Source organism: Aminobacter sp. GW821-FHT11F06, assembly GCF_058808215.1.
This window is the reverse complement of sequence record NZ_JBXARL010000010.1, coordinates 1-55,833: the sequence shown is the minus strand read 5'-3', so window position 1 is coordinate 55,833 and position 55,833 is coordinate 1. Positions and strand designations below refer to the sequence as shown.

Sequence of the window (55,833 nt, the reverse complement as noted above, 5' to 3'; positions counted from 1 at the left end):
GCAGCCACCAGGTGGCAAGGCTGAGGAAGGCAAGGAAGCCAATGACGTCGGTGATCATCGTCGTGAAGATCGACGATGAGATCGCCGGGTCGGCACCGAATTTATCGAGCAACAGCGGGATCAGGATGCCACCGAGTGCCGCAGCCAGCATGTTGAGCACCATCGCGGCGGCGATGACGAAGCCCAGATCCGGGTTGTGAAACCACAGGCCTGCGACCAGGCCGAGGATGGTTGCGATGATCGCGCCATTGAGCAGGCCCACCATCACCTCACGGCGGATGACGCGGCCGGCATTGTAGATATCGAGGTCGCGGGTGGCGAGCGCGCGCACGGTCACCGTCATCGTCTGAGTGCCGGCATTGCCGCCGAGCGAAGCGACGATCGGCATCAGCGCGGCGAGCGCCACCATCTCCTCGATCGTCGCGCCGAACTGGCTGATGACCGATGCCGAGATGAAGGCGGTGCCAAGGTTGACGAGCAGCCATGGCACGCGCGAGCGCGATGTCGCAGCCACAGTGTCGGACAGCTCTTCGTCACCGACGCCGCCCATGCGCAGAAGATCTTCCTCGGCCTCCTGCTGGATGACGTCGACAACGTCGTCGATGGTCAGCACGCCGACGAGGCGCTCGTTTTCGTCAACGACGGCGGCGGAGAGCAGGTCGTATTGCTCGAATTCGCGTGCCGCCTCTTCCTGGTCCATCGTTGCCGGAATGGCGTGGCGCGTCTCGTGCATCACCTCTTCGATCTTGATCGCGCGCTTGGTGCGCAGGATCTGGTCGAGGTCGACGGCACCCAACAACTTGAAGCTCGGGTCGATGACAAAGACCTGGCTGAAACGGTCGGGCAAATCCTTGTCGTCGCGCAGATAGTCGATGGTCTGGCCAACGGTCCAGAACGGCGGCACCGCCACAAACTCGGTCTGCATGCGCCGACCGGCCGATTCCTCGGGATAGTCGAGCGAGCGGCGCAGCCTGATGCGTTCGGTGAACGGCAGTTGCGCCAGGATCTCGTTCTGGTCCTCGGTGTCGAGGTCTTCCAGAATGTAGACCGCGTCGTCCGAATCGAGTTCCTGGACGGCTTGCGCGATCTGCGCATTGGGCAGGTTGTCGACGATGTCGAGGCGAATCGCCTCGTCGACCTCGGTCAGCGCCGAAAAGTCGAAATCCGAGCCCATCAGCTCGACAAGCGCCAGCCGCTGCTCGGGCAGCAAGGCTTCCAGCAGATGGCCAAGTTCGGACTGGTGCAGGACGGAGACGTCGCGCTTCAGCGTCAGCGTATCGCGGTCGGCGATCGCCGCGCCGATATGGGCCAGGAACGAGGCAAGGATGACCCCGTCCTCGCCATAGATTTCGGCGCGGACAGCGTCAGCGGCGTCGGCGCCGTGCGTATGGTTGTGTCGGGCTTCCATCGGCGCCTCCCGCTTGCGGATTTCGGGATTCGAGGTGGGCTATCCCTAGCCCGCAAAGGGCCGGAATATCAAACGAAATACGGCTCGAAAGGCCGACGCGGCACAGCCAGTTTTTGCCTGTTTCAATCAGGCCACATGCTCGCTCACGCATTGCTTGTGGTCAGCCAGCACCTCGATGATGCGGCAGTCGCAAATACGGCCGTGACCGCATTCGTCGATCATGCGCGACAGCTCCCCGCGCAGGGCCTGAAGCCGCTCGATGCGCCGGTCGACTTCGCGCAAGTGCGACTTGGCGATGCTGTCGGCCTGATGGCACGAGGCCTGCGGCTCCTGCGACATGACCAGCAACTCGCGGATATGATCAACCTCGAAGCCCAGCTCGCGCGCATGGCGGATGAAATTGAGCCGGTCGATCTCGGCCTTGCCATAGCGGCGCTGGTTGCCTTCGGTGCGCGGCGGGGCGGCAATCAGCCCGATCTGTTCGTAGAAGCGGATCGTCGGCACTTTTACGCCCGTTCGCCGCGCCAGTTCGCCAATCGGCAGATTCATCGAAAAAAACCCCTTGATCCTCTAGTGGCTAGAGATTCTAGCATTGCTTCATATAGGATTGAAAGGACTCGAAATGAACGATGCCAGCCACGGCAAAACACGATTCCGCGTTGGCGGCATGGATTGCGCGTCTTGCGCGACAAAGATCGAAAACGCCATCAACCGCCTGCCCGGCATCACCGAGGTCGGCATCTCGGTTTCAGCCGGCACGATGACGGTTTCGCATCAGGGACCAGCGCCATCAGCCGAGATTTCGAAGCAGGTGAAGGCGCTCGGCTATTCCGTCGCCATGCTTGGCGCCGCGCGCACGACAGAGGTCCATGATCACAAGCATGGCCCGTCTTGCAGCCACGATCACGACCACAGCGGCCACGATCACAGCCATGGCGACCACGCCGGCCACGATCATGGCGACCATTCCGGACACAATCACGGCACGCCTGGGTCGAACGCTGCGGACGCCGGCCACGATCATTTCGGCCTCGACGACGGCCCGTGGTGGGCATCACGCAAGGCCAAACTGACCATCGCCTGTGGTTCCGCCCTCATTGCCGCCTATGCCATCGGCCAATTTCTGCCGCAGCTCGGCCATTGGGCATTTCTCGCGGCACTCGCTGTCGGTCTCGTGCCGGTGGCGCGGCGCGCTTACGCCGCCGCCATATCAGGCACGCCGTTCTCTATCGAAACGCTGATGACCATCGCGGCCATCGGCGCGGTGTTCATCGGCGCCACCGAAGAAGCGGCAATGGTCGTGCTCCTGTTCCTCGTCGGCGAAATGCTTGAGGGCGTGGCCGCGCGCCGTGCGCGCGCCAGCATACGCGGCCTGGCCGATCTGGTGCCCAAGACAGCGCTGGTCGAGGAAGCCGGGGCGACCCGCGAAATGCCAGCCGATGCGGTTCAGGTCGGCGCGATCATCCTGGTCAGGCCGGGCGACCGGGTTGCCGCCGATGGTACCATTGTCGAGGGCTCAAGCACGCTCGACGAAGCGCCGGTGACCGGCGAGAGCGTGCCAAAGTTGAAAACCACAGGCGATTCCGTCTTCGCCGGCACCATCAACACCGATGCGGTACTCAAGGTCCGCGTCACCGCGGCTGCCGCCGACAATACGATTGCGCGTGTCATCAAGCTTGTCGAGGAGGCACAGGAGAGCAAGGCACCCACAGAACGCTTCATCGACCGCTTCTCGCGTTACTACACGCCGATGGTGCTGGTCGTCGGCGCACTCGTCGCCATCCTGCCGCCGCTCGCCGCTGGCGGTTCGTGGGAGGAATGGATCTACAAGGGCCTCGCCATCCTGTTGATCGGCTGCCCCTGTGCGCTCGTCATCTCAACGCCTGCCGCAATTGCCGCCGGCCTTTCCGCCGGTGCCCGACGTGGCCTGCTGCTCAAGGGCGGCGCGGTACTCGAAGGCATGCGCCGGGTGACCACGGTTGCCCTCGACAAGACCGGCACGCTGACCGAGGGCAAGCCCAAGGTCACCGACATTGTTGGCGTTGGCCGTCCTGAAGCTAGAGTCCTGTCGCTGGCGGCAGCACTTGAAAGAGGCTCCAGCCATCCCCTGGCGCTCGCCATCCTCGGTCGTGCCAAGGCGGACGGCGTGGCAATCCCCTCGGCAAGTCTGGCCAAGGCAGTCGCCGGCAAGGGTGTCGCAGGCAATGTCGGCGGCGAGGACGTGTTCCTGGCCTCCCCGAGCGCTGCCGAAGAAATGGCCGGGCTGTCGGCCGACCTGAAGGAGCAGATCGCCGGCTTCAACGCCGACGGCAAGACCGTTTCGGTGCTGCTGGTCGACAACAAGGTCGCAGGCATCCTCGCCATGCGCGACGAGCCGCGCGCCGACGCCATCGAAGCCCTTGCGATCCTCAAGGCCGACGGCATCGCCACTGTCATGCTGACCGGCGACAACGAAGCCACCGCCAAAGCCATCGGCAGGGGCTTGGGCATTACCGTTCGCGCTGGCCTGATGCCCGACGACAAGCAGCGGATCGTGCGTGAACTGCAGCAGAAGGGCCAGGTTGTCGCCAAGGTCGGCGACGGCATCAACGACGCCCCGGCCCTTGCCGCGGCCGATTTCGGCATCGCCATGGGCGGCGGCACCGATGTGGCGCTGGAAACCGCAGACGCCGCGATCCTGCACGGCCGGGTCACCGACATCCCTGACATGATCGCGCTGTCGAAGTCGGTGATGGGCAACATCGCCCAGAACATCACCATCGCCCTTGGCCTCAAGGCGGTGTTCCTGGTGACGACCATCATCGGCCTGACCGGCCTGTGGCCGGCGATCCTGGCCGACACCGGCGCCACAGTGCTGGTCACAGCCAATGCCATGCGGCTGCTCGCCTGGCGCGGCCGCTGAGAAAAAGCCCTCCCAAGACCTGCCCAGAGCCGCTACGCGGCTCCGGGCAATCGCGTGCCCAGGCGTCATTTTTGGGCGGCTATTTCAGGGTATTTTTGACAACCTTGCCGCCACCCCATAAGTTCTCGGGAACCAGTCGTCGTCCGCTCCATTGATGGAGCAGGCCTTTCGAAAAGATCGGCAACAAGATGACCCCGGCAATCGTGGCTCTGCTTCTGGCAGTTTTCGCTTCCTCCGCAGCCGTTGCGGATGAGAAGGACTTTCTCGAAACTCTTTCCGGCAATTGGCATGGCTCGGGACAGGTCCGGCTGAAACCCGGCGCAATGCCGCTTGCCGTCTCCTGCAGTCTCGATTCCCACGCCGAGGGCGAAGCCATCAATCTGGATGGCGCCTGCCGCGCGAAAGTCATCTTCTCCCGGCGCATCGGTGTCGACCTGCGTGCGAACGGCACGCGCTATACCGGCTCATATGTCGGGTCGAGACGTGGCGCCGCTCGTCTTGTCGGTTCGCGCACTGGCGATACGCTCGACCTCCAGATCATATGGCCAGACAATGGCTCCGGCTCTCGCGTGGCAAACATGCGGCTGGCAAGCCTCGGTACCGGGCATATGCAGATCGTCACAGTCGAACCACATCCTCAGACCGGAGAACAGGTCGTGACCGCGAAAATCGAACTCACCCGGAACTAGCCTCGCGACTGATCTCCCCCGACCCCGCGCCAAAGCGCCCTGGCCTCGCCCACGATTCGTGCCGCAAGCATTTCGTTCAACCGCAGCAAAGCTGCACAAGCTTCTGTAAAGTCTTGGAAAATACCGGCTGCCCCCGGCGAGGTTCAAGCTGCTTCATCCTGGATGGAACAGCTTGCTCAGATGATTGGTAGTCACCTGAAAAGTGATGGTGCGGTCGAGAAGACTCGAACTTCCACGGGTTGCCCCACAGCGACCTCAACGCTGCGCGTCTACCAATTCCGCCACGACCGCACTGTCACAGAGGGCCGGTCCGAACCGGCTCGCGGCATGTAGCAAATCGTTTCCGGGGAAACAAGCGCCCTGAGCGATATTCGTCCATCATTCTTGCATACCCTAGGGGAAGTATCGGTCAAGGGCAGCAATAGCCGGCTTTCAAAGCCCAGGCACTGGACCTTTCCGTGCCGAGCCGCCATATCAGGTCGACGAACGGACCCCCAAAATGACCGAACGCAGCCAGATAGCCACGTCGTTTCTCGCCCTTGCGGGCTCAGCTCCCGTCGAATGGCGAATCGAGCCCGGTCTCACCCCCTACGACCAGGCGCTCGCCTTCATGGAATCACGCGCCGACGCGATTCGGCAGGGCACATCACGCGAAATGGTCTGGCTGGTCGAGCACCCGCCGATCTACACCGCGGGCACCAGCGCCCAGGAACAGGACCTTGTCGAGCCCGACCGCTTCCCGGTGTTCAAGACCGGCCGTGGCGGCGAATACACCTATCACGGCCCTGGCCAGCGCGTGGCCTATGTCATGCTCGACCTCAAGCGCCGGCGCGAGGACGTCCGCGCCTTCGTGGCAGCACTCGAAGCCTGGATCATCTCGGCGCTTGGAGCCTTCAACGTGAAGGGCGAACGCCGCGAGGACCGTGTCGGTGTCTGGGTGGTGCGTCCCGACCGCCCAGCCCTCCCCGACGGCTCGCCGGCCGAAGACAAGATCGCAGCCATCGGCATCCGCCTGCGCCGCTGGGTGAGCTTCCACGGCATCGCCATCAACGTCGAACCGGAGCTCGGCCATTTCTCCGGCATCGTGCCTTGCGGTGTCACCGACCACGGCGTGACCAGCCTCGTCGACCTCGGCCTGCCCGTGACAATGAGCGACCTCGACGTGGCACTCAAAGCCGCCTTCGAAGAGATATTTGGGCCTGCCGATGCTCTGTCTGACTCGGTTCGGAAAACGGCCTGAGACGACAGCCCTCGCCCGCCTGCTATAAGAGTGAAGCTGGTGGCAACCGCGTTTTCATTGGCGACGGTGCCACGGTACCTTATCCCGCCTGGCATCGGGATGATCCCGGTGCCTCATAGTTCATTGGTTGAGGATTCCCTCAAAAAAGAACGGTCCCCAACAAGCTCTCAAATCAGAGTGCGCCGATCCACATCGCCATGGTGACGAGGAAGGTGCTCATGCAGACCATCGAAATGACATCCTGTACCAGCTCGGTCATCTGTTGCTCCTGTTTTTAATATGTTCTCAATTTGTTCTATTTCTGTTCGTATGTCAACACGAGCCATTGCATTCGGGCACGGGCACCCGCCGCAAGCGATTCGACAGTAAATGAAGGGTTTATGCGAGCACGTGCCTGCCGCCGCCCGTTAAGAAACGGGCGTCAACGTTACCAGCGATCAGATTGAATTGGAACGGCCGTGCGTCCGCGGCCGCAATGGCAAGCAGGCCTTGGGTGACGATTCCCCGCCCATCCACTGCGCCCTTAGCGCAGCGGAACGATCCTGCCTTCCGAAAGCGTGACACGGCGGTCCATGCGCGCAGCAAGCTCATGGTTGTGCGTGGCGATCAATGCGGCCAGGCCCGACTGCCGCACAAGTGCCGACAGCGCGTCAAAGACATACCCCGCCGTCACCGGATCGAGGTTGCCGGTCGGCTCGTCGGCCAAAAGCACCAGCGGCGCATTGGCGACCGCGCGCGCGATCGCCACCCGCTGCTGCTCGCCGCCAGAGAGTTCCGAGGGGCGATGCTGGGCGCGCCTGCCGATCTTCATATAGTCGAGCAGCTGTTCTGCCCGCTCGCTTGCCTGGGCCGGGGTCAGGCCCTTCACCAGCTGCGGCATCATCACATTCTCCAGCGCGGAGAATTCGGGCAGCAGGTGATGGAACTGGTAGACGAACCCGACGTCGTTGCGGCGGATCGCAGTGCGTTCGTCATCCGACAGACGCCCGCAGGCGCGGCCGTTTAAGAAGACATCACCGGCGTCCGGGCGCTCGAGCAGCCCGGCGGTGTGCAGCAACGTTGACTTGCCTGCGCCCGAGGGTGCGACAAGCGCCACCATCTCGCCTGCCTTCAGCGAAAAATTGGCGTCGTTGAGGATCGTCAGCTTGCGCGATCCCTGCTCATAATGGCGCTCGACCTTCTTGAGCTCGATAACGGCTTCGATGCCCATCATTCGTACCTCAGCGCGTCGACCGGATCGAGCGTTGCCGCCCGCCATGCCGGAAACAGGGTCGCCAGGAACGACAGCACCAGCGCCATCAGCACCACCGAGACGGTTTCGCTGACATCCATCTTGGCCGGCAGCTGGGACAGGAAATAGAGCTCGGGGTTGAACAGCACGGTACCCGACAGCCAGGAGAAGAACTGCCTGATGCGCTCGACATTGAGGCAGATCACGACACCGAGCAGCACACCGGCAATGGTGCCGGTCATGCCGATGGCAGCGCCGGTCATCAGGAAGATGCGCATCACCGCACCACGCGTCGCGCCCATCGTGCGCAGGATCGCGATATCGTGGCTCTTGTCCTTCACCAGCATGATCAGGCCGGAAATGATGTTGAGCGCGGCCACCAGCACGATCAGCGTCAGGATCATGAACATGACGTTGCGCTCGACCTGCAGCGCGGAGAAGAAGGTCTGGTTGCGCTGGCGCCAGTCGGTCAGGAAGATCGGCCGTTGCGCCGCCTCCTCTATCTTGGTCTTCAGCGCGTCGACGTCGTCGGGATTGTCGACATAGATCTCGATCGACCCGACCTTGCCTTCGGAATTGAAATAGAGCTGCGCCTCGTTGAGCGGCATGAAGACGATCGACGTATCGTATTCGGACATGCCGACTTCGAAGATGCCAACGATCGGATAGGCTTTGACGCGCGGGGTCGTGCCCATCGGCGTCACGTCGCCGTCGGGTGAGACCAGCCGGATGGAATCGCCCAGCACCAGGCCCATGTTCTCGGCCATGCGCTTGCCGATGACCACGCCCTCGCCATTGTCGAAGCCGACGATCGAGCCCTGCTTGATGTTGTTGGCGACCAGCGTCACCTTGCCGAGGTCGCTGCCCCTGATGCCGCGCACCAGCGCGCCAGCGCCCGCGCCGACATTGCCCTGGGCCAGCACCTGGCCTTCGACAAGCGGGATCGCGTATTTGACGCCGGAAACACCGTTGATGCGATCGGCGACCGACGCGTAATCCTCAAGCGGCGTGTCGATGGCAGTCACGATCAGATGACCGTTGACGCCGAGGATTCTGGTCAGAAGCTCGGCGCGAAAACCATTCATCACCGCCATCACCACGATCAGCGTGGCAACGCCCAGCATGATGCCGAGGAAAGAGATCGAAGCGATGACGGAAATCACCGTCTCCTTGCGCTTCGAACGCAGGTAGCGCCACGCCACCATGCGTTCGAACACCGAAAAAGGCCCTGCGCCCGCCGGTTTCGCCGCCACCACTTGGTTCATGCCTTGACGCCCAGTTTGGCCAGTGCCTGCGCCACCGGCATCGTCTCGCGCTCGCCGGTCTTGCGGTTCTTGATCTCGACCTCACCGGCTGCTGCGCCGCGTGGGCCAACGATCACCTGCCATGGCAGGCCGATCAGGTCGGCGGTGGCGAATTTGCCGCCGGCGCGCTGGTCGGTGTCGTCATAGAGCACGTCCTTGCCGGCTGCTTCGAACGCCTTGTAGAGCTCGTCGCAGATGCGGTCGCACTCGCCGTCGCCGACCTTCATGTTGATCAGGCCGATATCGAAAGGTGCCACCGCCTCCGGCCAGATGATGCCGTTCTCGTCATGGCTTGCCTCGATGATCGCGGCGATCAGGCGGCTCGGCCCGATGCCATAGGAGCCCATCGACACGAAATGCTCCTTGCCGTCCGGGCCCATGACCTTGGCACCCATCGGCTTGGAATACTTCTCGCCGAAGTGGAAGATGTGGCCAACCTCGATGCCGCGCGCCGAAACCTTGTCGGCTTCCGGCACCGCGGCCCAGGCGGCCTCGTCGTGCATCTCTTCGGTCGCCGCGTAAGGCGTCGTCCACTGCTTGACGATGCCGCCGATCTCGCCGTCATTGGCGAAGTCGGTTTCAGCGCCCGGCACCGGCAGGCCCAGATAGTCGCGGTGGCAAAACACCTGGCTTTCGCCGGTTTCGGCCAGAATGATGAATTCGTGGCTCAGATCGCCGCCGATCGGGCCGGTGTCGGCGCGCATCGGGATAGCCTGCAGGCCCATCCGGGTGAAGGTGCGGAGATACGAGACGAACATCCTGTTGTAGGCCGCCTTGGCGCCGTCGAAGTCGAGATCGAAGGAATAGGCATCCTTCATCAGGAATTCGCGCGAGCGCATGACGCCGAAGCGCGGACGCACCTCGTCGCGGAACTTCCACTGGATGTGATAGAGGTTGAGCGGCAGGTCCTTGTAGGACTTGACGTAGGAGCGGAAGATTTCCGTGACCATTTCTTCGTTGGTCGGGCCAAACAGCATGTCGCGCTCGTGGCGATCCTTGATGCGCAGCATCTCCTTGCCGTAATCGTCGTAGCGGCCGCTTTCGCGCCACAGATCGGCCGACTGGATGGTCGGCATCAGGATTTCGAGCGCGCCGGCCCGGTTCTGCTCTTCGCGCACGATGCGGCAGATCTTGTCGAGCACCCGCTTGCCCAGCGGCAGCCACGAGAAACTGCCGGCGGCCTGCTGTCGGATCATGCCAGCACGCAGCATCAGCCGGTGGGAAATGATGTCCGCCTCGCGGGGATTTTCTTTCAGAATGGGCAGGAAATAGCGCGACAGACGCATCGAATGTTCCATGAAAACGATGATGCCGGAATCGGCACGAGAAAGAGGCTTGCTTGAACGCGCTTCATAGCCATTTCAAGGCCGAATGGAAACCCGCGCAGTCCGTTTCGACGCAGCGTCAGAATACCCTGACTGGTTGTTGAGCAGCATGTGCCCGTCAATTGTGCATTGCAGCACAGGAATGCCTGCCCGGAAGCAAAATTCCGCGTGACATTTCATTTCCGCATAGTCTAATGTGCCTCGATAAACCGAGAGGGCGGAGAAAAAATCCGCTCTCCTACGCGGTCAAAGTCTTGGGAGGATGCGATCTAGGCGCGATAACTCGCTGCCGCCGGTTACCGGAAAGCAGATCGGACGCGTTTAAATTGCAAGGCCTCGCGCCTTGCATTTTTTTTGCCCAAACATCAGCTTATGGCGCGTCTCTAAGAAACGACATTAGACGCATCCCCTATCTTGGGAAATGCGTCATTTGATCTCGGGAATGAACTGCGGGAAATCATCGAAGCTGTAGCCGAGGCCCCTGGTGACGCCATAAAACGCACCGATCACGAGGGCTGTGACCAAAGTTGTCCACAGCATGGCGCGCAGCATATGCGGCCCGCGAGGCGCGCTCGCCTCAGTCCCCGGCGTCACATCATTGGCTTCGTCCTGGGTCTTGACGCCGAAAGGCAGGATGGCAAACAGAGTCAGCCACCAGAAGACGAAATACATCGCGACGAGTGAAACCCAGGTCATGCCTGCTCCAATTCGACCAGAGTGCCCTGGAAATCCTTGGGGTGGAGAAACAGCACCGGCTTGCCATGCGCCCCGATCTTCGGGTTGCCGTCGCCAAGAACCCGGGCACCCGCCGCCTTGAGGTGGTCACGCGCTGCCAGGATGTCATCGACCTCGTAGCAGACGTGGTGCATGCCGCCGGACGGGCTCTTTGCCAGGAACACCGCAATCGGCGAGCCCTCGCCCAGCGGCTCGAGCAGCTCGATCTTGGTATTGCCGACGTCGATGAAGACCACAGTCACACCGTGCTCGGGCAGTGCCTGCGGCTCGGTCACCTTGGCGCCGAGCGTGTCGCGATAGACAGCGCTCGCCGCCGCAAGGTCCGGCACGGCAATGGCGACGTGATTGAGACGTCCGAGCATCTTCGGTCCTGTCCTCAGCGGGTGACGAACACCGTCACCAGCGGTTTCTTGCCCCAGGCTTCGTTGGCCGCGCCGCGCACAGCGCGACGCACGGCTTCCTGCACCAGGTCGAGGTCTTTTCGGCGCGCACGGGGTATGGAGTCCACAGCGCCTATTGCCGCATCGAGCATCAATTCCTCGAGCGCCTCGCCACCGGCATCAGCTTCGGCGACACCGATCGCCACCAGATCCGGATCGCCTGACAATTCGTACTTGTCGTCGAGCACGACATTGACGGCAACATGGCCGGCAAAAGACAGCTTGCGGCGGTCGCGGATACCCATCGCCTCATCGGAGCCGATCAGCTTGCCGTCCTTATAGACGCGCCCGAACGGCACCTGGTCGATGATCTCGGCCGCTCCAGGCCACAGCCTGAGCATGTCGCCGTCGCGAATCTGCGCCACTTCGGGAATGCCCGACATCGACATCAGCGAGCCCTGGCCGACAAGATGGGCAGCTTCGCCATGCACCGGCACGCCGATGCGCGGACGAACCCATTCATACATGCGCTTGAGTTCGCTGCGGCGCGGGTGGCCTGAGACGTGGACCAGCGCATCGCCGTCCTCGATGATCTTGATGCCCTGGTCGATGAGCTGGTTCTTGATCTCGAGGATCGCCTTCTCATTGCCAGGGATCGTGCGCGAGGAAAATACGACGGTATCGCCCGGCGACAGTGCCACCAACTTCATCTCGTCGCGCGCCAGCTTGGCCAAGGCCGCGCGCGGCTCGCCCTGGCTGCCGGTGCAGATGACGACAAGGTTTTCACGCGGGATGTAGCCGTAATCTTCTTCGGAAACGAATTCCGGCAGCCCGTCCATGTAGCCGAGCTCGCTCGACACATCGATGACGCGCTTGAGCGAACGGCCCATGACCAGAACCTGACGGCCGGCGTCGCGCGCTGCTTCCGCGATCGAGCGGATGCGGCCGACATTGGACGAGAAGGTGGTGACGGCAACGCGGCCCTTAGCTTCCTCGATGACCTTGCGCAGGCCCTGGCCAACCTGCTGCTCGGACGGCGAGTCGCCTTCGCGCAGCGCGTTGGTGGAGTCGCAGATCAGCGCCAGCACGCCCTTGTCGCCATATGAGCGGAAACGCACCTCGTCGATCATAGGCCCGATCTCCGGGGCCGGATCGATCTTCCAGTCGCCGGTGTGGATCACGGTTCCGGCAGGGGTGGTGATCGCCAGAGAAACCGGCTCAGGGATCGAGTGGCTGACCGCGATCGCCTCGATCTCGAACGGACCGACGGTGAATTTTTCGCCGGCACGATAGATGGTCACCGGAATTTTCGGCGCGCCATGCTCCGACTGGCGCTTGGCTTCCAGAAGCCCGGCAGCGAACGGCGTCATCCAGACCGGCGCCTTCAGCTTCGGCCAGGTGTCGAGCAGCGCGCCGTAGTGATCTTCGTGCGCGTGGGTGATGATGATGCCGCGGAGGTTCTTCAGTTCCTGCTCGATGAAGCGGGTATCGGGCAGCACCAGGTCGACGCCGGGCAGCGTCGCATCGGGGAAGGTCACGCCGACGTCGATGATAATCCACTCGCGTGCATTCTTCGGGCCGAAGCCGTAGAGAGCGAAGTTCATGCCGATCTCGCCGACGCCGCCAAGCGGCACGAATACGAGCTCGGCGTTTTCCGCTTTCGCCATACTAGAAATCCTTTCAGGCCTGTCAGGCCGCGCCGGCCGAAGCGACCGCGCCAAAATGCACGTCGCCGGCGGCGATCTTTACCGTTTCACCTTTAGCGTCACGGATCACGAAGCGGCAATCCTCGTCGATAGTCTCGAAGACGCCGCGCACCACATTTCCCTCGATCCGCACAGCGACTTCGCTGCCCAGGCCTGCCGCACGCGCCAGCCAGCGCTTGCGGATTCCGGCCAATCCCCGGCCCTCGGCCCAGATGCGTTCGTTTTCGCTCCAGGCATCGGAGAGCGCCAGGAACAAAGTCTCGGCATCAACGCTGGCGCCAAGGCTGGCAAGCGAGGTCGCAGGATAAGGCACGTCGGTCGGATGGGCCACGACATTGACGCCGATGCCGATCGCGATCGCCAGCCTCCCTTGCCCGAGCAATGTCGATTCAAGCAGGATACCGGCAAGCTTGGCACCCGACGCCAGGACGTCGTTTGGCCATTTCAGTTCGAAACGCTTGACACCCTGCCCGCTGCCGCCGTCCACACCGACAGAAAACCGGGCGTTGGGTGCCACCGCATCGAGCGCATCGGCAAGTGCCAGGCCTGCGACAAATCCAAGCGTCGCGGCATGGTGCAGATCGTGATCAAGAACCTTGAGCAAGGTGGCGGCGAGATTGCCTTCCGGCGTCGCCCAGACGCGGCCACGCCGGCCTCGTCCGCTTTCCTGCTTCTTGGAAACGACCCAGAGCTTGCCCGGGTCGCCTGCCAGAGCCCGCTCCAGCGCCAATGCGTTGGTCGACCCTACCGCGTCGTGGGCTTCCAGGCGGAAGCCCTCAGCACTTGCGGTCGGTGCGAGTTGGAACCCCATACGTCAGAAGAATGTCTTGGCAGCAGCTTCCGCCATCTGCCCGACCGGGCCGCCAATCAGCACGTAAAACAGCACGAACGCGCCGGAAAGGCCGAGCACAAGACGAAGCTCGCCCGCCATCGGCTGGAAGCCGCCGACCGGCTCATCGAACCACATGATCTTGATGATGCGCAGATAATAATAGGCGCCCACAACCGAAGCCAGCATGCCGATGATTGCAAGCGCGTAGAGGTTTGCATTGATGGCGGCGAGGAACACGTACCACTTCCCCCAGAAACCCGCGAGCGGCGGGATGCCGGCCAGCGAGAACATCAGGATGGTCAGGATCGTCGCCATCATCGGATTGGTCGAGGACAGGCCGGCGAGATCGCTGATCTGTTCGACATTGCCGTCCTTGCGGCGCATGGCGAGGATGAAGGCGAAGGTGCCAAGCGTCATCACCAGGTAGATCAGCATGTAGATGACAACGCCACGCACGCCGGCTTCGCTGTTGGCGGCGAGGCCGACCAGCGCGTAGCCCATGTGACCGATCGACGAATAGGCCATCAGGCGCTTGATGTTCCTCTGGCCGATCGCGGCAAAGGCGCCAAGCAACATCGAGGCGATGGAAATAAAGACGATGATCTGCTGCCAGTCGGTGCCGATCGGCTCGAACGCACCCATGGTGACGCGCACGATCAACGCCATCGCCGCCATCTTGGGGGCCGCGGCGAAGAACGCCGTCACCGGTGTCGGTGCGCCTTCATAGACGTCGGGCGTCCACATGTGGAACGGCACCGCCGAGATCTTGAAGCACAGGCCAGCAAGCACGAACACCAGGCCGAAGACCAGACCAAGCTCGCGCTCGCCACCGGCAAGGGCAGCCGCAATCGCCTCAAACGAGGTGTGGCCGGTGTAGCCGTAGACAAGGCTGATACCGTAGAGCAGCATGCCGGACGACAGCGCGCCGAGGACGAAATACTTCAGACCCGCTTCGGTCGAACGCACATTGTCGCGGTTGATCGCAGCAATGACGTAGAGCGCAAGCGACTGCAACTCGAGTCCGAGATAGAGCGCCAGCATGTCGTTGGCCGAGATCATCAGCAGCATGCCCAGCGTCGCCAGCAGGACCAGCACGGGAAACTCGAACTTGTCGAATTTCTCGGCCTTGGCGAAACCGACCGACATGATCAGTGTCACCACCGCGCCGAGCAGCGTCAGGACTTTCATGAAACGGGCGAACGGATCGGAGATGAAGGCCGTGCCATAGCCCGCCCCGTCATGGCCGAACACCAGCATCCAGGCGCCGGCCGCAATCAGCAGCGCGACGGCAAGGCCGGTCACGGTCGAGTTGGCGCGCTCGCCGGAAAACACCCCCACCATCAAAAGCGCGAGCGCGCCGACGGCGATGATCAGCTCCGGCATGGAGAGCGAGAGGCTCGAAAGGAGTTCGGGCGTCATGGTTCGCAAAACCCCTGTCAGTTCGCCGCCGCGCTCTGCGCGGCGTCGATCGATACGGTTACGTTATTGACCAACGCCTTCACGGAAGCCGCCGTGGCGTCGAAGATCGGCGCTGGGTAGACGCCGTAGAAGATGACCAGGATGACGAGCGGGTAGAGCACCACCTTCTCGCGGCCCGACAGGTCGAACAGACCCTTCAGGCTTTCCTTGGTCAGCGCGCCGAAGACGACGCGGCGGTAGAGCCACAGCGCATAGGCGGCCGACAGGATCACACCGGTAGCGGCAAGCAATGCCACCCAGGTGTTGACCTGGAAGACGCCGAACAGCGTCAGGAACTCGCCGACGAAGCCGCTGGTGCCGGGCAGGCCGACATTGGCCATGGTGAAGATCAGGAAGGCCACCGCATATTTCGGCATGTTGTTGACCAGGCCGCCATAGGCAGCGATGTCGCGAGTATGCATGCGGTCGTAGACGACGCCGACGCAGAGGAACAGCGCGCCGGAGACGAGACCGTGGCTCAGCATCTGGAAGATCGCGCCTTGCACGCCTTCCTGGTTCATCGAGAAGATGCCCATGGTGACGTAGCCCATATGGGCGACCGACGAATAGGCGATCAGCTTCTTCATGTCCTCCTGCATCAGCGCCACCAGCGAGGTGTAGATGATGGCAATGACCGAAAGCGCGAAGACCAAGGGCTGGAAATAGAGCGAAGCGTCGGGGAACATCGGCAGCGAGAAGCGCAGGAAGCCGTAACCGCCCATCTTCAGCAGGATGCCCGCCAGGATGACCGAACCTGCCGTCGGCGCTTCGACGTGCGCATCCGGCAACCAGGTGTGGACCGGCCACATCGGCATCTTCACCGCAAATGATGCGAAGAAGGCCAGCCATAGCCATGTCTGCATGTTGGCCGGGAAGTCGTGCGCCAGAAGCGTCGGGATGTCGGTCGTGCCGGCCTCCCAGAACATCGCCATGACAGCGAGCAGCATCAGCACCGAGCCGAGAAGCGTGAACAGGAAGAACTTGAAGCTGGCATAGACGCGACGCTTGCCGCCCCACACGCCGATGATGATGAACATCGGGATCAGCACGGCTTCGAAGAAGACGTAGAAGAGCACGATGTCGAGGGCGCAGAACACGCCGATCATCAGCGTTTCCAGCACCAGGAACGAGATCATGTATTCCTTGACGCGCTTTTCCACCGACTCCCAGCTGGCGAGGATGCAGATCGGCATCAGGAAGGTCGTCAGGATGACGAACAGCATCGAAATGCCGTCGACGCCCATGTGGTAGGAGATGCCGGAATCGAGCCAGGCAGCCTTTTCGACGAACTGGAAGCCTGTCTCCGCATTGTCGAAGTAGAACCAGATCAGCAGCGACACCACGAAGGTGAACACCGTGGTCAAAAGCGCGACATTGCGGATATTGCGGCGCGCGGCATCACCATCGTCCCTGATCAGAAGGATCAGGAACGCGCCGACCAGCGGCAAGAAGGTGACCAGCGATAAAATGGGAACGCCAGACATCAGAAGGAGCTCCCGAGCATCATCCAGGTAACGAGGGCCGCCACGCCGATCAGCATGGCGAAGGCGTAGTGGTAGAGGTAACCGGTCTGCAGCTTGACGACGCGGTTGGTCACATCGACAACGCGAGCCGAGATGCCGTCGGCGCCGAAGCCGTCGATCAGCCAGCCGTCACCCTGCTTCCACAAGAAGCGGCCGAGCCACTTGGCCGGGCGTACGAACAAGAAGTCGTACAGCTCATCGAAGTACCACTTGTTGAGCAGGAAGGTGTAGAGGCCGCGATGGCGCTGCGCCAGCACCTTCGGCATCTCCGGCGAGCGGATGTAGAAGAGGTAAGCCATAGCGAAACCGCCAATCATCGCGGCGAACGGCGCGAGCTTCACCCACATCGGCACGCTGTGGAAGTCGTGCAGGATGTGGTTGGTATCCAGCGTGAACAGCGCGCTCTTCCAGAACTCGTTGTAGGCCTCGCCAATGAACTGCTCATGGAAGATGACGCCGGCAAACAGCGCACCGACAGCGAGAACCATCAACGGCAGCAGCATCACCGGCGGCGATTCATGCACATGGTGCATGACGTCGGCGGTGGCGCGCGGCTTGCCGTGGAAGGTCATGAAAATCAGGCGCCAGGAATAGAAGCTGGTGAAGCAGGCGGCGATGACGAGCATGGTGAAGGCAAAGCCTGCGACCGCATTGTGGCCGACGAACGCGCCTTCGATGATGGCGTCCTTGGAGAAGAAGCCGGCCGTACCGATGATCGTCGCCGGGATGCCGACGCCGGTCAGCGCCAGCGTGCCTATGACCATCATCCAGTAAGTGGTCGGGATCAGCTTGCGCAGACCGCCCATCTTGCGCATGTCCTGCTCGTCGGACACTGCGTGGATCACCGAGCCCGAGCCCAGGAACAGCAGCGCCTTGAAGAAGGCATGCGTGAACAGGTGGAAGATCGCCGCAGAGTAGAAGCCCATGCCGAGCGCGACGAACATGTAGCCGAGCTGCGAGCAGGTCGAATAGGCGATAACGCGCTTGATGTCGTTCTGCACCAGGCCGACGGTCGCCGCGAAGAATGCGGTGAAGGCACCGACGAAGGTCACGACGGTCAGTGCGGTGTGCGACAGTTCGAACACCGGCGACAGGCGCGCCAGCATGAACACGCCGGCGGTGACCATGGTCGCCGCATGGATCAGCGCCGACACAGGCGTCGGGCCTTCCATGGCGTCCGGCAGCCAGGTGTGCAACGGCACCTGCGCCGACTTGCCCATGGCACCCATGAACAGCAGCAGGCAGACAACCGTCAGCGCATTGTGCTTGTCGAGGGCATAGCCGAGGAAGGTCAGCACGGTATCACCGTGCTCGGCGGCGCCGTCAGCCGGCAGATAGGTGGCGGCGCTGGCAAAGATCGTGCCGAATTCGACCGAGCCGAACAGCACGAACAAGCCGAAGATGCCAAGCAAAAAGCCGAAGTCGCCGATACGGTTGACGACGAATGCCTTGATGGCAGCGGCATTGGCCGAGGGCTTCTTGTACCAGAAGCCGATCAGCAGATAGGACGCGAGGCCCACCCCTTCCCAGCCGAAGAACATCTGGACGAGGTTGTCCGATGTCACCAGCATCAGCATGGCGAAGGTGAACAGCGACAGATAGGCAAAGAAGCGCGGCCGATGCGGATCGTGATGCATGTAGCCGATCGAGTAGATATGGACCAAAGCCGACACTGTGTTGACCACGACCAGCATGACCACAGTCAGCGTGTCGATGCGCAGCGCCCAATCGGCCTGCACCGAACCGGAGTCGATGAAGCGCAGCACCGGCACGGTGAACACCTGGACGTCGCCCAGGCCGACGGTGATGAAGGCGACCCAGGACAGGACGGCCGACACGACCAGCAGGCCCGAGGTGATGTATTCGGATGCCTTGGCTCCGATTGAACGGCCAAACAGGCCGGCAATCAGGAAGCCGAGAAGTGGAAAGAAGACGATGACGTTGTAAAGCATCTTGACCCCGTCAGCCCTTCATCATGTTGACGTCTTCGACCGCGATGGAGCCGCGGTTGCGGAAGAATACGACCAGAATGGCAAGCCCGATTGCCGCTTCAGCAGCGGCGACCGTCAGCACGAACAGCGCAAACACCTGGCCGACGAGATCGCCGAGCTGAGCGGAGAACGCCACGAAATTGATGTTGACCGCGAGCAGGATCAGTTCGATCGACATCAGGATGACGATAACGTTCTTGCGGTTCAGGAAGATGCCGAACACGCCAAGCGTGAACATGATCGCCGAAAGCGTGAGATAGTGCCCGATGGTGACAACCATGATCAGATTCCCTTGCCCGTCTCGACTTTCTTGATCTCGATCGCGGTCGCCGGGGTACGGGCGACCTGAGCCGAGATGTTCTGGCGCTTGACGTTCGGCTTGTGGCGCAGCGTCAAGACGATGGCGCCGATCATGGCGACCAGAAGCACGAGGCCGGCGATCTGGAAGAAGTAGATGTAGTTTGTGTAGAGGATGTCGCCGAGCGCTGCCGTGTTGTGGCGCGTGGCGATATCAGGCGTTGGCTGAGCCACCGCGGAGCCGAGCTTCGGCACGAACGCATAGCCGCCGGTCACAACGATCAGCTCGGCGGCCAGGATCAGGCCGACGAATGCTCCGATCGGCGCATACTGCAGAGCGCCCGACTTGAATTCGGCGAAGTCGACGTCGAGCATCATGACGACGAACAAAAACAGCACCGCCACCGCGCCGACATAAACGACGAGCAGGATCATCGCCAGGAACTCGGCGCCGGTCAAAAGGAACAGACCCGCCGCGTTGAAGAACGTCAGGATCAGGTAGAGCACCGAGTGAACCGGGTTGCGCGCCGAAATGACCATGAAGGCCGACGCCACCGCGATGAAGGCGAAGAGGTAGAAAAATACCGCTTCAAGTCCGTTGAGCATGGGTTCCCCCGGTTTTCCTTTCGGGCAGTACGCGTCTGCGCCCTGCCCTGTTCACGTCCTTGCTCCGCCTCCGGTGCAGGTCGCGCGTTCCTTAGACGAGCCGGCTTGGCCCGTCCATTGTTCAAGCCTCAGCGATAAGGCGAATCCATCGCGATGTTGCGCGCGATCTCGCGCTCCCACCGGTCGCCATTCGCAAGCAGCTTGTCCTTGTCGTAGTAAAGCTCCTCGCGCGTTTCCGTCGCGAATTCGAAGTTCGGCCCCTCGACGATGGCGTCGACCGGGCATGCTTCCTGGCAAAAGCCGCAATAGATGCACTTCACCATGTCGATGTCGTAGCGCACAGTGCGGCGGGTGCCGTCGTTGCGGCGCGGGCCGGCCTCGATAGTGATGGCCTGCGCCGGGCAGATCGCTTCGCACAGCTTGCAGGCAATGCAGCGCTCTTCGCCGTTGGGATAGCGGCGCAAGGCATGCTCGCCACGGAAGCGCGGGCTGACCGGACCCTTTTCATGCGGATAGTTCAGCGTCGCCTTGGGAGCGAAAAACTGGCGCATTGACAAGAAGAAGGCGCCGACGAAGTCCTGCAAAAGCAGCGATTTGGCGGCTTGGGCTAGCGCGGACATTATGCCATTCCCGTAAGCTTGAGGAAGGCGGCGGTAATAACGACCATCGCCAGCGAAATCGGCAGGAACACCTTCCAGCCCAAACGCATCAACTGATCATAGCGGTAACGCGGCACGAAGGACTTCACCATGGCGAACATGAAGAACACCATGCAGACCTTGAGCACGAACCAGATCACGCCAGGCACCCAGGTGAAGGGCGCGAAGTCGAAGGGCGGCAGCCATCCGCCGAGGAACAGGATTGTCGTCAGCGCGCACATCAAAACGATCGCGACATACTCGCCGAGGAAGAACAGCAGGAACGGCGTCGACGAATATTCGATCATGTGACCGGCAACGAGTTCCGACTCGGCTTCCACCAGGTCGAAGGGCGGCCTGTTCGTCTCGGCCAGTGCCGAGATGAAGAAGATCACGAACATCGGAAACAGCGCGAGCCAGTTCCAGTCGAGGAACGTGTTGGGCAGGCCGAGCCGCGTGCCGAGGCCATCGCCCTGAGACAAGACGATGTCGGTCAGGTTGAGCGATCCGGCGGTGAGCAGCACGCAGACGATGACGAAACCAATCGAGACTTCGTAAGACACCATCTGGGCCGCCGAACGCAGTGCGCCGAGGAACGGGTATTTCGAGTTCGAGGCCCAGCCGCCCATGATCACGCCATAGACCTCGAGCGAGGAGATGGCGAAGACATAGAGGATGCCGACATTGATGTTGGCGATCGCCCAGCCTTCATTGATCGGGATCACCGCCCATGCCGAGATCGCCAGCACCGCCGAGACGACCGGGGCGAGCAGGAACACGCCCTTGTTGGACCCGGACGGAATGATCGGTTCCTTGAAGACGAACTTCAAAAGATCGGCGAATGCCTGCAGCAGGCCCCAGGGCCCGACGACGTTCGGGCCGCGGCGCAGCTGTACGGCCGCCCAGATCTTGCGATCGGCATAAAGGATGTAGGCGACGAAGATCAGCAGAACGACGATCAAAACGACCGACTTCAGCAGGATGATCAGCGCCGGCAGGACGTAAAAGGAGAAAAAGGTATCCATGACAGCCTTTACTCCGCCGCCTGCTTGAAGCCGTTTTTGGCCAGTGCCGAACACTCGGCCATCACCGCCGACGCGCGAGCGATCGGGTTGGTGAGATAGAAGTCCTTCACGGCAGAGGTGAAGGCGCCCTTGTTCAGCCGGCCGCCGAGCTTGGCGACCTTGGCAATGTCGTCACTGTCGCCAGCCTCGATCTCGTCGATGCGGGCAAGATGCGGGAACTCCGCATAGAGCTTGGCGCGCAGCTGCGGCAAGGAATCGAAGGGCAGCTTGTGGCCGAGCACGTCGGACAGCGCCCTGAGGATCGCCCAGTCTTCCTTGGCCTCGCCCGGCGCGAAGCCGGCGCGGTTGGTCTGCTGCACACGGCCTTCGGTGTTCACATAGGTGCCCGACTTCTCGGTATAGGCAGCAGCCGGCAGGATGACGTCGGCGCGATGTGCGCCGGTGTCGCCATGCGTGCCAATGTAAACGACGAACGCGTTCGCGGCCTTGGCCAGATCGAGTTCGTCGGCACCGAGCAGGAACAGCACATCGGTCTCGCCGAGCATGCCGGCAACGTTCTTGCCCCCCTCGCCCGGCACGAAGCCGACGTCGAGGCCGCCGACGCGGGCGGCTGCGGTGTGAAGCACGGCAAAGCCGTTCCAGTCGGCACGGCTGGCATTGACCGCCGTCGCGAGCTTGGCAGCCTGGCCGAGCACGGCGGCTCCATCGGCACGCGCAATCGCGCCCTGGCCGACGATGATCAGCGGATGGGTCGCCTTCTTGAGAACCGAGAAGAACTTGCCATTGCCGTCGGCCAGATCCTTGAGCGTATCAGGTCCCGAGCCGAGCTGTTCGTAGTCGTAGCGCGTGTCGCCGATCTCGCCGATGACGGCGACCGGCACATTGGCGGCGCGCCAATGCTTGCGGATACGGGCGTTGAGCACCGAAGCCTCGAAGCGCGGGTTGGCGCCGATGATCAAGATGGCGTCGGCCTGCTCGATGCCTTCGATGGTCGGGTTGAAGATGTAGCTTGAACGGCCGAGCGAAGGATCAAGTGCTGCACCATCCTGGCGGCAGTCGATGTTCGCGGAACCGAGCGAAGAGATCAGCTGCTTGAGCGCATACATTTCCTCAGTCGTGGCGAGATCGCCGGCAATGGCGCCGATACGGTCAGCCGAAGTCTTGGCGACAGCGCCCTTGATCGCAGCGAAGGCCTCAGGCCAGGTCGCCACTGCCAGCTTGCCGTCCTTGCGGACGTAAGGCCGGTCGAGGCGCTGGGTGCGCAGCCCGTCCCAGATGAAACGGGTCTTGTCGGAAATCCACTCCTCGTTCACCTGCTCGTTGATGCGCGGCATGATGCGCATCACTTCGCGGCCACGCGTGTCGACGCGGATGGCTGAACCGACAGCGTCCATCACGTCGATGGATTCGGTCTTGGTCAGCTCCCACGGACGCGCCTGGAAGGCATAAGGCTTCGAGGTCAAGGCACCGACCGGGCACAGGTCGATGACGTTGCCCTGCAGCTCGGAGGTCATTGCCTGCTCGAGATAGGTGGTGATCTCGGCGTCCTCGCCACGGCCGATCAGGCCGAGCTCGGAAATGCCGGCCACTTCGGTGGTGAAGCGGACGCAGCGCGTGCAGTGAATGCAGCGCGTCATGATCGTCTTGACCAGCGGGCCGATGTTCTTGTCTTCGACCGCGCGCTTGTTTTCATTGTAGCGCGAACCGTCGAGGCCGAAGGCCATCGCCTGGTCCTGCAGGTCGCATTCGCCGCCCTGATCGCAGATCGGGCAGTCGAGCGGATGGTTGATGAGCAGGAATTCCATCACGCCTTCGCGGGCCTTCTTGACCATCGGCGTGTTGGTGAAAATCTCAGGCGTTTCGCCGTTCGGGCCCGGACGCAGGTCGCGCACGCCCATGGCGCAGGATGCCGCCGGCTTGGGCGGTCCGCCCTTCACCTCGACAAGGCACATGCGGCAGTTGCCGGCGATCGACAGCCGCTCGTGGAAGCAGAAGCGCGGCACTTCCGCGCCAGCCTCTTCCGCAGCCTGCAGCAGCGTATAGTGGTCGGGTACCGAAATCTCTTTCCCGTCGACCTTAAGCTTTGCCATAGCGCCTCAAATCCCGCGGATGATCCGCATTCCGTCCTGCAAGGGGCGCGGCCTGCGCTGCGCCCCGAAATCCACAATTCACGCGGCGGTCTTGCCGCCGGCAAGCGTTGCCGCCTGCCCGACCCAGTCGTCGCGACCGATCCGGCCCTTGAAGCCGAGATAGTCGTCGGCCCAGGCCACTTCTTGCGCCGTCCAGCCTGCGATCTGGCCGTAAGTCCAGATGCCAAGACCGTTCAGCACCTGCTCCAGCTTCGGCCCGATGCCGGCGATCGCCTTCAGATCGTCAGGCGCATCCGGCCGTTCGATCGATGCCGGCTGCCTGAAATCCTCAGGTTGAAGCCCCACCGGCGCTTCAACAACCGCAACCTCGGCAACAGCCTGTTCGACCGCAGCAGCCACCGGCTTGGCTTCGGCCTTCTCCAGCTTGCGCGCCAGGCTCTTCACCTCGGCGATCAGCGAAGCCGTGCTGGCCTCAGCCCTTTTCGCTGCCTTTTCAGGCTTAATGTACGAAGCACCGCTGAAATCGCCGAAGTCAGGCGAAAACAGCCGCTGCGCAGCCTCCGATGCACCAGTCACGGCCCCGATCCAGACGCCCATGGCGTGACTGGCGAGGCCGACACTCAATGCGGAAGCAGCAGCGATTCCGGCGGCGGGATGCACCATCAGATTTGCCGTACCGGCAAACTCCTTGGGCAGCATCGCCACGAAGTCCCTGTTCATCTGCTCCAAACGTTCCATCTCAGGCACTGCACTTTCGGGAATGGGAAATGTCGACATTGGTAGCTCCTTGTCGCCTTCGCCGTTCGCCTCTGCCTCGTCGTTTCCTATTTCGGACCTTAGGTCCGCACTTTCTGACTTAACCCTTACTCAGCCGCCGCCAGCACCGGCTCGGCGCGATGCGAATTGCGCGAGAACTCGTCGATACGCCGCTCGATTTCCGGGCGGAAGTTGCGGATCAGGCCCTGGATCGGCCATGCGGCCGCATCGCCCAGCGCGCAGATCGTGTGACCTTCCACCTGCTTGGTGACGTCGAGCAGCATGTCGATCTCGCGCTTATGCGCTTCGCCACGCACCAGACGCTCCATGACGCGCCACATCCAGCCGGTGCCCTCGCGGCACGGCGTGCACTGGCCGCAGCTCTCATGCTTGAAGAAATAGCTGAGACGCGCGATCGCCTTCACGATGTCGGTCGACTTGTCCATGACGATCACGGCAGCCGTGCCGAAGGACGACTTACGCTCGCGCAGACCGTCGAAATCCATCGGGCAGTCGATGATGTCCTCGGCCTTGACGAGCGGGCACGACGCGCCGCCGGGGATGACAGCCAGAAGGTTGTCCCAGCCGCCGCGAATGCCGCCGCCATGCTTTTCGACCAGCTCGCGGAAGGTGATGCCCATGGCCTCTTCGACCGTGCAAGGCGTGTTCACATGGCCAACCAGCATGAACAGCTTGGTGCCGACATTGTTGGGACGGCCGATGCCGGAGAACCAGGCAGCGCCACGGCGCAGGATGGTCGGCGCAACGGCGATCGACTCGACGTTGTTGACCGTCGTCGGGCAGCCATAGAGGCCGACATTGGCCGGGAACGGCGGCTTGAGGCGCGGCTGGCCCTTCTTGCCTTCAAGGCTTTCGAGCAGCGCGGTTTCTTCGCCGCAGATGTAAGCACCGGCACCGTGATGGACGTAGATGTCGAAATCGTAGCCGTTCTTGTTGTTCTTGCCGATCAGCTTGGCCTCATAGGCCTCGTCGATGGCGCGCTGCAGCGCTTCGCGCTCACGGATGAACTCGCCACGCACATAGATGTAGGCGGCAACTGCACCCATGGCGAAACCGGCAAGCAGGCAGCCCTCGACCAGCGTATGCGGGTCATGGCGCAGGATGTCGCGGTCCTTGCAGGTGCCGGGCTCGGATTCGTCGGCATTGATGACGAGATAGGACGGGCGGCCGTCGGCGTTCTGCTTGGGCATGAACGACCATTTGAGACCGGTCGGGAAGCCGGCGCCGCCACGGCCGCGCAGGCCCGATGCCTTCATCTCGTTGATGATCCACTCGCGGCCCTTGTCGATCAGGCCGGCGGTGCCGTCCCAATGTCCACGCGCCATCGCTCCGGCCAGCGACTGATCGAAGCGGCCGTAGATGTTGGTGAAAATGCGGTCCTTGTCTTCAAGCATGTTCTTGCTCCTCAGACCGGCTTCTTGCCGAAGACGCGGATGTATTCGGCCTCACCGCCCTTGGCGAGCGCCTTGGCCTGCTTGACCCAGTCGTCACGTTCGATGCGACCATGAAAGCTCAGATAGCCGTCGACCCACTCGCGCTCCGCCTTCTTCCACGACGCCACCTGGGCGAAGGTGAAGATGCCGAGCTCGTGCAAGGTGCCCTCGATCTTCGGACCGACGCCCGAGATCAGCTTGAGGTCGTCGACAGCAGCCGGCCTGGCGATGCCGGCCGGACGGTTCTTGTCTTCCAGCGACGGCTTGACCGGCGCGGCATCGGCCTTGGCCGGCACGGCAGCAACAGCGGCAGGCTTTGGCGCTTCGGCCTTCGCCAGCTCGGCGCCAGCCTTAGCAGCCTTGGATGCGGCCTTGGCTTCCTTGTCGCGGGTGGTCTTGAGCACACCCTTCTCGTCCGTGAGCGAGGTGAACCCGGTCAGCGGCGCGGAGAAGACGCGGCCGGTCTGCGGGCCGGTCTTGACCTGCTCGCCCTTGCCCGCCTCGAACTGGTCGATGATCTCGGCCAGCCGTTCCGGCGTCAGGTCCTCGTAGGTGTCCTTGAAGATCATGACCATCGGTGCGTTGACGCAAGCGCCGAGGCACTCGACCTCTTCCCACGACAGAGTTCCCGCCTCGTTGGTGTGGAACTGGTCGTGATGGATCTTCGAGCGGCACACGTCCATCAGCTCTTCCGAGCCGCGCAGCATGCAAGGCGTGGTGCCGCAGACCTGGATATGGGCGCGCGTGCCGACCGGCTTGAGCTGGAACTGGGTGTAGAAGGTCGCCACTTCCAGCGCACGGATATAGGGCATCGCCAGCATGTCGGCGACGTGCTCGATGGCAGCCTTCGTCACCCAGCCGTCCTGCTCCTGCGCCAGCATGAGCAGTGGGATGACGGCCGACTGTTCGCGGCCCTTGGGGTACTTCTTGATCCAGGTTTTCACCTGCGCGGTCATCGCCTTGTTGAAGGCGAATGACGCTGGCTGGACGCTGGCTTCTGCGAGACGGCGGACTGACATTTAGCGGTCGACCTCACCAAACACGATGTCGAGGGAGCCAAGAACGGCTGAGATATCCGCAAGCATGTGGCCGCGGCACAGGAAATCCATCGCCTGGAGATGGGCGAAGCCCGGCGCGCGCAGCTTGCAGCGGTATGGCTTGTTGCTGCCGTCGGAGACGAGATAGACGCCGAATTCGCCCTTGGGCGCTTCGACGGCTGCGTAGACCTCGCCGGCCGGCACGCGGTAACCTTCGGTGTAGAGCTTGAAGTGATGGATCAGCGATTCCATCGAACGCTTCATCGCCTGGCGCTTCGGCGGAACCACCTTGCCGTCCATGTTCGAGACAGGACCGGTGCTTTCCTTGCCGAGCAGAAGGTCGACGCACTGGCGCATGATCTTGGCCGACTGGCGCATCTCTTCCATGCGGATCAGGTAGCGGTCGTAGCAGTCGCCGTTCTTGCCGATCGGGATGTCGAATTCCATCTCCGAATAGCATTCGTAGGGCTGGCTCTTGCGCAGGTCCCAGGCAGCGCCCGAACCGCGAACCATAACGCCCGAAAAACCCCAGGCCCAGGCGTCGTCGAGCGAAACCACGCCGATATCGACGTTGCGCTGCTTGAAGATGCGGTTGGGGGTCAGCAGATCGTCGAGGTTCTTCACCGTCTGCAGGAACGGGTCGATCCACTTGCCGATGTCTTCGACCAGCTTCTGCGGCAGGTCCTGGTGGACGCCGCCCGGCCGGAAATAGGCCGCATGCATGCGCGCGCCGCAGGCCCGCTCATAAAACACCATCAGCTTTTCGCGCTCTTCGAAGCCCCACAGCGGCGGGGTCAGCGCGCCGACGTCCATCGCCTGCGTCGTGACGTTGAGCAGGTGCGACAGGATACGGCCGATCTCGGAATAAAGCACGCGGATGATCTGGCCGCGCTTGGGCACGTCGATGCCAAGCAGCCGCTCGATCGCCAGCGAGAACGCATGTTCCTGGTTCATCGGTGCGACATAGTCGAGCCGATCGAAATAGGGGATCGCCTGCAGATAGGTCTTCTGCTCGATCAGCTTTTCGGTGCCGCGATGCAACAGGCCGATATGCGGATCGACGCGATCGACGACTTCGCCGTCGAGTTCCAGCACCAGGCGCAGAACGCCGTGCGCCGCCGGATGCTGCGGGCCGAAGTTGATGTTGAAATTGCGGACGGAGGTTTCAGCCATTTCGGCGCCTCAATTCGTCTTGGCTTTTTCGTCGCCCGGCAGCACGTAGTCGGTGCCTTCCCAGGGAGACAAAAAGTCGAAATTGCGGAATTCCTGCTTGAGCTCGACCGGCTCGTAGACGACGCGCTTCTGCTCGTCGTCGTAGCGAACCTCGACAAAGCCGGTGAGCGGGAAGTCCTTGCGCAGCGGATGGCCTTCAAAACCGTAGTCGGTCAACAGGCGACGCAGGTCGGGGTGGCCGGAAAACAGGATGCCGTACATGTCGTAGGCCTCGCGCTCGAACCAGTCGGCACCGGGGTAAACCGATGTCACCGAGGGAACCGGCGTGTCTTCGTCGGTGCTGACCTTGATGCGGATGCGCAGGTTCTGGTGCGGCGACAGCAGATGATAGACGACGTCGAAGCGCTTGCGGCGCTGCGGATAGTCGACACCGGCCGCATCGATGAACGACACGAACTGGCACTGCACATCGCTGCGCAGGAAAGTCAGCACATCGACGATATCGGCCGCCTTCACCGTCAGCGTCAGTTCGCCATAGGCGACAGCACTATCTTCGATGTCCGCGTCGAGCTTTTCCGCAATGTAAGCGGCGAGGTCGTTCAGGGCTTCACTCATCTGGGATCACCGCTCAATCGTGCCGGTGCGGCGGATCTTCTTCTGCAGCATCAAGATGCCGTAGAGCAGCGCTTCGGCGGTCGGAGGACAGCCGGGCACGTAGATGTCGACGGGCACGACGCGATCGCAGCCGCGCACCACCGAATAGGAATAGTGATAATAGCCGCCGCCATTGGCGCACGAGCCCATCGAAATGACGTAGCGCGGCTCAGGCATCTGGTCATAGACCTTGCGCAGGGCCGGTGCCATCTTGTTGGTCAGCGTGCCGGCAACGATCATCACGTCGGACTGGCGCGGAGAAGCGCGCGGCGCGATGCCGAAACGCTCAGCGTCATAGCGCGGCATCGAGATGTGCATCATCTCGACAGCGCAGCAGGCCAGACCGAAGGTCATCCACATCAGCGAGCCGGTGCGCGCCCAGGTGATCAGCGCCTCGGACGAGGTGACGAGGAACCCCTTGTCGGAAAGCTCGCTGTTCAGGTCGCCGAAGAAGGCGTCGTCAGAACCAATGAGCTTGCCGGTGTTCGGATCGATGATGCCTTTCGGCTTCGGTGCGATCAGGGTGCCGGAGGCGTCGTTCAATCCCATTCCAGCGCTCCCTTTTTCCACTCATAGATGAAGCCGATGGTCAGCACGGCCAGGAAGATCATCATCGACCAGAAACCGAGCATGCCGATCTTGCTGAAGGACACCGCCCACGGAAACAGGAAGGCGACCTCGAGGTCGAAGATGATGAACAAGATGGAGACCAGATAGAAGCGAATGTCGAATTTCATGCGCGCGTCGTCAAACGAGTTGAAGCCGCACTCGTAGGCAGAAAGCTTCTCCGGATCCGGATTGCGATAGGCGACAAGGAAGGGCGCCGCGATAAGCGCAATGCCGACTAGAAGCGCCACACCGATGAAGATGACGATGGGCAGATACGAACTCAAGAGAGCGTTCATGCTGCGAATTCCGTTGGTGGCCTATCCACCCAGATTTACAGCACGATGTCCGTTTCCGGAAGCGCGACAGATTCTCGCCGAGCCGGACGAAACGGTCGTGCTGCAATGCGGCGACGGTTAGCGCAGGCGGTCGGGCGAAGCAAGTCCAACCTTGTCCAAAAGGAGGCAAACCCCACCGCTGGACCAAAATCCTGCGTGTGTGGCTCCTATTTGATTTCCTTCGTCTTTTACTCCACTTTTATCTCCTGACAAGTCTGGAACCGCAGACCTGCTAGCATTTGCAGCACCGATCGATTCTCGTACCCTTGCGTCACCTCACGACAGACTGCGATAGCTTGCCGCAATGAAGGAAAAAATCTCACTTCCGACCGCTCGCCGCATCGCCCTTGCGGCTCAGGGCTTCACCGACCCGCGCCCCACGGGCACAGTCACGCGACGTCACCTGCAGCGTGTGCTCGACCGCCTCGGCCTGTTTCAGATCGACTCGGTCAGTGCCGTGGTGCGCGCCCACTACATGCCGCTTTATTCGCGACTCGGCCCCTATCCCTTGGCGCTGCTCGATGAGGCCATGCAGTCGCGCAAACGGCTGCTGTTCGAATATTGGGCGCATGAGGCCTCGCTGCTGCCGCTTGAGACCTATCCACTGATGCGCTGGCGCATGGCACGAGCCGAGGACGGGATGTATGGCGGGCTTGCCAAGTTCGGCCGTGCGAACAGGCCCTATATAGAGGATATATTCCGCCAGGTGGTTGACCGTGGCCCGATCGCCGCTTCCGACATCGAAGGCGCCAAGGGCTCCGGCGGCTGGTGGGGATGGAGCCAGGAGAAGCACGCCTTCGAATGGCTGTTCTGGGCCGGGCGCATCACCACCCATTCGCGCCGCGGTTTCGAGCGGCTTTACGATCTGCCCGAGCGCGTATTGCCCTCGGCTATCTACGACCTGCCCGTCCCTGCCGCAGCCGACGCCCATCGCGAGTTGCTGCGCATCTCGGCCCGCGCCCATGGCGTGGCGACGGCTGCCTGCCTGCGCGACTATTTCCGCCTGTCGCCCGCCGACATGAAAGGCCGCCTCGAAGAGCTGGTCGAAACGGGCGAACTGATTCCCGTCCGCGTCGAAGGTTGGGACAAGCAGGCCTATCTCCACGCCTCGGCCCGCATTCCGCGCAAGGTTCAGGCCCGCGCGCTTCTCGCGCCGTTCGATCCGCTGGTGTTCGAACGCAGCCGCGCCGAAAGCCTGTTCGGCTTCCGCTACCGAATCGAGATCTACACTCCGGCCGAAAAACGCCAGTACGGCTATTATGTGCTGCCCTTCCTGCTTGGCGAACGAATCGTTGCCCGCATCGACCTCAAGGCCGACCGCCCCGCCGGTGTCCTGCGCGTCCATGCTGCTTACGCGGAGCCTTGTGCCCCGCCCGAAACGGCAGCCGAGCTCCATGAAGAGCTGAAGCAGATGCGCGACTGGCTCGGCCTCGAGCGTATCGAGGTCACACCAGCCGGCGACCTCGGCCCCGCACTGAGCGACATTGCGGGTCGCTCCCTCACGTTGACTCCACCCCTCGCGAAAGCCTAAATCGACCCAGACGGTCTCCTCCCGGCAAGGGGAGGAGCTAAGAGGGAATGCGGTGCGGCGCTTTTGGCGTCAAATCCGCGGCTGTCCCCGCAACTGTAAGCGACGAGCCAAGGCCAGTAACCACTGGGGGTCCTCCCGGGAAGGCGGCACGAAGGCGACGACTCGCGAGCCAGGAGACCTGCCGTCTGAAACATTGATCCGATCGCCTGGCGGGTGTCCCAGGCAAGGAGCCTGGTATTTTGGAACTTGACGACAATCTCTCGGTCGAAATTTTAGACGCATCCAGCGATAGCGCCGACCTGCGCGCCGCAGCGGATGTGACGATTCTCGTCTGCTCATCCTGCCGCGACGAGAACGGCTCGGACGCTCATCCGCGCGCAGGCGCCAGACTCGCTGAAGCCACACGCGCCGCCGCTGCCAATGAAGGCATCACCGTTCGCAGCGTCGAATGCCTCGGCAATTGCAAGCGCCGGCTCAGTGCCGCGATCCTGCGCGATGGCTCGTGGAGCTACGTCTTCGGCGATCTCGCCATTAGCTCGGGCGACGACCTGATCACCGGCGCAAAACTCTTCGCCACCTCGACCGACGGCCTGATCCCATGGCGTGGCCGTCCCGACAGCCTCAAGCGCGGCCTTGTCGCGCGCATCCCTCCCCTCGACCTCATCAAGGAAGACAAATGACCGCCTCCGTCGAACGCGTTCCCTGCACCGTCGTCACCGGCTTTCTCGGCGCCGGCAAGACGACGCTGCTCCGCCACATCCTCGAAAACGCCAAGGGCAAGCGCCTCGCCATCATCGTCAACGAGTTCGGCGATGTCGGCATCGACGGCGAAATCCTGAAGGGTTGCGGCATCGACGTCTGCCCCGAGGAAAACATCGTCGAACTGGCCAATGGCTGTATCTGCTGCACCGTCGCCGACGATTTTGTGCCCGCACTGGACCAGATCCTGTCGCGCACGCCCAGCGTCGACCACATCCTGATCGAGACTTCCGGCCTGGCGCTGCCCAAGCCGCTGATCCAGGCCTTCCAGTGGCCGAGCGTGAAGAGCCGCGTGACTGTCGATGGCGTCATCGCCGTTGTCGACGGCCCGGCTCTGGCCGAGGGCAAGGTCGCCTCCGACATGGATGCGCTCGCCGCCCAGCGCGCCCAGGACGAGACGCTCGACCATGACGACCCGATCGAAGAGGTGTTCGAGGACCAGGTCGCCTGCGCCGACCTCATCATCCTGTCAAAGGCCGACCTGCTCGATGAGGCAGGCCTTGCGCGCGCCAACGCCATCATCGGCGAGCATCTGTCGCGCGCCGTCAAGATCGTGCCGACCGCGCATGGCAAGGTCGATCCCTCCGTGCTGCTCGGCCTCGGTCTCGCTGTCGAAGAAGACATCGAAAACCGCAAGACCCATCACGACGGCGCCTTCGACCACGAGCACGACGATTTCGACTCGTTCGTCATCGACATTCCCTCGATCACGCATCCCGACGAACTGGCCAAGCGTGTCGCCACCGCTGCCGAAGAAGAAAACGTGCTGCGCGTGAAGGGCTTCGTCGAGGTCGGCGGCAAGCCGATGCGCCTGCTCGTCCAGGCTGTCGGTCCGCGCGTCAACCATTACTACGACCGCGCCTGGACGCCGGAAGACGACCGTCGCTCGCGCCTGGTAGTGATCGGCCTCAAGGGCCTCGACCGCCCGGCCATCGAGCGCATCCTGGTAGGCTGAGCCGGATGCACATCCTCACCACCACATCCGCCTCGCTCGACGATCTCGTCGAGCCTGTCGATCTCAGGCAAACGCCTGCGGATGTGGTGGCGCTGTCCTTCACCGACAGCGATCTCGCCGGCATCGCTGCCGCCTGGAAAGCGCACGCACCAAACCTGCCATCAATGCGGCTCGCCAGCCTGCGCGACCTCAGGCACCCGATGTCTGTCGACCTCTGGATCGACAGCGTCGCGGCGCACGCCAAGGTCATTTTGGTTCGCATCCTCGGTGGCTACGACTGGTGGCGCTATGGCTGCGACCGGCTTGCCGCCATAGCGCGCGAAAAAGGCATCGCGCTCGCGCTGTTGCCGGGCGAAAGCCACGACTCGGATCAGCGGCTGATCGAAGGCTCGACCTTGCCGCGCGCCGAACTCGACGCATTGCTTGGTTATTTCCGCGAAGGCGGCCCGGAAAACATGAAGGCGCTTGTCGCCCGCCTCGCCGGACTGGCTGGTGCCGGAAGCGGCGCCACCGCGCCGGTCACGGTGCCGAAGGCCGGTTTTTACGATCCGAAGCGGGGCGTGATGACAGCCCCCTTCTCCCCGTTCACGGGGAGAAGGTCCCGGCAAGGGGATGAGGGGCAGGAGCCCACACTCCATACCCTTGCGCAGCCCCTCCCCTTCGGGGCACCTTCTCCCCGTGAACGGGGAGAAGGAAACGCCCCCGTCGTCCCCATCCTTTTCTACCGTTCGATGCTGCTGGCGGCCGACGTCGCGCCGATCGACGCGCTGACCGATGCGCTCAGGCAAAAGCGCCTCCAGCCTGTTCCGATATTTGTGTCGAGCCTGAAGGACAAGGAGTCACTGGCCTTTGTCGAGACGGCACTCGCCGAGCTGAAGCCATCTGCCCTCATCACCGCGACGGCCTTTGCCTCGGGTGCTGAACCCGGCGTGGAGACATTGTTCGACCGCGCCGGCGTTCCCGTGTTCCAGGTCATCGTCGCCACCACCCGTCGCGAGGCGTGGGCGGGCAGTCCGCGTGGGCTGGCACCGGCCGACCTCGCCATGCATGTCGTCATGCCCGAACTCGACGGCCGCATCCTGGCAGGCGCGATTTCCTTCAAGGCCGAAAGCGAGCTCGATCCCGCACTGGGCTTCCGCGCCGTCGCCAACCGCCCCGAGCCCGACCGCGTCGAACAGGTCGCCACCCGCATCGCCGCCCATCTGCGCTTGCAGAGTACGCCGCGCGACAAGCGCAAACTGGTGATCCTGATCCCCGACTATCCCAGCGCGCCGGGCCGCACCGGCTATGCCGTCGGCCTCGACGTGCCCAACAGCGTTCTGGCGATGCTGCACGACCTGAAGGCGTCAGGCTATGCGGTTGAAGGGATTCCACAATCGCCGCGCGAACTGCTCGATCTGATCGAGAGAGGTGGGCATGGACTGGCGCTCGAAGATTATGTCGCGCTCTCCGCCGATCTGCCGACTGATGCTCTCGAGACGATGGCCGTCGCTTGGGGATCGCCGGAAAGCGATGCAAGTACAGTGCAACGTCGGCATTCTACGTTGCCCCCCTCTGTCCTGCCGGACATCTCCCCCTCAAGGGGGGAGATTGGCAGCTTCAGCGCAGCGGCTTTTCCTGCAACGTTGGCGATTGGCGACGGCGCGCGTGACAGCCTGATCTCCCCCCTTGAGGGGGAAATGTCCGGCAGGACAGAGGGGGGCAACGTAGAGCGCGAGACATCCGCCCCTTCCGTTGATCAGACCCAGGCCACCTTCCCCTTCCGCGCCGCGACCTTCGGCAATGTCACAGTCGCCCTCGCCCCCGACCGTGGACGTTCGGCCGAACGCCGCGCCGACTACCACGATCCAACCCTGCCGCCGCGCCATGCGCTGCTCGCCTTCGGCCTGTGGCTGCAGAAATCGCTTGGCTGCCACGCCATCATCCATGTCGGCGCGCATGGCACGCTCGAATGGCTGCCCGGCAAGACCGTGGCACTCAGCCAGAATTGCTTTCCCGAGATCGCCACCGGCTCGCTGCCGGTCATTTATCCCTTCATCGTCTCCAACCCGGGTGAAGCAGCCCAGGCCAAACGCCGCATTTCCGCCGTCACGCTTGGCCATCTGCCGCCACCACTCGCCAGTGCGGGCCTCGACGAAAACCAGCACAAGCTTGAGCGGCTCGTCGACGAATACGCCCAGGCCGACGGCCTTGACCGCCGGCGCCGCGACCGGTTGGCAAAGCTGATCGTCGAGACCGCATCCCAGACCGGCCTTGCCACCGAAGCCGGCGTTGCCAACACCGATGCACCCGACGAGGCGTTGCGCCGCATCGACGCCTGGCTGTGCGACCTCAAGGATTTCGCCATCAAGGACGGCCTGCACGTCTATGGCCGCGCCACTGACGACGAGCCCGACGCGATGCGCAGGCAAAGCGCGGCCGGCGAACGCGACGCGCTGATCGCTGCGCTCGACGGCCGTCACGTCAAGTCCGGCCCCTCAGGCGCCCCGGCGCGCGGGCGCACCGACGTTTTGCCGACCGGCCGCAACCTGTTCACATCAGATCCGCGCACAATGCCGACGGCGACCGCCTTCGACCTCGGCAAGGCGGCGGCCGACGAAATCATGCGCAGCTATCTGCAGGGCCATGGCGACTGGCCCCGCGCGCTGGTCATTGACCTCTGGGGCAGTGCCTCGTTGCGCACCGGGGGCGAAGAGATCGCCCAAGGCCTGGCGCTGATGGGCTGCCGGCCGCAATGGGATTCCGCCACCGGCCGCGTCACCGGCATCGAGGTGTTGCCGCCGGCAACGCTCGGCCACCCGCGAGTCGACGTCACCTGGCGCATATCGGGCCTGTTCCGCGACATGTTCCCGACCCAGATCGCGCTGATCGACGCCGCAGCCCGCGCCGTTGCCACCCGCGACGAGGACGATTCTGAAAATCCGCTTGCCGCCAGCACCCGCGCTTCGGGCAAAGTCGAGCCACGCATCTTTGGCTCATCACCCGGCACCTATGGTGCAGGTCTCGAAGATCTGTTGTCTTCGGGCGACTGGTCCACGCGCGACGAACTTGGCCGCGCCTATCTCGACGCCGCCTCGCACGCCTATGGCGGCGCGGAAGGTGAAGGTGTCTCAGCGCCCGGCGCCTTTGCCGGTCGCATCGCCGAAGCCGACCTGCTGGTTCACACCGGCGACGACCCAGGCCGCGACATCCTCGAAGGCTCCGCCGACGTCGCTTTCATCGGCGGTTTTTCGGCAGCCCTTGCCGCACTCGGCAGAAACGCCGACGTCATCGTGCTCGACACCACGGACCCATTGAAGCCGCGACCGCGCTCGGTCACGGAAGCCGTCGGCCGCGTCGTGCGCGCTCGCGCCACAAACGCGCGCTTCATCGCCGGCCAGATGCGCCACGGTCCGCGCGGCGCCTCCGAATTCGCCGAAACCGTCGACCGCCTGATCAGCTTTGCAGAAACCACCAGCGCCATACCGGGCGCGCTGATCGAGGCCGTCCACGACGCCTATGTCGGCGACGACGCCGTGCGCGCCTTCATGCTGCGCGAAAACCCGGCGGCGGCGAAATTCATCGCCGAACGGTTCGCCAACGCCCGCCGTCGCGGGCTATGGCACCCCTTGCGCAATTCGATTGACGACGGCCTTGCGGCCTTGATCGCCGAAGCTTCGGCAAGGGAGGTCGCGGCATGACGACCTTTACGCGTCGCGGTGCCTGCCCCGCACTCTCCGCGCCGATGCTGACAGGCGACGGCTTGCTGGTACGCCTCAATCCGGTCGCTGGAGAAATCGCCCCCAAGGCTTTGATCGGACTCTGTGAATCGGCACTTCGCCACGGCAACGGCATTGTCGAGGTCACCGCGCGCGGCAGCATCCAGATTCGAGGACTGACAACCGAAAGTGCTGTGTTGCTCGCCGCCGAAGTCGATGCGCTCGGCATCGAGGTTCGCACCGGGGTTCCGGTCGACGCAAGTCCGCTTGCCGGCATCGACCCGACAGAAGTCGCCGATCCGGCGCCCCTCGCCAACGAAATTCGGCGGGCAATTTCCGATGCCGGTCTCGCTGCGCGCCTCGGTCCCAAGGTTTCGGTCGTCGCCGACGGTCGCGGACAGATCGAGCTCGGCGCCATCATGGCCGATGTGCGGCTGGTCGCAGCAGACGCGGAACGCTGGCGCCTGTCGGTGGCAGGCGACGAGCGCGCGGCAACGCTGCTCGGCACGTTCACGGCTAATGATGCACGCGAGCGCACGATCACCATTCTTAAGGCTGTCGCTGTGCTTGGCCGGAATGGTCGAGCGAGAGACTTGGGTCCGTCGCAGGTGCGTGCAGCTGTAGAAGGATCATCAACGGCGCGATCCCTCACGCCCCCCTCTGTCCTGCCGGACATCTCCCCCTCAAGGGGGGAGATCAGTAGCTTAGACGCCACCGCTCGTTCTGGTGAGCCGCAGGAGGCAGTTCGTGTACAATTCATTTCAGTTGGTGAACGGGTCGATGAAGGCCTGATCTCCCCCCTTGAGGGGGAGATGTCCGGCAGGACAGAGGGGGGTGGGAAGAAACTCGACGTAACCGGTGACGCTTGCCCGAAATCTGATGAATCAAATTCTGAACCGATCCCGCCAACCGATTCATCGCCCATCGGAATTTTGCCCCTGACCGACGACCGAAACGCCCTCGGCGTCGCCCTGCCCTTCGGTTCCATTCGCGCCGAAAAGCTGATCACCTTTTGCGAGGCAGCCATCGAATGTGGCGCGACCGGCATCCGCCCCGCACCTGGCAGGGCCTTGCTGGTCATGGGGTTGGACCATCCGGCGTGCGACGCCTTGAGCGCCGCATCCAAAGCCCTTGATTTCGTCTTTTCCCCTTCCGATCCGCGCATCCGCATCGCCGCCTGCCCCGGCGCGCCGGCCTGCGCGTCGGGCATGATCGCCGCGCGCGACGTGGCGGCCGAGATCGCCCGCGAGATAGGCCCCAATCTCGACCCGACATTCAGCCTGCATGTCTCCGGCTGCGCCAAGGGCTGTGCCCATCCGGGTCCTGCCGCGCTGACCGTCGTCGGTGACGAAAAAGGCGCTGCATTTGTCGTCGGCGGAACGGCAAAAGGACTACCGGCTGGATACACCGCAGGATATGAAGCCGCGCGCGGTGTTCGCCGGCTCACGGACCTTCTGGCCGCCGAGCGACAGCCGCATGAGGACGCCAACGCCTGCCTCGCCCGGCTAGGCGCCAGGCGTCTGGCGCAAGCGCTAGGACAAGGATGACCATGGCCGCCTACGACTACATCCACGATGGCATGGCCATCTACGAGCGATCCTTCGCCATCATCCGCTCGGAAGCCGACCTTACGCGCTTTTCCGAAGCCGAAGCCGATGTCGCCGTGCGCATGATCCACGCCTGCGGCCTGGTCGAGGCGGCCGAACATTTCGTCTTCTCCGAAAACTTCGCCTCCGCTGCGAGCGAAGCCCTCAAGGCCGGCGCGCCGATCTTCTGCGACGCCGAGATGGTGGCGCGTGGTGTCACCCGCGCCCGCCTGCCTGCCGACAACGAGGTGATCTGTACGCTGCGGGACCCGAAAACAGCCGAAATCGCGCAAAAAGTCGGCAACACCCGTTCCGCCGCCGCCATCGACCTCTGGGGCGATAAAATGGCCGGCTCGGTCGTCGCCATCGGCAACGCTCCGACCGCATTGTTTTACCTACTTGAAAAGCTGCGTGACGGCGCACCAAGACCCGCCGCCATCATCGGCATGCCGGTTGGCTTCGTCGGTGCCGCCGAATCCAAGGATGCGCTGGCCGAAAACTCCTATGGCGTGCCTTACGCCATCGTGCGCGGCCGCCTCGGCGGCAGCGCCATGACCGCCGCCGCCCTCAACGCGCTTGCGAGGCCGGGCCTGTGACATCAGCTCAAAAAGGCCGCCTCATCGGCGTCGGCACTGGTCCGGGCGACCCCGAATTGCTGACTTTGAAGGCGGTGCGCGCTTTGGCCGAGGCCGACGTGATCGCGCATTTTGCCAAGCGCGGCAACAACGGCAACGCCCGCACCATCACCGATGCGCATTTCCGTGCCGACGTCATCGAACTGCCGTTGCTCTACCCGGTCACCACGGAGATCGACAAGGATCACGACGACTACCGCGCGGCGATCACAAGCTTCTACGAACAGTCGGCACAGGCCGTGGCCGCCCACCTCAAGGAGGGTCGAACCGTCGCCATCCTGTCTGAGGGCGACCCGCTATTCTACGGCTCCTACATGCACCTGCATGTCAGGCTGTCGCATCTTTACCCGACCGAGGTCATTCCTGGTATCACCGCCATGTCGGGCTGCTGGTCGCAGACCGGCGTGCCGATCGTCCAGGGCGACGACGTGCTGTCAGTGCTTCCCGGCACGATGAGCGAGTTCGAGCTCACCCGCCGCCTCGCCGACACCGACGCCGCCGTGATCATGAAGGTTGGCCGCAACCTGCCCAAGATCCGCAAGGCGCTGGAAGTCACCGGCAAGCTCGAGCGCGCCATCTATGTCGAGCGCGGCACCATGGCGAACACGATGTCGATGCGGCTTGTCGACAAGGCTGACGACATCGCACCCTATTTCGCCATCGTGCTGGTACCCGGCTGGGCTGGCAAACCGGGAGCGGAGCTGTGAGCGGCCGTCTCGTCGTCGTCGGCCTTGGGCCAGGCAATACCGACCAGGTCACGCCTGAGGCCACCAACGCTGTCGCTGAGGCCAGCCATTTCTACGGCTACAAACCTTATCTCGACCGGCTTGAGCTGCGCGCCGACCAGACCCGTGTCGCCTCCGACAACCGCGAGGAAATCTCGCGCTCCAATGCTGCGCTCGAAATGGCTGCCGCCGGCCATCACGTCGCAGTCGTTTCCGGCGGCGACCCAGGCGTCTTTGCGATGGCCGCTGCCATCTGCGAGGCCATCGAGGCAGGCCCCAGGGAGTGGCGCGACATCGAGCTCGCCATCGTGCCGGGCGTCACCGCCATGCTGGCCGTTGCCGCCCGCGTCGGCGCACCGCTCGGCCATGATTTTTGCGCGATCAACCTGTCGAACAATCTGAAGCCTTGGGAGCTGATCGAACGCCGGCTGGTGGCGGCGGCGACTGCGGGCTTCGTGATTTCGCTCTACAACCCGATCAGCAAGGCGCGGCCCTGGCAGCTCGGCAGCGCGTTTGAGACGCTTAGCGCGCATCTGCCTGCGTCGACCCCGGTCATCTTCGGCCGTGCCGCCGGCCGGCCCGACGAGCGCATCGAGATATTTACGCTGGGCGATGCCGACGCGACCAGGGCCGACATGGCGACCTGTGTCATCATCGGTTCGCCCGAGACGCGCCTGATCGAGCGCGACGGCAAGCCTCCGCTGGTCTACACGCCGCGCTTTTCAGTCGGGGCGAACTGATGATCGATAAGGTCGAGCAGCGCGGTTACGGTCGGCGCGGACGCAATGTCCGGCAATTCCGGCCTGCGGAACAGGATCACCTCGATCCCAAGTTCCCGCGCGGCCGCGATCTTGCCATAGGTGGCCGCACCGCCGCTGTTCTTGGCAACGATTGCCTCGATGCGATGTTCGACAAGCAACGCCCGCTCGTCCGCCTCTCGGAATGGCCCGCGCGCAAGAATGTAGGTGGCGTCAGGCACATCGAGCGGCGGCTCGATCGGGTCGACGCTGCGAATGATGTAAGAGTGCTGGGGGGCTGTCGCGAAAGCCGCGATCTCCTGCCGGCCGAGCGCGAGAAAAACGCGACGTGGCCTAACACCCAGCGCAGCGACCGCCTCGTCGCTATCGTCCACCAAAGACCATCGGTCGCTGACGACTGGCTCCCAGGCTGGTCGACGCAGCGCCAGGATTGGCACGCCGGACATGCGCGCCGCTTCTGCAGCATTGGCCGAGATCCGGGCGGCGTAAGGATGCGTCGCATCAATCAGCAGATTGATCTTGTGCTCGGCCAGCCAGTCGGCCAGGCCCTGCGCCCCGCCAAAGCCGCCCACGCGCACCGGCACCGGCTGCTCGACCGGATTTTCGGTTCGTCCGGCCATGGACAGAGTGATGTCAAGATCGCCGCGCTGGGCGAGTTTTGCCGCCAGCTGCCGCGCCTCGGTGGTTCCGCCCAAAATCAATATGCGGTGGGTCATCATGCCTGCTGAATTCAACACACCGATGGTTAAATGGCTGACGGTCGTCGGCATCGGCGAAGACGGTGTAGCGGGTCTCGGCGACGAGGCCAAGCGCGCCATTTCAGCGGCGAGCCATGTCTTCGGCGGCAAGCGCCATCTCGCGCTGGCAGGCGGACTGATCACAGGCGAAGCCCGCGCCTGGCCGACGCCCTTTGACAGCGAAATGCGCGATGTCACGGCCCTGCGTGGCAAAAAAGTCTGCGTACTCGCCTCAGGCGACCCATTCCTGCATGGCGTCGGCGTCACGCTGGCGCGTCAGGTGCCAGCAGCCGAAATGCGCGTGCTGCCTGCCCCTTCCGCCTTTTCGCTTGCCGCCTCGCGCCTTGGCTGGGCATTGCAGGATATCGAGACGATCTCGCTCCACGGCCATGCCATCGAGCTGATCCGCCCGCTGTTGCAGCCAAGCGCGCGCATCCTGGCACTAACCGCCGATGGCGACGCGCCCGCTGCGATTGCCCGACTCCTCGCCGACAGCGGTTTCGGCGGCTCACAGCTGACTGTGCTCGAAGCGCTTGGCGGAGCCAATGAGCGCCTGCGCACCACAACCGCTGCCGCCTTCGATCTCCAAAACATCAATCCGCTCAACGTTCTGGCGCTGGAGATTGAATCAACTCCGGAAGCAAAAATCCTGCCGTTCGCCTGTGGCCTCGCCGATGATCTGTTCGAGCATGACGGCCAGATCACCAAGCGCGAGATCCGCGCCATGACGCTGTCGGCGCTTGCTCCGCAGCGCGGCGAGCTGTTGTGGGACATCGGCGCCGGTTCCGGCTCGATCTCGATCGAGTGGATGCTCTGCCATCCCTCGCTGCGTGCTGTCGCTATCGAGACCAATGCTGAGCGCGTCGCCCGGATCGACCGCAATGCCAAGGCCTGCGGCGTACCAGGGCTCACCATCGTTCATGGCACAGCACCCGATGCACTCGCCGGTCAGCCCACACCCGATGCCATCTTCATTGGCGGCGGCGGCAGCGAACCGGGTGTGTTCGACGCGGCCATCGACGCCCTTCGTCCCGGCGGCCGTCTGGTCGCCAACGCCGTCACGCTCGAAATGGAAGCGTTGCTGCTCGCTCGCTACACCGCGCTCGGCGGCGAGCTCATCCGTCTTCAAGTCTCCCGCGCCGCCCCTGTTGGCTCGATGACCGGCTGGCGGCCGGCAATGCCGGTCACGCAATGGAGTTGGGTGAAGCCATGATGATCGCAGGCATAGGCTGCCGCAAAGGCGCAACTCACGAAGACATCCTTTCCGCCATCGAAACCGCGCTCGAAGCGCACGGACTGGCAGTAACTGCGCTTTCAGCGCTCGCCACAGCGGTGCTCAAGCGCGACGAGCAAGGCATTATCGCCGCCGGACGAACCCTCGACCTCCCCTTGCTTGTCGTCGAAGACACGAAGCTGAAGGCGGCAGAGCCACGCACGCTCAGCCGCTCGCAAGCCTCGCTCGAAGCCGCAGGCACGCCGTCCGTCTCCGAAGCTTCAGCCCTTGCAGCTGCCGGCGACGGCTCGAGCCTGCTTGGCCCGCGTATATCAGTCGGCGCGGCCACCTGCGCCATCGCCATCAGTGGAGCCAGCACTTGACCGTTCATTTCATCGGCGCCGGCCCAGGTGCCGCCGACCTCATCACCGTACGCGGCGCAAAGCTCCTGGCCGCCTGCCCGGTCTGCCTTTATGCCGGCTCCATCGTCTCGCCTGAGCTTTTGTCCTACTGCGCACCGGACGCGCGGCTGGTCGATACGGCTCCGATGTCGCTCGACGAAATCGAGGCGGAATATGTGGCGGCCCATGCCGCTGGCCATGAAGTCGCGCGCCTGCATTCCGGCGATTTGTCGGTGTGGAGCGCGGTCGCCGAGCAGATCAGGCGGCTGGAAAAGCACGGCATCCCCTATACGCTGACGCCGGGCGTACCGTCCTTCGCCGCCGCTGCCGCCGCGCTCGGACGCGAGCTGACCATCCCTGAGGTGGCCCAGAGCCTGGTGCTGACCCGCGTCTCGGGCCGTGCCTCCAAAATGCCACCCGGCGAAACGCTGGCCGGCTTTGGCCGCACCGGCGCGACGCTTGCCGTCCACCTTGCCATCCACGCCATCGATCAGGTCGTTGCGGAACTCACCCCGCATTATGGCGCGGATTGTCCGGTGGCGATTGTTTTCCGCGCTTCATGGCCGGATGAACGCATCATCCGCGCCACGCTGTCGACGATTTCTGGCGAACTGGCCAAGGACCCGATCGAGCGAACCGCCATCATCTTCGTAGGTGCCTCGCTGGCAGCGGAAGATTTCCGCGAGAGCTCGCTCTACGACGCCTATTATCAGCGCCGCTTCAGGGGTCGCGACGGGTTATGAGACGAGGCGAAGGGCGCATGCCCCATCAGCTCTCCCTCGCGGTTGAAGACGAGGATTTCGAGCGCGATATCGGGGTCGTTGAGGGCGTCGGCCGCCGTGCGCCAGGCCGCCTTGGCGATAGCCTCGCCAATCGCAATGCCCGCCTTGTTCGCTTCAATGAAGGCTTCGGCCACTGTGTTGGCCCCTTTGATGCGCGCCTCAAGTTCGGCATCGGCACCCGCTTCGACCGCCACCACAGCCAAGCCTTCGAGATCAGCCGAACCCCGGCTCGAATGCAGGTCGAGCAGTCCTTGCGCCAGCTTGGTCATCTTGGCGACGCCGCCAGAGATCGTGACCTTGGGCACAGGATGGGCGCGGATGTATTTCAGCATGCCGCCGACAAAGTCGCCCATGTCGATCAGCTGGACTTCGTGCAGATCATGGAACTTCTGGACGGCCATCTCGGAGGCGTTGCCGGTCGAGCCCGCGACATGGTCGAAGCCCATGGCGCGCGCGACATCGACGCCGCGATGAATGGAATGGATCCAGGCCGAGCAGGAATAAGGAATGACGATGCCGGTCGTTCCCAGGATCGAGATGCCGCCCAGAATGCCGAGACGCGGGTTGAGTGTCCTGAGTGCCATCTCCTCGCCGCCGGCGACGGAAATCTCGACCTCGTAGTCGGCACCCTCGCCGGCAACTTCCGCGATCGCACCAGCGATCATCTTGCGCGGCACCGGGTTGATCGATGCCTCGCCGGGCGGGATCGGCAGGCCCGGCCGAGTCACCGTGCCAACGCCCGTGCCCGCCTTGAAAACGATGCCGCTGCCCGGTGTGCCCGGCCGCACCGTGCTCATGACAAGCGCCCCATGCGTCACGTCGGGGTCGTCGCCTGCGTCCTTGACGATGCCGGCCATGGCCGCGCCGTCCAAACGCTCGCTCTTCGCCAGCGCAAAGGCCACCTTCTGGCCGCTCGGCAGAGTGATTTCCACCGGGTCGGGAAACTCACCCGACTTCAATGCGATGCACGCTGCCTTGGTCGCGGCGGTGGCGCAGGCACCGGTGGTCCAGCCGCGCTTGAGCGGACGATCTTCTTCATTCATGACGCGATCTATAGGCTGGCCAAGCCCGCGCGTCATCGGCGAAAGCGACACGCATGAGTCTCGAAAAAGCCATTGCACGTTTGAAGTACGAGCCGCAGATGCTCGAACCCGGCCATGTCTGGCTGGCCGGTGCCGGGCCGGGCGATCCCGGCTGTCTCACGCTCGATGTGCTGTCCGCACTCGCCCAGGCCGACGCGCTGGTCCATGACGCGCTGGTGTCGCCTGAAATCCTCGACATTGCCGAGCAAGCCGAAAAATTCTTCGTCGGCAAGCGCGGCGGCAGGCTCTCGATCCCGCAGGACGATATCAACGCACTTCTGGTGAAGCTGGCGCGAGAAGACCGCAAGGTTGTGCGGCTGAAGGGTGGGCATCCCTTCGTCTTCGGCCGAGGTGCTGAGGAAGCGCTGGTGCTGACGCGCGAGAACATCCCCTGGCGCGTGCTTTCCGGCATCACCTCGGCCTTCGGCGGCCTGACCTCGGCCGGCATTCCCGCGACCATGCGCGGCGTCAACGGTGCAATCATCCTTGCCACCGGCTTTGCCGCTGTCAGCGACGACCGGCCTGACTGGGCAGCCCTTGCCCGCACCGGCCAGCCCATCGTCATCTATATGGGCCTGACGCATATGGCGGACACCGTGGCGGAGCTCTTGGCAGCAGGGCTGCCCGAGGATACGCCCGCGGCATTCGTCGAGAACGCCTCGATGCCGCAGGAGCGCACGGTCACCGCATCGCTCGGCACTCTGATCGAGTCGGCCCGGCGCGAGAAAGTCGTCTCCCCCGCACTCATCGTCATCGGCGGCATCGTTGCATTGCGTGCCGAACTCATGGGGCAAAAATGACCGCGCGCGGGCTGATCATCGGCGCGCCACGCTCCGGCTCGGGCAAGACCAGCGTCACCATTGGTCTTTTGCGCGCATTTGCCCGTCGCGGCGTTCGCGTGCGCGGCGCGAAATCGGGGCCCGACTACATCGATCCCGGCTTCCACAAAGCGGCCACCGGCCTGCCCGGCGTCAATCTCGACAGTTGGGCGATGCCGCCTTCCCTGCTCAATCAGCTCGCAGCGGATGCAGCCAGCGACACCGACCTTGTCATCGTCGAAAGCGCTATGGGCCTGTTCGACGGCATACCGGCCCCGCAAGGACGCTCGGGTGCCGCCGCCGATCTTGCCCGGCTCTACGGCCTGCCGGTGCTTTTGGTGCTCGACGTTTCCGGCCAGTCGCAGACGGCGGCCGCGATCGCCAAGGGTTTTGCCACTTACGACCGTGATGTCCACATTGCTGGCGTGGTGCTCAACCGGCTCGGCAGCGAGCGCCACCGCAAGCTCGCCGGCGACGCCATCGAAGCGCTCGGCCTGCCCGTCGTCGGCGGCATTTTGCGCGACCCAACACTTTCCCTGCCGGAGCGCCATCTGGGTCTTGTCCAGGCCGAGGAGCACGCTGATCTCTTCGCCCACATCGACAAGCTCGCCGATATGGCCGAGCGCTCGCTCGACCTCGACGCGATCATGGCATTGGCCACGCCGCTCGCGCCTGGCGCCGGAGATCAGGGCTATGCGCTTTCGCCGCCCGGCCAGCGCATCGCCCTCGCCCAGGACGCCGCCTTCACTTTCCTATACCCGCATGTCGCCGCGCAATGGCGCGCCATGGGCGCGGAATTGGTGCCGTTTTCGCCACTCGCAGATGAAGCACCCGACGCTTCCTGCGACGTCTGCTGGCTGCCCGGCGGCTATCCCGAACTGCATCCCGGCCGGCTTGCCGCAGCCTCGAATTTCATATCGGGCACGCGCCGTTTCGCCGAGACAAAACCGGTCCATGGCGAGTGCGGCGGCTTCATGGTGCTTGGCGAATCAATCGAGGATGCAAATGGCACGACCCACCCCATGCTCGGCCTGCTTGGCCACGCCACCAGCTTCGCCAAGCGCAAGATGAACCTCGGCTATCGCCAGGCACGATTGGCTGCCGCATGCCCACTCGGCGCCGCCGGTGATGCAATCCGTGGCCACGAGTTCCACTACGCCCAGACGGTCAAGAAAGGCGAAGACACCCCGCTTGGCGAGATATCAGACGGCCAGGGCAATCCGCTTGGTACATTCGGTGGCCGGCGCGGCCATGTCACCGGTACGTTCTTCCACGCCATTGCGAAGGCCTGAGATGACCTCGTTGGCGACGATCTTTGATGACATTCGCATCGGCCTGGTGTTCTTCACCCGCCTGCCCTTGCCTCACTTCGAGGTCAAAGACCGTTCACTCGCCGACGCCATCTGGACCGCGCCGCTGATCGGGCTGGTCGTCGCCGTCATCGCCTGGCTCGTCTACGCCATCGCCTCGTTGCTCGGCCTGTCGCCCAATCTCGCCGCTGCCCTTGCCCTGACTGTTGGCATGCTGGTCACCGGTTGCCTGCATGAAGACGGGCTGTCTGACACAGCAGACGGCTTCGGCGGCGGGCGCACGCGCGAACGCAAGCTCGAGATCATGCGCGACAGCCGCATCGGCACCTACGGTGCCTGCGCATTGGCGCTTTCGATCCTCGCGCGCTGGAGCGCCATTGCCGAACTGGCGACGCCCGGCCACGTGCTTGTTGGCCTTGTCGTCGCCCATGTCGCCTCGCGCGCACTGATCCCCGTGTTCATGCAGATGTTGCCGCAGGCACGCATCGACGGGCTTTCGGCCGGAGTGGGCACGCTGTCCGACAGCGTTGTCCTGACAGCTCTCGCCATTGGCGCTGTGGCTCTGCTGCTGCTTGGCCTCAAGGGCGCCGTCGTCGCTGCCATCTGCCTCGCACTGCTGTTTGTCGCATTTCGAAAACTCTGCCTCGCCCAGATCGGCGGCCAGAGCGGCGACACCATCGGCGCATTGCAGCAGCTCGCCGAGATCACTTTGCTTTTCGCCGCATCCGCCATCCTGGCTTGATTCAATCTTGGAGTATTCGCAGCCATGGCCTTCAAATCGCTCGATGAATTGCGCGCAGCCTGCAGCGCCCTGCCCGCAGGCAGCGATGCCGCCGCGCAAGCCGTAGCTGGCCGTCAGGACACGCTGACCAAGCCGCGCGGCAGTCTGGGCAAGCTCGAAACCATCGCCGCCTGGCTGGCGCGCTGGCAAGGTCGCGACATGCCCCGGCTCGACCGAGTCAAGGTCATTGTCTTTGCCGGCAACCATGGTGTGACCGCCCAAGGCGTTTCGGCCTATCCCTCCGAGGTGACGGTGCAGATGGTGGCGAATTTTGCTGGCGGCGGTGCCGCCATCAATCAGCTCGCCCGCCTTGCCGGTGCCGAGCTGTCGGTGATCCCGCTCGACCTCAACCACCCCACCGGCGACTTCACGCAAGACGTTGCGATGAACGAGGCGGAGTTCCTCGCCGCCGTCGCCACCGGCTATGAAGCGGTCGACGAGGACCTCGACCTGATCTGCTTCGGCGAAATGGGCATCGGCAATACAACACCCGCAGCGGCAATCGCCGCCGCACTCTTCGGCGGTACCGGCCGCGACTGGGCCGGACGCGGCACAGGCGTCGACGATTCGGGCCTGTCGCGCAAATTCGCCGCCATCGACGCTGGCCTCGCCCGCCACGCCGCAAGCCTCTCCGATCCGTTGGCGATTGCCGCAGCACTCGGCGGGCGCGAACTCGCCGCGATCCTGGGTGCCACGCTCGCCGCCCGGCATCTTGGCGTGCCCGTCCTGCTTGATGGGTTTGTCGTCACAGCCGCCGCCGCCCCGCTCGCGAAATTGCACCCGCAGGGCCTCGCCCACACGCTCTCCGCCCATGTCTCGGCCGAAGCCGGGCATCGTCAGCTGCTCGAAGCGCTGCAGCTCCCCCCGTTACTCGATATGGGCATGCGGCTTGGAGAAGGCTCGGGCGCTTGCCTCGCCGTCAACATCGTTCGCTCAGCGTTCGAATGCCACGCCCGCATGGCGAGTTTTGCCGAGGCTGGTGTCACCGACAAATAGTCGGGATTTTCCGGTTCGACAGCGACACAACTGCTGAACCGGAAAATGATTTCTTCTCAACCGCCGAAAAGAGACGAAAATTCTCAACCCCTCAGCGGAGGCAACCTGCCTCTGCCTCCCGCGAACGTAACCTCCCGACTATCTTGCGGCCTACTTTAGCCATTTGCCGCTTGTCTCAGGAGAATGCCCCCATGAAACGCTTCCTTCTCGTCGGCGTAGCCCTTGCCGCGATCCTCACTGGTCCGCTGCAGGCCAACGCCGCGGACAAGCTGCTCAACGCTTCTTATGATGTCGCACGCGAGCTGTTCGCCGCCGAAAACGCGGCGTTCATCGCCAAGAACCCCGGTGTTACCGTCGACCAGTCGCATGCCGGCACCTCCAAGCAGGCGCGCGCCATCGTCGAGGGGCTTGAAGCCGACGTCGTCACCTTCAACCAGGTCACCGATATCGAATTCCTGGTCAAGAACGGCTTTGTTTCCGACGACTGGAAGAAGGATTTCGCCAACCAGGCCTCGCCCTTCTATTCGCTGCCGTCCTTCCTCGTCCGCGCCGGCAACCCCAAGGGCATCAAGGACTGGTCCGATCTCGTCCGCGACGACGTCAAGGTGATCTTCCCCAACCCCAAGACCTCGGGCAACGCGCGCTACACCTATCTGGCAGCCACTGCCTACGCCAAGGAAGCGTTCAAGGGCGACGACGCCAAGGTCAAGGCGTTCGTGACAAAATTGTTCGACAACGTGCCGGTGTTCGACACCGGCGGCCGCGCCGCCACCACCACCTTTGTCGAGCGCAACATCGGCGACGTGCTGATCACCTTCGAAGCCGAAACCCGCTCGATCGCCAAGGAGTATGGTTCCGACAAGGTCGAAAGCGTCATTCCCTCGGTCAGCCTGTTGGCCGAATTCCCCGTCGCCGTGGTCGACAAGGTCGTCGACAAGCGCGGCTCGCGTGATCTCGCCAAGTCCTACCTCGACTTCCTCTACACGCCCGAGGGACAGCGCATCGCCGCCCAGCACGGCAACCGCGTCCACGAGCCGGCGGTTGCGGCCGAGTTCAAGGACCAGTTCCCCGAAGTTCGCCTGGTCACCGTCGAGGACGTCTTCGGCGGCTGGGACAAGGTCCAGAAGGAACATTTCGGTTCGGGCGGCCTGCTCGACCAGATCTACGGCGCGCGTTGACCGCAGCCACCTATTGCTGTTGAGAATTGGAGAGCCGGCCAATGCCGGCTTTCCGCATTGAAGTTTCTAAGGAAGGCATTCCAGTGGCGCGCCGCATTCTACCGGGCTTTCCCCTGGCGCTGGGGATAACCCTCGTCTACGTCTCGATCATCGTCGTTTTGCCGCTCGGTGCGCTGGTCTTCAAGGCGGCCAGCCTCGGTTTTGAGGACTATTGGCGCATCGTCTCTTCGCCCCGCGCCGTTGCCAGCTACCGCGTCACCGCCCTTTCCGCATTGGCGGCGACCGCCTTCAACCTCGTCTTCGGCATGGCGCTGGCCTGGGTTCTGGTACGCTACCGCTTTCCGGGCCGCCGTTTCATCGACGCGCTCGTCGACCTGCCCTTCGCGCTTCCGACAGCCGTTGCCGGCATCGCGCTGACGACCTTGTTCGCCGAGAACGGCTGGTTCGGCTCGGTGCTTGCCCAAGCCGGCATCAAGGTTGCCTACACCCCGCTCGGCATCATGGTCGCCATGGCCTTCACCAGCCTGCCGTTCATCGTCCGCACCGTGCAGCCGGTGCTGGAAGACCTCGATCCAGCGCTTGAGGAAGCCGCACAGACGCTTGGCGGCAGCGACCGCTCGATCTTCCTGCGTGTCATCCTGCCGCTGCTGACGCCCGCCTTGCTCGCCGGCCTGTCCCTGTCATTTGCGCGCAGCCTCGGCGAGTTCGGAGCCATCATCTTCATTGCCGGCAACCAGCCGATGTCCACCGAGATCACAGCACTGCTCGCCTTCATCCGGCTCGAGGAATATGACTATCAGGCCGCCGCAGCGATAGCCTCGGTGCTGCTCATCGCCGCCTTCCTGATGCTCGCCATCACCAACATCCTGCAGACCCGCGCCTTGCGCTACACGGCGAGGGGCTGAGATGAACGCGCCCGTCAAAGGCCGCCCGCCTCGCGTCGGCGACGCCCCACTCTTCCGCCACACGCTGATTGGCATCGTGCTGGCACTGGTCGCCATCGTCATCATCGCGCCGCTGGCCGTCATCGGTTACCAGGCCTTTTCGCAAGGCATCCAGGTCTATGCCGCAGCCATCGCCCACCCTGATACACTGCACGCCATTGGGCTTACCGTCGTCACCGCGCTCATCGCCGTGCCGATCAACACCGCCTTCGGCGTCGCCGCCGCCTGGGCGATCACGAAATTCGATTTCCGGGGCCGCCGCTTCCTGCTGGTGGTCATCGAGATTCCGTTTTCGATCTCGCCCATTGTCGCCGGTGTCGCCTATCTCTTCGTCTACGGCCTGCAGGGGCTGTTCGGCCCGGCGCTCGAATCCGCGGACATCAAGATCCTGTTTGCCCTGCCTGGCATCGTGCTTGCCTCGATGTTCGTCACCGCCCCCTTCGTCGCGCGCGAGTTGATTCCGCTGATGCAGGCCCAAGGGCGCGATCTCGAAGAAGCCGCGACCTCACTTGGCGCATCCGGCTGGCGCACCTTCTTTTCGGTCACGCTGCCCAACATCCGCTGGGCCCTGCTCTACGGCGTGGTGCTGTGCAACGCGCGGGTCATGGGCGAGTTCGGCGCTGTCTCGGTGGTCTCAGGCAACATTCGCGGCCAGACCAACACGCTGCCTCTGCATATCGAGCTGCTCTACCACGACTACCAGACTGCAGGCGCCTTCGCCGCGGCCTCCATCCTGGCGCTGCTCGCCGTCGTCACGCTGGTGGCAAAAGTCCTGCTCGAACGCCAGGGTGCCGGCCGCGCCCGCCGCCGCCCGTCGCTTGCCGCGCCGGCCGCAGCCCCCAAAACCGTTTCCGCTGAGGTTTCGTCATGAAAATCCGCCTCGACAATGTCGAAAAGACCTTCGAGACCTTCCGCGCCGTGCGCGGCGTATCGCTGGAGATCGAAAGCGGCGAACTCGTCGCCCTGCTCGGTCCCTCCGGCTCGGGCAAGACCACCATTTTGCGCATGGTCGCCGGCCTCGAATATGCCGATGCCGGCCACATCTATTTCGGCGACGACGATGCCACCAACATTCCAGTGCGCGACCGTGGCGTCGGATTCGTCTTCCAGCACTATGCGCTGTTCCCGCACATGACGGTGGCGGAAAACATCGCCTTCGGCATGAAGGTCTCGAAAGTCCGCCGCAACAAGGCCGCCATCGATACGCGCGTCACCGAGCTTTTGCGCCTGGTTCAGCTCGATGGCCTGGGCGAACGTTTTCCTGGTCAGATCTCAGGCGGCCAGCGTCAGCGCGTCGCGCTCGCGCTCGCCGTCGATCCCAAGGTGCTTTTGCTCGACGAGCCTTTCGGTGCGCTCGACGCCAATGTCCGCCGCGACCTGCGCCGCTGGCTGCGTGAAATCCACCAGGAGCTCGGCATCACCACGCTGTTTGTCACCCACGACCAGGAAGAAGCGCTCGACCTCGCCGACCGCGTCGTCATCCTCGACAAGGGCCGGATCGTCCAGCAAGGCACGCCCGAAGAGGTCTGCCGCAACCCGGCCTCGGCCTTTGTCATGAATTTTCTGGGCGACACCAATCGCTTTGCTGCAACTGTTTCAGGCGGCCATGCCCGGCTTGGCGATGCCACAATCCCTGCCCCCGGCCTCTCCGATGGCCCAGCAGAAATCTTCCTGCGCCCCAGCGATCTCGGCTGGAATTCTTCAGGCGAAGGCATCCCCGCGACTGTCGCCCGTGTCATCGACCGGCCAGCAGGCCGGCGCATTCTTGCGGTCACCGCGTCTGGCGAAGCGATCGAACTCGATGTCACGCCCGAGACCCAGGTCAGCGCCCGCGAACAGGGCGTCATCACCATCGAGCGTGCCCGAGTCTACGCGGCGGGCTGATTTGGCTCAAAACCCGCAAAACTTACGGAAAATCAACGTGTTTCGGCTTGTATATCAAGTCTGTGGAATTTATCTCTGGTGGAAGCCGGAATGCGATGGGGACGAATCGTTATCCTCGGCATGCAACCTCACGCTGCGACTGGCAGCCGAAGCCGATGACACGCGTTCACCATGCTGACTAAAAAAGGCAAATACGGCCTCAAGGCCCTCGTCCACCTATCGCAACTGCCCGCTGGTCAGCTCGCCTTCGTCGGCGACATCGCGACCGCCAACAAGATCCCGAAAAAATTTCTCGACGCCATCCTGGGCGAGCTGCGCAATGCCGGCTTTGTCCAGAGCCGCAAGGGCAAGGATGGCGGTTACCGCTTGGCCAAGCTGGCCACCGAGATCAAGATCGGCCATGTCGTGCGCGTGCTCGACGGGCCGCTGGCGCCAATCCCCTGCGCCAGCCGCACCCAGTACCAGCCTTGCGATGACTGCGACGAGGCGACTTGCCAGATCAGGCACATGATGCTCGAGGTGCGCCAGGCGATTGCCGGCGTGCTCGACAATCGCAGCCTCGCCCAGGTCCGCGACGCCGCCAATGACGACGTCCTGGGCGACGCGCTCCATCACGCCTGAAGTTTTCAGACGACCTGACGCAGCACCACCGGCCTGTTGCGGCGATGCATGTGCGTTGGCTCCTGCCGCCTGAAAGCCTTGCGCAGCGGCGGGATGACCTGGCGTCCGAACGCCGCGATCGCATCGGCATCATCGAGGCCGTGGACAACGAAGTCCGTCACGCCGAGTTCGACAAAGCGAGCCAGCGCCGAAACGACCTGCTCAGGCGCGCCATCAAGCTGCCAAGCCCGCCTGCCCTCGCCGACATGAACCGGCAGGGAAAAGCCGATGCGCTGCGCCCGGCCGAAAGGCTCGGCCGCAACCCGAACGCGCTCGATCAGCCGCTGCGTTTCGTCGAGCCCGCCTGCCAGCAGTTCGAACCGGTCGGCGTGCCGGCCAGCGATCTTGAGCGCCGTACCCGACAATCCGCCCAATTGTAGCGGTATCACGACGCCTTCGGCAGCCTTCATCGGCACGAAGCCGCCATGGATGCGATAGAACGCGCCTTCGAAGTCGAAAGGCTGCGCATTGGCCCACAGCCGCTTAAGCAGCATCAGATATTCGTCGGTACGCCCAAGCGTAGCGACAAGACCACTGTCGTCATTGGTCTCGCGCAGGTCGCGGCTCGGCGGCACGCGTAGCGCCAGGCGCCCATTGCCGAGTTGGTCGAAGGCGGCGAACTGTCGCGCAGCCACGACGGGCGCCACAATGCCCGGCCAATGGGAAACCAGCACACCAAGCGTCCGCGTCGCGCGCAGCGCCAGCGACGCCAGGTCCATGTTGGCGAGCAGGCCGCCCATGTCGTCGATCATGACACGGCTGAATCCCGCATTTTCAAGCTGCCGCAACCGTTGGACGGCAAGAGCTGTGTCGGAAAAGAAGGAAGAGTGAAGTTCGTCGCTGTCGGCTGTGCCGCCCGGGCAATGGGTGAAGTCGATCTGCATCGCAAACTCCTTCATCTTGTCAGGAACAATTTGGCGCCGCCGCACCGGTTCACGCGCTACCTGGAAAAACCTTCTTCACTGAGAGAACACGGCACCACTTCCGGGCGCCAATTCGAGGCAGTCTAGCGCACCAGTCCGACGACCATCGCCACGGTGAAGCCGAACGACACCGTGAAGATGAGGTAGGACGCAAGCTGGGCAAATGCCACCGGCCTGACGGTCGAAGCCGCGTTTTGCGCCGGCCGGCCGTGTGAGAGATACTGGGTCTGTGCCATCGCAATCTCCATCATGCCGTTAGTCTATAAAAATAATAGACTTTGTCGATTGCTAATTTTGGCAAGATTGTGGAACGGCTTTGCCGCCGCACCAGCTGCGCGGAGCATTTTATCCCCAACAGGCATCCCATTTCAAAGGTGGAACGCTTCAGGCTGTCACGCGACACAGCGCGAATCGATGTAAATACATGTTTGAAAACAATGAGATATAGAAATAACCTGATTCTCGAGAGAACCGAGGCCCGCGACGATCGCCCGCTGAAGGGGTGGCAAAAAATATCCCGAAGACGCGTCAGCGCCGTCGGGATATTGTCGAATTGAGATAGCCGGCTCAGTAATAGCCGCGCTGGCACGGCGCGACATAGGTACGGCCATAGCGGTCGCGATAGCGACACTGGTTGGGCTCATTCGCCCGGCCGATCAGGCCACCGGCGACGGCCCCCACAGCGCCACCGACCAGCGCACCCTCTGCGCGATTTCCGGGGGAGGCAACAGCACTACCGATCGCCGCACCGCCGAGGCCGCCGATGGCTGCACCCTGTTGCGTCTGCGAGCAGGCTGCCAGCGGTACCAGCAGCGCAAGGCTCAAAACCAGTTTCTTCATCGCCAATCTCTCCAAAAAATGTGGTCCCCACCTCGCCTACAATGCGCGGCGGCCATTATCGATCCATCGCGCTTGTGTGTGGCGCGTGGTCGCCGAGTCCCTTCAGCCATTGAGATGCCTTGGCAATTCGGCATGAATCAGGCGACCGCGCAGCAACATCAAGGCGGGTCGGCCACCGGCAGGTCGTCCGCCTGCATTGGCCAGGCTTGAGCAGCCGCAAGCAGCGCGCTCCACATGATGACCGCGCGGCGCGAGCTTGAGGGCGGTATGGGCCAGTTCCCGACGCCAACGCCCTACCCAACTGAAATCTCATCATTGGAAATCCCGATTTTGCTGCGCTACGCAAGGTGCAAGCCGATTCGCCAACCGCCGGGACCATCATGAACAAGGCCGCCACCTCATTTGCCCTCGTCGCCGTGCTGACAGCCTTGTTGATGGCGCTCAGCCTTGCTGTGGCGCGGCACGGCTATCCGTTCGGCGTCACCGGCGTGAACCGGCTCGACGGCATCGCCAACGCCGACACGTTCCTGCCCCTGGCGGCGATCTACTTCTTTGCCGCCATGCTGATGATGATCCTGCCGCTCAAGGCCGCAAGCGTCGTCCTGCTCAACGCTGCCGACACGATCCATTGGGTCGTCGTCGCACTGTTTGCAACCATCGTCGGCTGCCTCGCGGCGCGCTGGGCCTTCGGACATACAAGCGCGCCATGGGCCCTGCTCGACTGGCGCTTCCTGTTCGTCGCAGCCATCGTCGGCTGCCATCTGACGATGAACGAACTCCGCCGCAATGTCCTCTTGCGCAGCCTGTTCTTCGCCATCTTCGGCATCGCCACCCTGGCTTGTTTGTTCTGGTCGTTTCGGCTGTGATCGCAGTCGGACGAGCTGATACGCACAAAAAGGCAGACCTATTGGGCGGCTTGCCGCATGCAGGCGATCCTTGATGAGTCATCGATATCGTTGGAGCAAGATCGCTCAGCGGTTCAATTGCGGGCAATTCAACCGAGCATCACGTAGAATTACACTGCAAAATTAAATTTCAACGGTCTTGGAATGATGATCGGCTAGATACCGGTTGCGAAATGGCAGGCGTTTGACATGCCGTTGGTGCTGTTGCCATCTAGATTGAACGGATTGCTACATTGAAGGGCATCATATTAGCCGGCGGTAGTGGCACGCGACTTTATCCGGCCACGCTTGCGGTCTCCAAGCAGATCTTGCCGATCTACGACAAGCCGATGAT

At 63.3% G+C, this 55,833-nt stretch carries 54 protein-coding genes, 1 tRNA gene and 1 riboswitch (1 of these 56 only partly in view); of the genes, 25 read left to right on the top strand and 30 right to left on the bottom strand.

The genetic code is table 11. The features are described from left to right. Both mgtE and AC1RTB_RS22055 read right to left on the bottom strand, forming a co-directional pair. Nucleotides 1-1,408: the 5' portion of a magnesium transporter gene (mgtE, locus tag AC1RTB_RS22060; protein WP_492881002.1), read on the bottom strand. It extends 23 nt beyond the left edge of the window; 1,408 of the gene's 1,431 nt are visible here — the first part of the coding sequence; its start codon is at nucleotides 1,406-1,408; its stop codon lies beyond the left edge, outside the window. Between the two features lie 126 nt (nucleotides 1,409-1,534). After that, complete coding sequence (locus tag AC1RTB_RS22055; protein ID WP_492881001.1) at nucleotides 1,535-1,957, bottom strand: MerR family transcriptional regulator; 423 nt, start codon at nucleotides 1,955-1,957, stop codon at nucleotides 1,535-1,537. A 73-nt stretch (nucleotides 1,958-2,030) separates the two neighbouring features. Here AC1RTB_RS22055 and AC1RTB_RS22050 point away from each other — a divergent pair, with 73 nt between their 5' ends. Both AC1RTB_RS22050 and AC1RTB_RS22045 read left to right on the top strand, forming a co-directional pair. Next, on the top strand, nucleotides 2,031-4,310 hold the full coding sequence (locus AC1RTB_RS22050) for a heavy metal translocating P-type ATPase (protein WP_492881000.1): 2,280 nt from the start codon (nucleotides 2,031-2,033) through the stop codon (nucleotides 4,308-4,310). A 188-nt stretch (nucleotides 4,311-4,498) separates the two neighbouring features. Beyond that, complete coding sequence (locus AC1RTB_RS22045; RefSeq protein WP_492880999.1) at nucleotides 4,499-4,999, top strand: hypothetical protein; 501 nt, start codon at nucleotides 4,499-4,501, stop codon at nucleotides 4,997-4,999. Nucleotides 5,000-5,205: 206 nt separating this feature from the next. Here AC1RTB_RS22045 and AC1RTB_RS22040 read toward each other — a convergent pair. Then, a tRNA-Leu gene (locus tag AC1RTB_RS22040) sits at nucleotides 5,206-5,290 on the bottom strand. 208 nt (nucleotides 5,291-5,498) lie between these two features. Here AC1RTB_RS22040 and lipB point away from each other — a divergent pair. Beyond that, nucleotides 5,499-6,239 (top strand): lipoyl(octanoyl) transferase LipB, encoded by a 741-nt coding sequence (gene lipB / locus AC1RTB_RS22035; RefSeq protein WP_492880998.1) that lies wholly within the window; start codon nucleotides 5,499-5,501, stop codon nucleotides 6,237-6,239. A gap of 523 nt (nucleotides 6,240-6,762) precedes the next feature. On the opposite strand, the gene AC1RTB_RS22030 is transcribed toward lipB, so the two are convergent. The 22 genes from AC1RTB_RS22030 to AC1RTB_RS21925 form a co-directional block, all read right to left on the bottom strand. Then, nucleotides 6,763-7,449, bottom strand: a complete 687-nt coding sequence (locus AC1RTB_RS22030; protein ID WP_492881172.1) for an ABC transporter ATP-binding protein — start codon at nucleotides 7,447-7,449, stop codon at nucleotides 6,763-6,765. Beyond that, on the bottom strand, nucleotides 7,449-8,735 hold the full coding sequence (locus AC1RTB_RS22025) for a lipoprotein-releasing ABC transporter permease subunit (protein ID WP_492880997.1): 1,287 nt from the start codon (nucleotides 8,733-8,735) through the stop codon (nucleotides 7,449-7,451). The genes AC1RTB_RS22030 and AC1RTB_RS22025 overlap by 1 nt, the downstream gene beginning before the upstream one ends. Next, nucleotides 8,732-10,060 carry a proline--tRNA ligase gene (proS, locus tag AC1RTB_RS22020; protein ID WP_492880996.1) on the bottom strand — a complete coding sequence of 443 codons (1,329 nt, stop codon included), beginning with the start codon at nucleotides 10,058-10,060 and terminating at the stop codon, nucleotides 8,732-8,734. The genes AC1RTB_RS22025 and proS overlap by 4 nt, the downstream gene beginning before the upstream one ends. A gap of 465 nt (nucleotides 10,061-10,525) precedes the next feature. After that, nucleotides 10,526-10,795: a DUF1467 family protein gene (locus AC1RTB_RS22015; protein WP_492880995.1), complete on the bottom strand. Its 270-nt coding sequence runs from the start codon at nucleotides 10,793-10,795 to the stop codon at nucleotides 10,526-10,528. Beyond that, on the bottom strand, nucleotides 10,792-11,196 hold the full coding sequence (gene mce, locus AC1RTB_RS22010) for a methylmalonyl-CoA epimerase (RefSeq protein ID WP_492880994.1): 405 nt from the start codon (nucleotides 11,194-11,196) through the stop codon (nucleotides 10,792-10,794). The genes AC1RTB_RS22015 and mce overlap by 4 nt, the downstream gene beginning before the upstream one ends. A 14-nt stretch (nucleotides 11,197-11,210) precedes the next feature. Beyond that, nucleotides 11,211-12,881, bottom strand: coding sequence for a ribonuclease J (locus AC1RTB_RS22005; protein ID WP_492880993.1), 1,671 nt, complete (start codon nucleotides 12,879-12,881; stop codon nucleotides 11,211-11,213). 22 nt (nucleotides 12,882-12,903) lie between these two features. Next, on the bottom strand, nucleotides 12,904-13,731 hold the full coding sequence (locus AC1RTB_RS22000) for a biotin--[acetyl-CoA-carboxylase] ligase (RefSeq protein ID WP_492880992.1): 828 nt from the start codon (nucleotides 13,729-13,731) through the stop codon (nucleotides 12,904-12,906). Between the two features lie 3 nt (nucleotides 13,732-13,734). Beyond that, on the bottom strand, nucleotides 13,735-15,171 hold the full coding sequence (nuoN, locus tag AC1RTB_RS21995; protein ID WP_492880991.1) for an NADH-quinone oxidoreductase subunit NuoN: 1,437 nt from the start codon (nucleotides 15,169-15,171) through the stop codon (nucleotides 13,735-13,737). A 17-nt stretch (nucleotides 15,172-15,188) separates the two neighbouring features. Further along, nucleotides 15,189-16,694, bottom strand: coding sequence for an NADH-quinone oxidoreductase subunit M (locus AC1RTB_RS21990; RefSeq protein WP_492880990.1), 1,506 nt, complete (start codon nucleotides 16,692-16,694; stop codon nucleotides 15,189-15,191). Continuing rightward, nucleotides 16,694-18,685, bottom strand: coding sequence for an NADH-quinone oxidoreductase subunit L (gene nuoL, locus AC1RTB_RS21985; RefSeq protein ID WP_492880989.1), 1,992 nt, complete (start codon nucleotides 18,683-18,685; stop codon nucleotides 16,694-16,696). The genes AC1RTB_RS21990 and nuoL overlap by 1 nt, the downstream gene beginning before the upstream one ends. 10 nt (nucleotides 18,686-18,695) lie before the next feature. Continuing rightward, nucleotides 18,696-19,004, bottom strand: coding sequence for an NADH-quinone oxidoreductase subunit NuoK (nuoK, locus tag AC1RTB_RS21980; protein ID WP_492880988.1), 309 nt, complete (start codon nucleotides 19,002-19,004; stop codon nucleotides 18,696-18,698). A 2-nt stretch (nucleotides 19,005-19,006) separates the two neighbouring features. Beyond that, complete coding sequence (locus AC1RTB_RS21975; protein ID WP_492880987.1) at nucleotides 19,007-19,627, bottom strand: NADH-quinone oxidoreductase subunit J; 621 nt, start codon at nucleotides 19,625-19,627, stop codon at nucleotides 19,007-19,009. Between the two features lie 128 nt (nucleotides 19,628-19,755). Continuing rightward, nucleotides 19,756-20,247, bottom strand: a complete 492-nt coding sequence (gene nuoI, locus AC1RTB_RS21970) for an NADH-quinone oxidoreductase subunit NuoI (protein ID WP_055970601.1) — start codon at nucleotides 20,245-20,247, stop codon at nucleotides 19,756-19,758. Next, on the bottom strand, nucleotides 20,247-21,290 hold the full coding sequence (nuoH, locus tag AC1RTB_RS21965; RefSeq protein WP_492880986.1) for an NADH-quinone oxidoreductase subunit NuoH: 1,044 nt from the start codon (nucleotides 21,288-21,290) through the stop codon (nucleotides 20,247-20,249). The genes nuoI and nuoH overlap by 1 nt, the downstream gene beginning before the upstream one ends. An 8-nt stretch (nucleotides 21,291-21,298) precedes the next feature. Beyond that, nucleotides 21,299-23,380 carry an NADH-quinone oxidoreductase subunit NuoG gene (gene nuoG, locus AC1RTB_RS21960; RefSeq protein WP_492880985.1) on the bottom strand — a complete coding sequence of 694 codons (2,082 nt, stop codon included), beginning with the start codon at nucleotides 23,378-23,380 and terminating at the stop codon, nucleotides 21,299-21,301. 78 nt (nucleotides 23,381-23,458) lie between these two features. Then, nucleotides 23,459-24,157: a helix-hairpin-helix domain-containing protein gene (locus AC1RTB_RS21955; RefSeq protein ID WP_492880984.1), complete on the bottom strand. Its 699-nt coding sequence runs from the start codon at nucleotides 24,155-24,157 to the stop codon at nucleotides 23,459-23,461. Nucleotides 24,158-24,243: 86 nt separating this feature from the next. Then, nucleotides 24,244-25,551 (bottom strand): NADH-quinone oxidoreductase subunit NuoF, encoded by a 1,308-nt coding sequence (gene nuoF, locus AC1RTB_RS21950; protein ID WP_492880983.1) that lies wholly within the window; start codon nucleotides 25,549-25,551, stop codon nucleotides 24,244-24,246. An 11-nt stretch (nucleotides 25,552-25,562) separates the two neighbouring features. Beyond that, on the bottom strand, nucleotides 25,563-26,609 hold the full coding sequence (gene nuoE / locus AC1RTB_RS21945) for an NADH-quinone oxidoreductase subunit NuoE (RefSeq protein ID WP_492880982.1): 1,047 nt from the start codon (nucleotides 26,607-26,609) through the stop codon (nucleotides 25,563-25,565). Beyond that, nucleotides 26,610-27,800, bottom strand: coding sequence for an NADH-quinone oxidoreductase subunit D (locus tag AC1RTB_RS21940; protein ID WP_492880981.1), 1,191 nt, complete (start codon nucleotides 27,798-27,800; stop codon nucleotides 26,610-26,612). A 9-nt stretch (nucleotides 27,801-27,809) separates the two neighbouring features. Continuing rightward, nucleotides 27,810-28,415, bottom strand: a complete 606-nt coding sequence (locus tag AC1RTB_RS21935; protein WP_492880980.1) for an NADH-quinone oxidoreductase subunit C — start codon at nucleotides 28,413-28,415, stop codon at nucleotides 27,810-27,812. A 6-nt stretch (nucleotides 28,416-28,421) separates the two neighbouring features. After that, nucleotides 28,422-29,003, bottom strand: coding sequence for a NuoB/complex I 20 kDa subunit family protein (locus tag AC1RTB_RS21930; protein WP_476786604.1), 582 nt, complete (start codon nucleotides 29,001-29,003; stop codon nucleotides 28,422-28,424). Then, the gene (locus AC1RTB_RS21925) at nucleotides 28,994-29,359 is read right to left on the bottom strand and encodes an NADH-quinone oxidoreductase subunit A (protein ID WP_476786605.1); all 366 of its coding nucleotides are present in this window, start codon (nucleotides 29,357-29,359) and stop codon (nucleotides 28,994-28,996) included. Before AC1RTB_RS21925 ends, AC1RTB_RS21930 begins: the two co-directional genes overlap by 10 nt. A 343-nt stretch (nucleotides 29,360-29,702) precedes the next feature. On the opposite strand from AC1RTB_RS21925, the gene AC1RTB_RS21920 reads away from it, so the two are divergent. The 8 genes from AC1RTB_RS21920 to AC1RTB_RS21885 all read left to right on the top strand — a co-directional run bounded on the left by AC1RTB_RS21920 (nucleotide 29,703) and on the right by AC1RTB_RS21885 (nucleotide 40,027). Continuing rightward, nucleotides 29,703-30,929, top strand: a complete 1,227-nt coding sequence (locus AC1RTB_RS21920) for a winged helix-turn-helix domain-containing protein (RefSeq protein WP_492880979.1) — start codon at nucleotides 29,703-29,705, stop codon at nucleotides 30,927-30,929. Then, nucleotides 30,924-31,129, top strand: a riboswitch (cobalamin riboswitch). Its footprint overlaps the gene before it by 6 nt. A 69-nt stretch (nucleotides 31,130-31,198) precedes the next feature. Further along, a complete protein-coding gene (locus AC1RTB_RS21915) occupies nucleotides 31,199-31,609 on the top strand; it encodes a DUF1636 family protein (RefSeq protein WP_492881171.1) in 411 nt (136 codons plus the stop codon). Then, complete coding sequence (gene cobW / locus AC1RTB_RS21910; protein ID WP_492880978.1) at nucleotides 31,606-32,643, top strand: cobalamin biosynthesis protein CobW; 1,038 nt, start codon at nucleotides 31,606-31,608, stop codon at nucleotides 32,641-32,643. Before AC1RTB_RS21915 ends, cobW begins: the two co-directional genes overlap by 4 nt. A gap of 5 nt (nucleotides 32,644-32,648) precedes the next feature. Then, a complete protein-coding gene (locus AC1RTB_RS21905; RefSeq protein ID WP_492880977.1) occupies nucleotides 32,649-36,323 on the top strand; it encodes a cobaltochelatase subunit CobN in 3,675 nt (1,224 codons plus the stop codon). Continuing rightward, nucleotides 36,320-37,888 carry a precorrin-3B synthase gene (cobG, locus tag AC1RTB_RS21900; RefSeq protein ID WP_492880976.1) on the top strand — a complete coding sequence of 523 codons (1,569 nt, stop codon included), beginning with the start codon at nucleotides 36,320-36,322 and terminating at the stop codon, nucleotides 37,886-37,888. Before AC1RTB_RS21905 ends, cobG begins: the two co-directional genes overlap by 4 nt. Before the next feature lie 2 nt (nucleotides 37,889-37,890). Continuing rightward, complete coding sequence (locus tag AC1RTB_RS21895; protein WP_492880975.1) at nucleotides 37,891-38,523, top strand: precorrin-8X methylmutase; 633 nt, start codon at nucleotides 37,891-37,893, stop codon at nucleotides 38,521-38,523. Further along, nucleotides 38,520-39,269 carry a precorrin-2 C(20)-methyltransferase gene (locus AC1RTB_RS21890; RefSeq protein WP_492880974.1) on the top strand — a complete coding sequence of 250 codons (750 nt, stop codon included), beginning with the start codon at nucleotides 38,520-38,522 and terminating at the stop codon, nucleotides 39,267-39,269. Before AC1RTB_RS21895 ends, AC1RTB_RS21890 begins: the two co-directional genes overlap by 4 nt. Then, entirely contained in the window at nucleotides 39,266-40,027 is a 762-nt protein-coding gene (locus tag AC1RTB_RS21885) for a precorrin-3B C(17)-methyltransferase (RefSeq protein ID WP_492880973.1), read from the top strand. Before AC1RTB_RS21890 ends, AC1RTB_RS21885 begins: the two co-directional genes overlap by 4 nt. Here AC1RTB_RS21885 and AC1RTB_RS21880 read toward each other — a convergent pair. Continuing rightward, entirely contained in the window at nucleotides 39,994-40,761 is a 768-nt protein-coding gene (locus AC1RTB_RS21880) for a cobalt-precorrin-6A reductase (protein ID WP_492881170.1), read from the bottom strand. The two genes, AC1RTB_RS21885 and AC1RTB_RS21880, sit on opposite strands and share 34 nt — an antisense overlap. A 1-nt stretch (nucleotide 40,762) precedes the next feature. Between AC1RTB_RS21880 and cbiE the strand changes: the two genes are divergently transcribed. From cbiE to cobM, 3 genes are read left to right on the top strand one after another with little or no spacing between them, the layout of a single operon-like run. Then, nucleotides 40,763-41,995, top strand: coding sequence for a precorrin-6y C5,15-methyltransferase (decarboxylating) subunit CbiE (cbiE, locus tag AC1RTB_RS21875; protein WP_492880972.1), 1,233 nt, complete (start codon nucleotides 40,763-40,765; stop codon nucleotides 41,993-41,995). After that, a complete protein-coding gene (locus tag AC1RTB_RS21870; RefSeq protein ID WP_492880971.1) occupies nucleotides 41,992-42,378 on the top strand; it encodes a cobalamin biosynthesis protein in 387 nt (128 codons plus the stop codon). The genes cbiE and AC1RTB_RS21870 overlap by 4 nt, the downstream gene beginning before the upstream one ends. Beyond that, nucleotides 42,375-43,139: a precorrin-4 C(11)-methyltransferase gene (gene cobM / locus AC1RTB_RS21865; protein WP_492880969.1), complete on the top strand. Its 765-nt coding sequence runs from the start codon at nucleotides 42,375-42,377 to the stop codon at nucleotides 43,137-43,139. The genes AC1RTB_RS21870 and cobM overlap by 4 nt, the downstream gene beginning before the upstream one ends. Here the strand turns inward: cobM and AC1RTB_RS21860 are convergent. Beyond that, nucleotides 43,106-44,221, bottom strand: coding sequence for a cobalt-precorrin-5B (C(1))-methyltransferase (locus AC1RTB_RS21860; RefSeq protein ID WP_492880968.1), 1,116 nt, complete (start codon nucleotides 44,219-44,221; stop codon nucleotides 43,106-43,108). The genes cobM and AC1RTB_RS21860 overlap by 34 nt on opposite strands. Nucleotides 44,222-44,274: 53 nt before the next feature. On the opposite strand from AC1RTB_RS21860, the gene cobA reads away from it, so the two are divergent. The 9 genes from cobA to AC1RTB_RS21815 all read left to right on the top strand — a co-directional run bounded on the left by cobA (nucleotide 44,275) and on the right by AC1RTB_RS21815 (nucleotide 52,792). After that, nucleotides 44,275-45,060, top strand: coding sequence for a uroporphyrinogen-III C-methyltransferase (gene cobA, locus AC1RTB_RS21855; protein ID WP_492880967.1), 786 nt, complete (start codon nucleotides 44,275-44,277; stop codon nucleotides 45,058-45,060). Then, nucleotides 45,057-46,370, top strand: a complete 1,314-nt coding sequence (locus AC1RTB_RS21850) for a cobyrinic acid a,c-diamide synthase CobB (RefSeq protein WP_492880966.1) — start codon at nucleotides 45,057-45,059, stop codon at nucleotides 46,368-46,370. The genes cobA and AC1RTB_RS21850 overlap by 4 nt, the downstream gene beginning before the upstream one ends. Beyond that, nucleotides 46,357-47,130, top strand: a complete 774-nt coding sequence (gene cobS, locus AC1RTB_RS21845; RefSeq protein ID WP_492881169.1) for an adenosylcobinamide-GDP ribazoletransferase — start codon at nucleotides 46,357-46,359, stop codon at nucleotides 47,128-47,130. The genes AC1RTB_RS21850 and cobS overlap by 14 nt, the downstream gene beginning before the upstream one ends. Nucleotides 47,131-47,154: 24 nt before the next feature. Beyond that, the gene (gene cobT / locus AC1RTB_RS21840) at nucleotides 47,155-48,165 is read left to right on the top strand and encodes a nicotinate-nucleotide--dimethylbenzimidazole phosphoribosyltransferase (protein ID WP_492880965.1); all 1,011 of its coding nucleotides are present in this window, start codon (nucleotides 47,155-47,157) and stop codon (nucleotides 48,163-48,165) included. A 191-nt stretch (nucleotides 48,166-48,356) separates the two neighbouring features. Continuing rightward, nucleotides 48,357-49,343, top strand: a complete 987-nt coding sequence (gene cysP, locus AC1RTB_RS21835; RefSeq protein WP_492880964.1) for a thiosulfate ABC transporter substrate-binding protein CysP — start codon at nucleotides 48,357-48,359, stop codon at nucleotides 49,341-49,343. A 41-nt stretch (nucleotides 49,344-49,384) separates the two neighbouring features. Continuing rightward, nucleotides 49,385-50,248, top strand: coding sequence for a sulfate ABC transporter permease subunit CysT (gene cysT / locus AC1RTB_RS21830; RefSeq protein WP_492880963.1), 864 nt, complete (start codon nucleotides 49,385-49,387; stop codon nucleotides 50,246-50,248). Nucleotide 50,249: 1 nt separating this feature from the next. Beyond that, nucleotides 50,250-51,158, top strand: a complete 909-nt coding sequence (gene cysW / locus AC1RTB_RS21825) for a sulfate ABC transporter permease subunit CysW (RefSeq protein ID WP_492880962.1) — start codon at nucleotides 50,250-50,252, stop codon at nucleotides 51,156-51,158. Then, nucleotides 51,155-52,171 carry a sulfate/molybdate ABC transporter ATP-binding protein gene (locus AC1RTB_RS21820; protein WP_492880961.1) on the top strand — a complete coding sequence of 339 codons (1,017 nt, stop codon included), beginning with the start codon at nucleotides 51,155-51,157 and terminating at the stop codon, nucleotides 52,169-52,171. Before cysW ends, AC1RTB_RS21820 begins: the two co-directional genes overlap by 4 nt. Nucleotides 52,172-52,342: 171 nt before the next feature. Continuing rightward, entirely contained in the window at nucleotides 52,343-52,792 is a 450-nt protein-coding gene (locus tag AC1RTB_RS21815; protein ID WP_492880960.1) for an RrF2 family transcriptional regulator, read from the top strand. Between the two features lie 5 nt (nucleotides 52,793-52,797). On the opposite strand, the gene AC1RTB_RS21810 is transcribed toward AC1RTB_RS21815, so the two are convergent. The 3 genes from AC1RTB_RS21810 to AC1RTB_RS21800 form a co-directional block, all read right to left on the bottom strand. Continuing rightward, nucleotides 52,798-53,715, bottom strand: coding sequence for an LLM class flavin-dependent oxidoreductase (locus tag AC1RTB_RS21810; RefSeq protein WP_492880959.1), 918 nt, complete (start codon nucleotides 53,713-53,715; stop codon nucleotides 52,798-52,800). Nucleotides 53,716-53,837: 122 nt separating this feature from the next. After that, nucleotides 53,838-53,990, bottom strand: a complete 153-nt coding sequence (locus AC1RTB_RS21805) for a hypothetical protein (protein WP_492880958.1) — start codon at nucleotides 53,988-53,990, stop codon at nucleotides 53,838-53,840. Nucleotides 53,991-54,321: 331 nt separating this feature from the next. Then, nucleotides 54,322-54,594 carry a YMGG-like glycine zipper-containing protein gene (locus tag AC1RTB_RS21800; RefSeq protein ID WP_492880957.1) on the bottom strand — a complete coding sequence of 91 codons (273 nt, stop codon included), beginning with the start codon at nucleotides 54,592-54,594 and terminating at the stop codon, nucleotides 54,322-54,324. Between the two features lie 380 nt (nucleotides 54,595-54,974). Between AC1RTB_RS21800 and AC1RTB_RS21795 the strand changes: the two genes are divergently transcribed. Further along, nucleotides 54,975-55,460, top strand: a complete 486-nt coding sequence (locus tag AC1RTB_RS21795; RefSeq protein ID WP_492880956.1) for a hypothetical protein — start codon at nucleotides 54,975-54,977, stop codon at nucleotides 55,458-55,460. A 272-nt stretch (nucleotides 55,461-55,732) separates the two neighbouring features. Further along, the coding region (locus AC1RTB_RS21790) for a sugar phosphate nucleotidyltransferase (RefSeq protein ID WP_492881168.1) at nucleotides 55,733-55,833 on the top strand (101 nt) is incomplete at its 3' end.

Excerpts from the sequence above, each read along its gene's own strand:
- AC1RTB_RS22055 (WP_492881001.1), bottom strand. The coding sequence starts at position 1,957 with ATGAATCTGCCGATTGGCGAACTGGCGCGGCGAACGGGCGTAAAAGTG.
- AC1RTB_RS22050 (WP_492881000.1), top strand. The coding sequence starts at position 2,031 with ATGAACGATGCCAGCCACGGCAAAACACGATTCCGCGTTGGCGGCATG.
- AC1RTB_RS22045 (WP_492880999.1), top strand. The coding sequence starts at position 4,499 with ATGACCCCGGCAATCGTGGCTCTGCTTCTGGCAGTTTTCGCTTCCTCC.
- lipB (WP_492880998.1), top strand. The coding sequence starts at position 5,499 with ATGACCGAACGCAGCCAGATAGCCACGTCGTTTCTCGCCCTTGCGGGC.
- AC1RTB_RS22030 (WP_492881172.1), bottom strand. The coding sequence starts at position 7,449 with ATGGGCATCGAAGCCGTTATCGAGCTCAAGAAGGTCGAGCGCCATTAT.
- AC1RTB_RS22025 (WP_492880997.1), bottom strand. The coding sequence starts at position 8,735 with ATGAACCAAGTGGTGGCGGCGAAACCGGCGGGCGCAGGGCCTTTTTCG.
- proS (WP_492880996.1), bottom strand. The coding sequence starts at position 10,060 with ATGCGTCTGTCGCGCTATTTCCTGCCCATTCTGAAAGAAAATCCCCGC.
- AC1RTB_RS22015 (WP_492880995.1), bottom strand. The coding sequence starts at position 10,795 with ATGACCTGGGTTTCACTCGTCGCGATGTATTTCGTCTTCTGGTGGCTG.
- mce (WP_492880994.1), bottom strand. The coding sequence starts at position 11,196 with ATGCTCGGACGTCTCAATCACGTCGCCATTGCCGTGCCGGACCTTGCG.
- AC1RTB_RS22005 (WP_492880993.1), bottom strand. The coding sequence starts at position 12,881 with ATGGCGAAAGCGGAAAACGCCGAGCTCGTATTCGTGCCGCTTGGCGGC.
- AC1RTB_RS22000 (WP_492880992.1), bottom strand. The coding sequence starts at position 13,731 with ATGGGGTTCCAACTCGCACCGACCGCAAGTGCTGAGGGCTTCCGCCTG.
- nuoN (WP_492880991.1), bottom strand. The coding sequence starts at position 15,171 with ATGACGCCCGAACTCCTTTCGAGCCTCTCGCTCTCCATGCCGGAGCTG.
- AC1RTB_RS21990 (WP_492880990.1), bottom strand. The coding sequence starts at position 16,694 with ATGTCTGGCGTTCCCATTTTATCGCTGGTCACCTTCTTGCCGCTGGTC.
- nuoL (WP_492880989.1), bottom strand. The coding sequence starts at position 18,685 with ATGCTTTACAACGTCATCGTCTTCTTTCCACTTCTCGGCTTCCTGATT.
- nuoK (WP_492880988.1), bottom strand. The coding sequence starts at position 19,004 with ATGGTTGTCACCATCGGGCACTATCTCACGCTTTCGGCGATCATGTTC.
- AC1RTB_RS21975 (WP_492880987.1), bottom strand. The coding sequence starts at position 19,627 with ATGCTCAACGGACTTGAAGCGGTATTTTTCTACCTCTTCGCCTTCATC.
- nuoI (WP_055970601.1), bottom strand. The coding sequence starts at position 20,247 with ATGTCCGCGCTAGCCCAAGCCGCCAAATCGCTGCTTTTGCAGGACTTC.
- nuoH (WP_492880986.1), bottom strand. The coding sequence starts at position 21,290 with ATGGATACCTTTTTCTCCTTTTACGTCCTGCCGGCGCTGATCATCCTG.
- nuoG (WP_492880985.1), bottom strand. The coding sequence starts at position 23,380 with ATGGCAAAGCTTAAGGTCGACGGGAAAGAGATTTCGGTACCCGACCAC.
- AC1RTB_RS21955 (WP_492880984.1), bottom strand. The coding sequence starts at position 24,157 with ATGTCGACATTTCCCATTCCCGAAAGTGCAGTGCCTGAGATGGAACGT.
- nuoF (WP_492880983.1), bottom strand. The coding sequence starts at position 25,551 with ATGCTTGAAGACAAGGACCGCATTTTCACCAACATCTACGGCCGCTTC.
- nuoE (WP_492880982.1), bottom strand. The coding sequence starts at position 26,609 with ATGTCAGTCCGCCGTCTCGCAGAAGCCAGCGTCCAGCCAGCGTCATTC.
- AC1RTB_RS21940 (WP_492880981.1), bottom strand. The coding sequence starts at position 27,800 with ATGGCTGAAACCTCCGTCCGCAATTTCAACATCAACTTCGGCCCGCAG.
- AC1RTB_RS21935 (WP_492880980.1), bottom strand. The coding sequence starts at position 28,415 with ATGAGTGAAGCCCTGAACGACCTCGCCGCTTACATTGCGGAAAAGCTC.
- AC1RTB_RS21930 (WP_476786604.1), bottom strand. The coding sequence starts at position 29,003 with ATGGGATTGAACGACGCCTCCGGCACCCTGATCGCACCGAAGCCGAAA.
- AC1RTB_RS21925 (WP_476786605.1), bottom strand. The coding sequence starts at position 29,359 with ATGAACGCTCTCTTGAGTTCGTATCTGCCCATCGTCATCTTCATCGGT.
- AC1RTB_RS21920 (WP_492880979.1), top strand. The coding sequence starts at position 29,703 with ATGAAGGAAAAAATCTCACTTCCGACCGCTCGCCGCATCGCCCTTGCG.
- cobW (WP_492880978.1), top strand. The coding sequence starts at position 31,606 with ATGACCGCCTCCGTCGAACGCGTTCCCTGCACCGTCGTCACCGGCTTT.
- AC1RTB_RS21905 (WP_492880977.1), top strand. The coding sequence starts at position 32,649 with ATGCACATCCTCACCACCACATCCGCCTCGCTCGACGATCTCGTCGAG.
- cobG (WP_492880976.1), top strand. The coding sequence starts at position 36,320 with ATGACGACCTTTACGCGTCGCGGTGCCTGCCCCGCACTCTCCGCGCCG.
- AC1RTB_RS21895 (WP_492880975.1), top strand. The coding sequence starts at position 37,891 with ATGGCCGCCTACGACTACATCCACGATGGCATGGCCATCTACGAGCGA.
- AC1RTB_RS21880 (WP_492881170.1), bottom strand. The coding sequence starts at position 40,761 with ATGACCCACCGCATATTGATTTTGGGCGGAACCACCGAGGCGCGGCAG.
- cbiE (WP_492880972.1), top strand. The coding sequence starts at position 40,763 with ATGCCTGCTGAATTCAACACACCGATGGTTAAATGGCTGACGGTCGTC.
- AC1RTB_RS21870 (WP_492880971.1), top strand. The coding sequence starts at position 41,992 with ATGATGATCGCAGGCATAGGCTGCCGCAAAGGCGCAACTCACGAAGAC.
- AC1RTB_RS21860 (WP_492880968.1), bottom strand. The coding sequence starts at position 44,221 with ATGAATGAAGAAGATCGTCCGCTCAAGCGCGGCTGGACCACCGGTGCC.
- cobA (WP_492880967.1), top strand. The coding sequence starts at position 44,275 with ATGAGTCTCGAAAAAGCCATTGCACGTTTGAAGTACGAGCCGCAGATG.
- AC1RTB_RS21850 (WP_492880966.1), top strand. The coding sequence starts at position 45,057 with ATGACCGCGCGCGGGCTGATCATCGGCGCGCCACGCTCCGGCTCGGGC.
- cobT (WP_492880965.1), top strand. The coding sequence starts at position 47,155 with ATGGCCTTCAAATCGCTCGATGAATTGCGCGCAGCCTGCAGCGCCCTG.
- cysP (WP_492880964.1), top strand. The coding sequence starts at position 48,357 with ATGAAACGCTTCCTTCTCGTCGGCGTAGCCCTTGCCGCGATCCTCACT.
- cysT (WP_492880963.1), top strand. The coding sequence starts at position 49,385 with ATGCCGGCTTTCCGCATTGAAGTTTCTAAGGAAGGCATTCCAGTGGCG.
- cysW (WP_492880962.1), top strand. The coding sequence starts at position 50,250 with ATGAACGCGCCCGTCAAAGGCCGCCCGCCTCGCGTCGGCGACGCCCCA.
- AC1RTB_RS21820 (WP_492880961.1), top strand. The coding sequence starts at position 51,155 with ATGAAAATCCGCCTCGACAATGTCGAAAAGACCTTCGAGACCTTCCGC.
- AC1RTB_RS21815 (WP_492880960.1), top strand. The coding sequence starts at position 52,343 with ATGCTGACTAAAAAAGGCAAATACGGCCTCAAGGCCCTCGTCCACCTA.
- AC1RTB_RS21810 (WP_492880959.1), bottom strand. The coding sequence starts at position 53,715 with ATGCAGATCGACTTCACCCATTGCCCGGGCGGCACAGCCGACAGCGAC.
- AC1RTB_RS21805 (WP_492880958.1), bottom strand. The coding sequence starts at position 53,990 with ATGGCACAGACCCAGTATCTCTCACACGGCCGGCCGGCGCAAAACGCG.
- AC1RTB_RS21800 (WP_492880957.1), bottom strand. The coding sequence starts at position 54,594 with ATGAAGAAACTGGTTTTGAGCCTTGCGCTGCTGGTACCGCTGGCAGCC.
- AC1RTB_RS21795 (WP_492880956.1), top strand. The coding sequence starts at position 54,975 with ATGAACAAGGCCGCCACCTCATTTGCCCTCGTCGCCGTGCTGACAGCC.